Source organism: Sporolactobacillus vineae DSM 21990 = SL153 (assembly GCF_000377985.1).
Lineage (GTDB): Bacteria > Bacillota > Bacilli > Bacillales > Sporolactobacillaceae > Sporolactobacillus > Sporolactobacillus vineae.
On record NZ_KB899044.1, the window covers coordinates 1 to 57,671 of the forward strand.

Genomic DNA, 57,671 nt, shown 5'->3' on the forward strand with positions numbered 1-57,671 from the left:
ATCATCAAGGAAGAGAAGTATATCGCTCTTCAACGGCTGACGCGGACGCGTTATCAACTGATCCATCAGATGACGGAGTGTAAGCAGCACTTTCTGGAAAATCTTTATTACAAGTGCAACACGCTGACCCGAGAGCTCCCAACTTCTGTCTTTAGTGCGTCGATCATGGACATCCTCAGTGATTCTCTCTCCCTGGATGACATTGCCCAAATGGATGTAGCGGATCTTGCGACCCGGTTAAACCAGGCGGGCAAAGGCCGCTTTAGTGACCCGGAGAAACTCGCTCAGGTCATTCAAAAGGCCGTCCGCGATGCCTACCGTCTGGGCAAAGTCCTTCAGGATTCGGTAGACATCGTGCTGGCCAGTTATGCGCGCATCATTGCCGGATTAAAAAAGCAAATCCAGAGCTTGGATAAAAATATTGAAGCCATGTACCAGATCATTCCGGAGACGCAAAGTCTACTGAGTGTCCCCGGAATCGGCCCGGTCTACGCCGCCGGGCTTATCGCTGAGGTCGGCCAGATCGACCGGTTCGACCATGAGGCCCAATTAGCCAAGTATGCCGGGCTCTACTGGAAAGTGTCTCAGTCCGGCCACTTTCAGGCGGAACGCACGCCGCGAACCCACACAGGTAATGAGTACCTCCGTTATTACTTGATTGAAGCTGCCAATTCAGTAAAAAACCGGGACCCGGTTTACCGGGCCTATTACCTGAAGAAGTTCCATGAAGTTCCCAAGTTTCGTCATAAACGGGCTCTCGTCCTGACCGCAAGAAAATTAGTTCGACTGGTGGATGTGCTACTCCGCGACCACCTGCTCTACACTCCGAAGGGAAGTGAGACAACCGAAACGAAGTAATTTCGGCTTCCCTTCCAGTCTTTGAAAAATTTGTATTTTTCGAAGGCCCGGTTTAGTGTTGTCAAATTTTAAGACCGCTCACGAATAATGAAAAATCACGTATTACTTAGGCCTTGACTTAATACCACAAGACTCTAAAGTTTCTTGTCTTTATCCACACTTTGTCAGGATATTCACCCGGTTCAGCGGATGACACACTCAATCCATCATGAGTATCCGGTTCAGTTGAAAAAGCATTAATGTTCACAAATTAGACACATAAAGTTACAATATAGGTGATCAAAATAACAGCGCTTACAATACTCTGTTGGAGGCATATCCGATGTTCAAAACTATTTCTGTTATTGGCTCCGGTGTTATGGGGAGCGGTATTGCACAATCATTTGCAGTCGGCGGTTATTCAGTGATCGTGAACGATATTAAGCAGGAGTTTCTGGATAAGGCAAAGAAAAATATTCATGAAAATCTGAACCTGCTGGTCGGTTCCGGTGATCTGACCGAAGCCGACCGGAACGCAGCATTGGGTCGGATCCGGTTCACTACGGATCTTAAAGAGGCTGCAGGAGAAGCGGATCTGATCATTGAAGCGATTCCGGAAGTGATTGACCTGAAGTGGAATCTGTACGATGATCTGGCGACATACAAGAAACCGGATGCTGTTGTTTCGTCGAATACATCCACATTTCCGATTACGAAACTGACGGCGCGTGAATCTTTTGATGGAAAATTTATCATTACTCATTTCTTTAATCCGGCCAATCTTGTTCCGCTGGTTGAAATTGTAAAGAAGAAGGATACGGATTTGAATCTTGTTCAGTCTGTGAAGAACCTGCTCCTGAGCATCGGCAAGACGCCGGTTGTCCTGAAAAAAGAGATTAACGGATTCATTGCGAACCGTCTGCAAACGGCACTGATGCGGGAAGCCTTCTCCCTTGTCGGGCAGGGCGTCGCCGATGCTGACGATGTAGATAAGGCAATCACTGCCGGACCGGGATTTCGCTGGGCTTTTGTCGGACCGACACGGATCGCGGACTTCGGGGGGCTGGACACATGGAAAAGGGTATTTGATAATATTGCGCCGGATCTTGATAAAAGTGAAGGGGCACCGGAACTGATCAATAAACTGGTGAGCACGCATAAACTGGGGACGAAAACAGGTGAAGGGCTTTATAAATATTCAGGTGATGATGTCCGTGCGCAACTGAAGAAACGGGACAATTACTTTCTGGAACTCGGGCGGATCAAAAAAGTAAATGAATAACGAAGAGCAAATAAAAAAGGGCGGCTGCCCTTTTTTATTTGCCTATTGGATTGTTTTTTTCCGAAGGCGGTACTGTGACCACTGGTAATGAATAAAGCAGCCGATGCAGAAGCCAAGGATGGCAACGAAAGCGGCGGTACCGACGATAGCTGTAAAAACAATAGCCGCAATTTTAAAATGAAACAGATAGCTGAAAAAGCCAAGGGTCAGAAAAGAAACGGCAATGGTCTGGTTAAACTGCTGCTGATCACGATCTTCCGGAATATAGGCAGAGGCCGGTTTCCTCAGAAATCGTTTTGCCAGCCGGATGATCGGCTGATAATGAAATACAAGGCCGGAAATGCCGGCGACGAGAGGCAGGAGCAGTATCCAGTAGAAGCCGCTCAGCCAGGTAATCAGGACGCTCAGAACGATGACCCATTGATTCGTCCGGACGAGCGGGCGGGGAATCGATTGATGCTTGTCAGGTGAACCGGCCATATATAACACACCTTTCCTATATGTTTAAATACATATTACACGCATTGACTAGATTTGTGAACTGATTTTACCTGATCGGCTTGCCGGGATGCCGGATTACCGCTAAAATAGACAAGTATTTTTCCAGACGGCCACATTTGCCAGTCATTTTAAACAATTGAGCGTCAGCGAACACCATTATTTATAAAAAAGAGCTATTTTACAGGAATCAGGTGATTTTAGTGTCACAGCGCAGCAAACGTGATCTGAGCGCTGAACTGTTCCGAACATCGGAAGCCATATTCAGATGCCCGGTTTGCGGGAAAGATATGAAGGTCGTCGGTACAGAAAGCATGGCCTGCCCGCAGCATCATACTTTTGACTTTACACGGCAGGGCTATTTAAATCTGACCACACGGATGGTGAAGACGAATTACGACCGGAATTTATTTACGGCACGCAAGAGAATCATGGGTGATTACGGATTTTTTAATCCGGCACTCGATCAGATCGTTTCCCTGATCGGGCAAGCGCATCCGGTGCATACGGAACCGTTCTACTTGCTTGATATGGGCTGCGGTGAAGGGTCGCATCTCTCCCGTATCTGCGAACGGCTCCGCAGCAGAAACAAGGTCAGTGTGACCGGCATCGGCATGGATCTGGCAAAAACCGGTATTCATGAAGCAGCGGCAAACTATCCGGGTACACTCTGGACCGTTGCTGATCTGGCCGATCCGCCGCTGAAGCCGCATACGGCCGGTTTGATTCTGAACATCCTTTCACCTTCAAATTATCAGGTATTCAAACAACTCCTGACGGAAAACGGTCTGCTCATTAAAGTGGTGCCGGGCAATGATTATTTGAAAGAACTCCGTTCGTTTTTTTATGAGGGGACCGTGAAGGCGACTTACTCAAATAAAGAGATCATCAAGAACCTGAAGAATCATCTTGAGATTCGTGAAGTGATTCCGATACGCTATACACGCAGACTGGACCGGGACGGGCTTAAAGCTCTGAGCCGCATGACGCCGCTGGCCTGGAAAATGGGTAAAGACAGGGTGGAGCAATGGCTTAATACCGGAATTTCAGAGGTGACGGTGGATCTGGTGCTGATTGTGGCCGGAAAGAGACAAATGCCGGAGTGACGGAAATGTAAGCGTTGAAGGTTTTTGACATAAAACGATTGATTTTGAATGTAAGCGTGATACAATAACAGAGTGGAGGCGGAGATATGTTAGCTGAAGAACGACAACAATTCATCATGCGGCAACTTGCAGACAGTCGCGTTGTCAAACTCCAGGATCTTGTCTGCTCCCTGAATGCTTCAGAATCTACTGTTCGCCGTGATCTGCAGGAGCTTGAAGAACATCATTTGCTGAGACGGATTCATGGGGGGGCATCGCTTCTTCAGCGCCGAAGCGATGAACCGGATATGGAAACGAAAACGTCCAAAAACATTCAGCAGAAGAAAGCGATTGCTAAAACGGCTGCCGGTTTTATCAGAGACAACGAGTGCGTGTATCTGGATGCAGGAACGACAACTCTCGAAATGATTCCATTTATCACAGCGTCAAATGTAACCGTTGTCACCAATGGACCGGCTCACGCGGAAACGCTGTCGACGAGAAATGTGCTTTGCTATTTAATCGGCGGGATGATGAAGCGGACGACTAATGCGGTTGTCGGTAGTATGGCGGTGGACAATCTCAATCTTTTCCGTTTCGACCGGGCATTCATCGGAACAAACGGAATTGATGCGGTGATGGGCTATACGACCCCGGATCCGGAAGAAGCAGCAGTGAAGAAAAAGGCTTTGGAACTATCCGGTCAGACGTATATTGTCGCCGACAGCAGCAAATTTTCAGAAGTCTCTTTCTGCAAAATGTTTGATCTGGAGAAGGCTACTATTATCACCGAAGCGCTTCCGGAATCAGTCAGAGAGGAGCTTTCGAGCCGAACGAAAGTCTACTGCGCCAGTCCGGTACAAGACAAGACGGGAGTTGAATGAAAAGGTGTATGACCGGAACAACAATCTCCAGGGGATGGGATACTTTTTCTACAGAAAGGGAAATGATTAGTGTAGAAAGGACATGCCGTTCAGAGCAGAGCGATTCCGTTGTCATAGCGTAAATAAGGAGTGAGTTGAAGTGAAGATTACAGATCTGATGATTGAGCGCGCAATGGTCATGGACATGCATGCGACAACAAAAGAAGAGGCCATTGACGAACTGATTGCCAGCCTGGAAAAGAACGGACGGATCAATGATCCGAAACTATTTAAAGAAATGATTCTGAAAAGGGAAGCAGAGTCCAGCACCGGCATCGGTGATGGTATTGCGATGCCGCATGCCAAGACGAAAGCTGTTAACGAAGCAACCGTCGTTTTTGGCCGCAGTAAGAACGGTGTCGACTACAAGGCGCTGGATGGCAAGCCTTCCTATCTGTTCTTTATGATTGCAGCGCCGGAGGGAGCAGCCAATGTACATCTGCAGACGTTGGCAGCACTTTCCCGGCTTCTGATTGATCAGGATTTTGTTGCTCAGGTCAAGAAGGCCGAAACGCCTGCAGAAGTTGCCAAACTGTTTGACGACAAGCAGGCCGAAAAGGAAGCCGCGGAAAAGAAAGAATCCGCTCAGGCTGCTCCGAAAGCACCGGCAAATGAAAAATTTGTTGTTGCCGTAACCGCCTGTCCGACAGGCATTGCACATACGTACATGGCAGAAGATGCACTGAAGAAAAAGGCGAAGGAAATGGGTGTTTCAATCCGTGTTGAGACGGATGGTTCAGAAGGCGCCAAACATGTGCTGACGTCGGATGAAATCTCACGTGCCGCCGGCATCATTGTCGCGGCGGATAAAAAGGTTGAAATGGCACGCTTTAGCGGCAAGAAGGTACTGCAGACGCCGGTCAGCGACGGCATTCGCAAGCCTGAAGAACTGATCACCAAAGCGCTGCACGGACAGGCTCCGGTTTACCATGCGGAGGCCGGTGCAGTTGAAGAAACGGCCGGGAGTTCAAGCGGATCAGTGTGGAGCAGGATTTATAAAGACCTGATGAACGGTATTTCGCATATGCTCCCATTCGTTGTCGGTGGTGGTATTTTACTTGCGATTTCCTTCATGTTCGAGCATCTTGGGAAGAACAATACGATTTTCCAGATGCTGAGTGCGGTTGCCGGCGGAGATACCGGTGCCTTTCATTTCCTGATTGCGATCCTGGCCGGTTATATCGCCGTCAGCATCGGTGACCGGCCGGCATTGATGCCTGGTATTGTTGGCGGCTTTATGGCCTATTCGTCCAATGCCGGATTCCTCGGCGGCCTCGCAGCAGGCTTTCTGGCCGGCTGGGTCATCATCCTGCTGAAAAAAGTATTCGCAGGCTTACCGAAGGCACTGGACGGACTGAAACCGATCTTGCTGTATCCGGTCCTTGGGCTGCTGATTACGGGCGGTCTTATGTACTATATTTTCGATCCGATTTTCAAATGGATCAATACAGGTCTTATTGGTGCCCTGAGCCATCTTGGTACCGGTAATGCAGTATTACTTGGACTGGTTCTCGGCGGTATGATGGCTGTCGATTTAGGCGGACCTGTAAACAAGGCAGCCTACACGTTTGCCATCGGCGTATTCACCAGCGGCGCGTCCAACGGGGGTCTGATGATGGCTGCAGTTATGGCCGGCGGCATGGTCCCGCCACTTGCCATCGCGCTTGCTTCAACGTTCTTCAAGGGTAAATTTACTGCAGAAGAGCGCAAAGCAGGCATTACGAACTATGTTCTGGGTCTCTCGTTTATTACCGAAGGTGCCATTCCATTTGCCGCTTCCGATCCGTTGCGAATCATCGGTTCCAGTATTGTCGGCTCGGCGATCGCAGGGGCATTAACGCAGCTGTGGAGAGTCAGTATTCCGGCACCGCACGGCGGCATCTTCGTGGTCGCCTTAAGTAATCAGCCGTTCCTGTTCATTCTGGCGATCCTGATCGGCGCGGTTATTTCGGGACTGATTCTTGGCTTCTGGAAGAAATCCGCTGCCGATAAAACAGAGACAGTGGCCGAACGGGCATAATGATTACGACAGTTTTACTCAATAAAACATTTTACGAGGCACGGTCCGAATTTGGACTGTGTCTTTTTTTGGCGTTTTCCGCTGCGATGCAGGAGGCCAATGAATCCGGACGAATGAACAGGGGAAATGATCCGGTGCTGTCCGGGAATGATATGGTTTCGTTCCTTTCATCTGGAATAAAGAATATCACCCCGGCCGGAGAAAAGATTTCACTTGGACGCAAAGATGAAAAATGAGGTAAACTGTTTAAGGGTAACAACCTGCAGATAAATTTTGAAATAGGGTGAAAGAATATGCGTATCGGTTTAATCGGACTTGGGAAGATGGGTTATAATCTGGCCCAGAATATGGCAGAAAATGATTTTGAGGTCAAAGCCTTTGACCTGTCCGCAGCGGCGGTCCAAAAAGCAGAGAAAATTAACGGCGTGACAGCCTTCACAACAATTGAACAATTGGTTCAAAGTCTGGACAAGCCGCGTGTTTTCTGGATGATGGTGCCGGCAGGCGAACCTGCGGATCAGACGTTGACGGCTTTATTGACCTTAGCAGATCCGGGCGATATTGTGCTTGACGGCGGTAATTCAAAATATACCGACTCGCTTCGTCACTATCAGCAGTGCAAGGACAAAGGCGTTTCATTTATGGATGTAGGAACATCCGGCGGGATCAGCGGCGCACGCCGCGGCGCCTGTGTAATGGTCGGCGGAGACAAAGAAACGTTTGATTATCTCGAACCGCTGTTTAAAGCGATTTCGGTTGAGGACGGCTATCTTTACACGGGTAAAGCAGGGAGCGGCCATTTTCTCAAGATGGTACATAACGGGATTGAATACGGCATGATGCAGTCCATTGCCGAAGGATTCGATGTCCTTGAGAAAAGTGACTTTAATTATGATAACGCCGCGGTGGCTAAAGTCTGGAATCACGGTTCGGTGATCCGCAGCTGGCTGATTGAGCTCCTCGAAGACGCGTTCTCCAAAGATAATCATCTTGAGCAACTTAGCGGGGTCATGGCTTCTTCCGGAGAGGGGAAGTGGACACTGGAAACAGCGCTGAATATGCAGCTGCCGACGCCGGTTATAGCCCTGTCGCTGATGATGCGTTATCGGTCACTGGAGAGCGATACTTTCTCAGGAAAAATCGTTGCCGCGCTTCGCAATGAATTCGGCGGCCATCCGGTTGTGAAAAAATAATTGTTCCCGTCAGAAAATTTGACTGGATCTTTTCACTGGCTTCATAACAGCTAAACAATCCGCTGTTAAAGTATTGATGAGAACAAGGTTATCGCCCCTGTTTCTCGCGTCATACTCCATTTTATTTGGCCTCCGACCGGGGCCGCTTTTTTTTGCGATCGTTCAGGATAAGTCTGAATGAAAATCCGGCCGTTAAGGTTAAAAATCCGGCAATATTACATTTTGTGGAAAATAAAATTGCCATTTCCGTTGCTCCGGTCATGCGATAATTTTCTGAACGACAAAAAGCATCCGTCGTTGAGACGAATGCTTTAGCTTAGAACTTTTTGATGAATTTTTCATGAATCACAGAAAATGGCGGACAACATCTTTCATTGGCGGCATTTTCTCAAGTTTATGATTTTCAAGGACCGATTTCGAAGCGAATTTCGCATAGCCCTTAGCTTCATCCATCACAATTTTGCCCGGGAGCGGAGCGGCATCCGCATTTACCGAGACATCGATGATGGCTGGTACATCTGAATTCTTAGCACCTTCGAAAGCGTCGTGCAGCTGATCGTATTTCTCAACACGATAGCCCTTTCCGCCGCAGGCTTCAGCAAATTTTGCATAGTCAATATCGCCGAAGTTGATGCCGTAATTCAACTGGCCGGCAGACTGCTGCTCATATTTGATAAAGGACAGCTGCTTGTTGTTCAGAATGACGACGATCAGCGGCCATTTGTAGTGAACAGCGGTTGAGAAGTCCTGCATCACCATGGCGAAGGCGCCGTCTCCGCAAATCGCAATTGCCTGGCGGTCCGGGAAGGCCTCTTTTGCGGCGATTGCGCCCGGAAGCCCGCAGCCCATCGTGCCGAGCCATGCTGAGACAATGAAGTCCTGATTGGTAACGTGCAGATAACGCGTCGACCAAACCGTTGCCGTACCGACATCAACTGAGAAGATCGCATTGTCATCGGCAATCGACTGGATCGCCTTCATCACTGCCTGTGGCGCAATCGGTGTTTTCTTATTTTCTTTATCTTCGTCCATCCAGCTCCACCATTTGGCCATATGTTCCTGGCAGGTTTTCAGGAACGGACGGTCGCTGACCGGTGTGACGTGGCTGGTCAGATAAGTCAGGGCTTCAGCTGCATCACCGACGATGCCTGTTGTGACCGAATATCTCTTGCCGATTTTCACCGGATCGATGTCGATCTGAACACATTTTGCACCTTCAGGCAGGTAGGCCGCATAAGGATAATCAGTACCGACCATGATCAGGAGATCGGCACTCTTCATTGCTTCATAGGCCGGTTTGGTGCCGATTTTACCGATATTGCCGATAAAGTTTGGATGTTCATCCGGCAGGGCACCCTTGCCCGGGAGCGTGACCGCAACCGGTGCAGAGATGCGCTCTGCAAATGCTTTCAGTTCTTTCTTAGCATGCTTTGAGCCGACACCGGCAAGGATGACCGGATTCTTTGCTGCATTAATTAGAGCGACGGCATCACTCAGATCATCTTCAACGAGTCCGGGAATCTTTTTCTCAAAAACGGTGTTCAGCTGCAGTGCCTGATCGGAAATTTCACCGGTCGGTACATCGTCCGGAATCGACAGGACGGCGACGCCGCGTTTCTGATATGCGGTACGGATCGCTTGATTGGCAACAGCCGGGAAGCTTTCCGCACTGGTTACTTCTTTGTTATATACAGCAACATCCTTGAACAGATCGACCGTGTTCACTTCCTGGAAGTAATCGGTACCCGTCAGTTTTGAAGGGATATGTCCCACCAGTACGAGCATCGGGACATGATCCATCTTCGCGTCATACATGCCGTTGAGCAGATGAATGGCACCGGGACCGCCGATCGCCAGGCAGACCCCGATCTTCCCCGTCAGTTTCGCATAGGCTGAAGCAGCCATGGATGCGACCTCTTCATGACGTACGGTGTAAAATTTGATTTTGCTTTCCTGTTTTCTTAATGCTTCAACCATCGTGTCGATGGAATCGCCGGGGATCCCGTAAATACGGTCGATGCCCCATTTCTCAAACAGACCGACTACAGCGTCGCTTGCCTTGATCTTTCCCATAGAGAAAGTCCTCCTTCAGATAAAAAAGCTTCTTTTGAATGTGGTTCTGCCACATTTCAATGTTTCTGTCTCTATAAATTTGACAATCTAGTGAACCTTACGAGTCTATTCTATGACATTTTCCTGGAAATGCAAATATTCGAGCTTCATTTTTTTAACCTTTTTCAGGTGCTTCATGATCTTGTATCAAATATCCTGTATAACTTTTTAAAAGGTATAATGGAGGAAGCACAAATGAACGGCTGAATGGCCGGGCATTACAATGATCAATGAATGCGATGATGAAACAGAAGAGGGGTATGCATCATGAGTTTCGTGTCAATTATTGCATCAACACAGCGAGTCAGTGCTGTGAGTGACGGAACACTGGTAGAGGTGAACGGGGAGGGACACATTACCGCTTTGCCGGGTGCGAAACCGAGTCTGATCCGGATTTCAGACACCCAGCTGGTTGCCTGCACCGGGAGTGCATCGGTGCTTCGCCGCCTGAAGGAAAGATTCCCGTACAAAAAAGAACCGTACGTTATTGATAAAGAGATCCGTGATGAGCTGAAACAGGAGGCATGTTCCGTCCCGTTCAGCCAGCAGGATGTTCTGATTGCCGTGGCGGAGGTCACAGCCGGCGTTGTCTGCCGGATCATTTCAAATCAACCGGGGGCTGCCTGGCAGACTTTGGTTCCGAGCCCGAACCGCCTCGCCGCACTGTATCTTGCCGGACGGGCAGTCAACGAGGAAGAGATCAAAGAGATTGCAGCTGAGGCAGACAGGCAACTGCAATTATTCGGAAAAGAAACACCGGAACAGATCCTAAACGTCCAAAAATCGCTAAACCGCTTCGTCGCCGGCAAGGATGCTGCAGTTGGACAGCGAATCTTTAAAATGGTCATGGAAAAGTGAAAAGATGCGGGGGGCCGACCAGAATGAGCGGAGCGGAGTGATACCGGTTCACCGGACTATTTTTGCTGATTAAAAGCGGCCGGACCTTAAAATGGCGAAAAGCACGACCAGCAGCATGAAAGCGACAATGGCACCGGCAATATCAAGAACAGGAAAACCGGCTAAGACCGGGTGGCTCCCGAATGCCTCGCCAAGAATGATGCCGGTCAGGATAATACTGAAAGCCAGCAGGATGATGCTGAAGGAAATCCGGTTGGCAACGCGGTCCAGTCTGGCAAGCAGGGTTTCCAGCTGGGGCAGTTCCATTTCAACGTGTGTCTTTCCCTTATACAGATGCGTCAGTGTTTTTCGCAGCAGCGATGGAATCTGTGCACTGTTCTCGGTGAAATCGTAAAATTCGTTAATCAGTTTTTTGGACAGATGTTCCGGACTGATCCTGCGCAGCATCAGTTTACGCCCATATGGCTCCGCCAGCTCCAGAATACTGATTTGATTATCCAGTTTTGAGATCAGTCCTTCAAGGGTGATGAGCGCCTTTCCCAGCAAAGTGAAGTTCTTCGGAATACGAATATGATTTTTCTTCGTCGTTTCAAAGATATCCCCGATCACTTCGCCAATATGAATTTCCTTAAAGGGAATGTTGTAGTATTTATCACGAAGCAGTTCAAGATCTGCCTTGAACAGCCGATCGTCGAGATCTTCCGGCATGGATGCCATCTGCTCGATGGTCCGGAACAGCAGGTCGGTATCGCCTTTCATCAGGCCGATGATCAGATTGGCAAACTCATGCTGCATCTCTGTGTTCAGAATCCCGACCTGTCCGAAATCAATGTAGGCAATTTTGTTGCCCTGAAAGAAGAGAAGGTTTCCGGGATGCGGGTCTCCGTGGAAAACACCGGCTGTCAGCGCCTGATCAAGAAATGAGCGTACCAGCCGTTCGGCGATGGTCCGGCGATTGAACGCCGCGTCGTCAAACAATTGAGCAAATTTAACACCGCGGATATAGTCGAGCGTAAGTATCTGACTGCTTGAGTAGCGCCAGTATACTTTCGGGATGATAATCTCGTTACGGTCGTTGAAGAAGCGATACAGTTTGTCCGTATTGCGTCCCTCGCGCTGATAATCCATTTCCATCCGGATCGCTTTGGAAAATTCATCGACGACATCACTCAGCTGGAAATCCCGGGCCCAATCATAATGCTTCTCAAGAAGTGAAACAAGATCGGTCAGAATTTCGATATCCGTCGTGACGACAGCGTCGATATTCGGACGTCTGATCTTGACCACCACGTGTTCGCCTGTTTTGAGCTGAGCCTGGTATACTTGTGCGATGGAGGCGGCAGCCAGACAGTGATCGTCGAAGGACGCGAACACTGTTTCTGCCGGAGCACCCAGTTCGTCAGCAATGATCTTTTTAATAGCTTCCGGAGGAACAGGCGTCACCTGGTCCTGAAGCTGCCGGAGCTCGTCGGCAATCAGTTCCGGTATCAGATCGGCGCGCAGGCTCAGCATCTGCCCAAGTTTAATAAATGTCGGCCCCAGCTCTTCACACATCAGGCAGATTTTTCGGCCGACAGGCTTTGATTCTGATCCTGAGCCGGAAAAATCCGCTGCCATCTGTCTGGGCAGCGACAGGAGATGGGTTAAACCGACATCCCGGACCATATAACCGAAACCGTATTTCACGAGCACCGTCACAATCTCCCGGTATCGTTTAATGTGACGAATGCGTCTTCCCATCATCGTTGTCACCTGTCTGTTGCCTGATCGTCTGATCCCCTGGTTGCTGCTTCATCCTGATCGGCAGTCTTTGAATTTTTTTCAAGCGCCGCAATACGTTCAGCCAGCTCATTGTATTGATCCACTGTCACAAAGCCCAGATTTTCGATGGTTTTCCTGATCTCATTATTGAAATCATTTTGCAGCTGATCTTTCTTATCCTTTCCTTTATTATTGAGCTTTGTCAGGTACGACTTTGCTTCTTCGGCAGCTGCACCGCCGCCTTCGCTCAGTTCACGCAGCACTTTCTCCGCTTTTTCTTTGCCCGCCGCCGTGACACCGAGGCCAACGAGAAAAATCTTTTTCAATGATTCGTTCATTGCACTCACCTCATCTTTTATAGTTTAATTTTAACCAATTTTTCTGATATTGTATATCCGGTTCACTGTGGATCCGGAAATCCCTCCCGATAAAAAACAGGAGCCGGTTAAAACCGGCTCCGAAGTATCGATCCATTTCGTTTTTCACAGACCGGACAATGCGCCTTACTGTATTGTCCGGAACACGCCGATGACTTTGCCAAGGATGGTGCAGTTGTCAAGAAGGATGGGATCCATCGACGGATTCTCCGGCTGAAGGCGGATGTGATTCTTCTCTTTAAAAAAGCGTTTAACCGTTGCTTCATCATCCTCGGTCATCGCCACAACAATTTCGCCGTTTTCAGCCGTACTCTGCTGCCGGACAATGACTTTATCGCCATCAAGAATGCCTGCGTTGATCATACTTTCTCCGGAAACATTCAAAATAAATGCTTCATTATCTTCCACCATGGAAAAAGGTACAGGGAAATATTCTTCAATGTTTTCGACAGCGCTGATCGGCATACCGGCCGTCACCTTGCCAATAACGGGAACAGGCACAGATTTTTCACTGTAAATATCATTGTCGTGATCCAGAATCTCGATGGCTCTCGGCTTTGTCGGGTCCCGACGAATCAGTCCTTTTTTCTCAAGGCGTTCAAGATGTCCGTGGACGGTCGAACTCGAAGCCAGTCCCACGGCGCTACAAATTTCACGGACTGAAGGCGGATAGCCCTTTGCCGCCACTTCATGTTTGATAAAATCCAGTATTGCCTGCTGACGGTTTGAGATTTTCATGTTACAGCTCCTTTGACGCAGCGTGATGTGCATGCGGCATCCTGCGCTTTTTTCATGGCCTGACCGGCTGGATGAAGAACAGATCGCTCATACCGGACAAGAATGCATGGTTTTTAAACAAGTTGCACAGATTGTTTTACAGTGTAAAAACCAGATTACTTATTTAATTATAGCATTCGAAAATCATTGTGCAAACATTTGTTCGAACGGTTGACGCAAACGGGTGTTCGCTATATAATCAAATCAACGAACATACGAACGCATATTCGCGGGAACGTATATTCCTTATAACAGACAGCAGATTTCAACGGAGGGATTTTAATGTACACATTTTTCGCCAACCACCGGATTAAAGGATTTTCCTACCTCATTGTTTTGATTCTTGTTGCTTTTTTTCTGTTCCTGTCTCTCACCGGCCGGGCGGTGGCAGATCATGCAGAATACAAAACGATCACGGTCGGCCAGGGGGATACATTGTGGTCCATTGCCAGAGAATATCATTCGGTGCAGCCCGGGCTGTCGACGGAGTCGTTCATTGAGTGGGTGGAAGACGAAAACGGAGTGTCGCGTAATCATATCGAAATCAACCAGAAGCTGGTTCTCCCGGTCAAGAATTGATTTCACAAATCCTTCTGCACTTACGGCAGTAATAAAATCATGGAAAAAAACTGTCTTTCGGTTTGCAAGACAGTTTTTCTGTGCTATACTGTTATATAACAAAGGGTATTTGAGATGGCACTGTACTGATACACTTTGTAAATTCGTTTAATCGCGTGCATCCCTATCAGGGTTTGCCGATTAAAATATGTTTAGTTCCTTTCGGTGATTATCCTTGCCTTCACCGTCAGGTTATATTTCATCCTCCTTCAGAACGCGTTCTATCAGTCAACTTTAGATAGATCGCCTTTTTTTATGGGTATGCGCCCGGAAGCAGTTGACCTGATTTCATGCGATAGTGTAAACTGAGTAATGGAAATTTGACAGAAGGGGGAGCGGATAAATGCTGTGGTTATACATATTAATTGGCGTGGTCGGTATTGCCGTCGGTTTGATACTTGGCTTCCTGATCGCCCGTAGATATATGATGAACTATCTGAAAAAGAATCCGCCGATCAATGAACAAATGCTGCGCGTGATGATGAATCAGATGGGCCAGCATCCATCGACGAAGAAGATCAATCAAATGATGAAAGCCATTAACAATCAGATGAAATAAGAAGAATTCGCCGGATGCACGTTACAGCCGGCGGATTTTTTTAATCAGGCAAATCGGTTTGCAGACAGATTCATGCTAGAATGGATTAAATAATAGAAGAAAAGCGATTAATGGAGATGATTGAAGTGCATATCGGTGTCGTAGGGATCGGGTCAATTGCGCAGAAGGCCTATTTGCCGGTTTATGCCGGACTGGACGGCGTGTCTTTCAGCTTCTGCACGCGGAAGGAACAGACGCTGGAGCAGCTTCATGAACAGTACGGCTGGGACAGCCTGTATACCTCGCTTGATGATTTAATTGCAAGCGGTATCACTGCAGCGTTTGTCCATGCGGCAACTGCAGCACATCCGCAAATTGTTGAGAAACTGCTGAATCACGGTATTTCTGTCTATATCGATAAGCCTTTGTCGGATCAATTCGAAACAACAAAGCATTTGACCGGTCTTGCCGAGAGCAAGGGGGTACTGCTGATGACCGGATTTAACCGGCGGTTTGCTCCGATGAATCGCCGGCTGGCCGAAGTTCGTGAAAAATCGACCATTGTCTACCAGAAAAACAGGATTAATGATCCGAAAGAAATTCGTACCTTTGTTTATGACGACTTTATCCATGTTGTCGATACCATACGCTTTTTGCTGGATGAGCCGGTGGAAACAATCGATGTTCATGCACGCAAGAACCGGCAGGGCAGATATACCGACCTGACCGTAATTTTTCATGCCGGACAGCAGCTTGCGGTGGCCTTGATGAACCGGATCAGCGGTGTCAATCGGGAATCCGTTCAGGCGATTGCGCCCTCCGGTGAATATTTTGTCCGGAATCTAACTGAGCTGGAACAAATCAGGGGAATCGAAACCACCAGGATACCCTTCGGCGACTGGGAGAGTACGCTTTACAAGCGGGGCTTTGAGCAGATTGTCCGTGCCTTTATCGACGCCTTAAGCAACCACCTGAATGAACCGATCACCAAGTCAGATGCTTTGGAAACTCACCTCATCTGTGAGAAGATCATTCATAAAGCATTAAAAAACAGCTGATGATCGGTTTCAGGGTCATCATACTGTCTGGAGATGAACGACATGTTCGAAGAATTATCAGGTGTTCTTATCGGCGTACTTTTTGCTGCCATGGTGATTGTGATCCGGCTGAAAGCGTCGAAGCATCCGACAAACGCAAAAAAGTTACTGCTGCCGCCGGTATTTATGGCAACAGGATTTCTGATGTTTCTTTACCCGGGCACCTGGCTTCCGGCCTGGGAAGGGCTGCTTGCTTTTCTGACCGGTATGGTCTTTTCCTTGTTGCTGATCCGTACGTCGAAGTTTGAGCGTACGGGAGATGCGGTTTATCTTAAGAGATCGAAGGCCTTTGCTTTGATTCTTGTCAGTCTGCTCGTCATCCGGACATTGATGAAGATGGCCCTGCAGCAAGCGGTCAGTCTGCCGCAGACCGGATCCTTTTTCTTTATTCTCGCCTTCGGAATGATTCTGCCCTGGCGTCTTTCCATGTATCGTCAGTATCGTAAGCTGCTCAGAGGCTGATTATTCATTCGTGATCCTATTTGCTGCATGAAGGGAGATTCATTTTGATTACAATCGGACTGACAGGCTGGGGTGACTCTGTACTTATCCGTCTGCACGGGAGAAACACAGCCGGCTGGCTGAATCACGGACCGAACTGGCAGGCAGTACGCTGCCTGTACCGCTATTCCGCCGAAGAAATGGATCAGCTTGCGGGCTATGTGGCCGCGCTTGCCCGCCGCGTGCAGAATAGCTGCATCCTGTTTAATAATAATTCCGGCGGGGCTGCTGCCGATAATGCCCGGCAGTTGATCGGGCTGCTTGGTCTGCATTATTCAGGACTGGCTTCCCGGCAAATCGATCTTTTCTGATTTTTTTACAGATCAATGTCTAGTTGTCTATACATATTTAGCACGTTGTGGTAAACTAAAAGAAAAAAGGAAGCGGTAACAATGGTCAGTAAAGTAGTCGGCTGTTCAATTTATTCGAATCATGACTGGATTGAAAATGGAACTCTGACGTTTGATCACGGAAAGATTGTCGGTGTCGGACATTCACTGGAACAACCCGGCGATAAAGTGATTCAGTTTCCTGCCGGATACAAGTGTATTCCGGGAATGATTGATATGCATATTCATGGGGCCAATGCAGCGGACACCATGGATGCGACTCACGAAGCGCTGAGCACCATTGCTTCAGTCTTGCCTGAAGAAGCGACCACTTCTTTTCTGGCGACCACCATCACTCAGTCTGAAGAAGCGATTCAGGCAGCATTAAAAAATGCCGCCGAGGTCATCGGCCATCAGAAGCCGGGTGAAGCAGAAATACTCGGCGTTCATCTCGAAGGACCGTTTATCAGTAAGGAGAAGTGCGGGGCACAGCCTGAAGAATATATCTCCGACGCAGATACGGAACGCTTCGACAACTGGCAGAAATTGAGTGGCAATCACATCAGGGAAGTGACACTTGCTCCAGAAATCAAGGGCGGTATGGAACTGATCCGCCACCTGGCCGCTCAGGGTGTGGTTGCGTCCATAGGGCACAGTAACGGTTACGATGAAGATGTGATCCGTGCCATCGATGCCGGAGCAACTCAGGTCACTCATGTTTACAATGGGATGCGGGGGATGCATCACCGTGAACCGGGAATCCTCGGCGGCGCTCTGCTGCATCACGGACTGTACACGGAGCTGATCTGTGACGGCAAACACGTGTGCCAGGGCATGGTCAATCTTGCCTATAAACTTAAGGGCAGCGACCGGATGATTCTGATCACCGATGCGATGCGTGCCAAATGTCTTAAGAACGGAACTTATGATCTTGGCGGGCAGGAAGTTCATGTCAAAGACGGGCTTGCTGTCCTCTCTTCGGGAACCATTGCCGGAAGCGTATTGAAAATGGATCAGGCGTTCCGCAATATGCTCGCCTTCACCGATGCGACGATCGAAGATATTGTTCAGATGGGCGCGATTAATCCGGCACTTCAGTGCAATGTCTTTGACCGAAAAGGCTCCCTCGAAATTGGCAAAGATGCTGACTTCATCGTTCTTGACAAGAACAATCAGCTTGCGCTGACTGTCTGCCGGGGCGAAATTGCTTATCAGAGAAAGGAGATCGTTCAGAAATGAAACTTATTGAAGTGAAAAATAGAGAAGAACTGGGGATCAAAGCTGCCTCACTGATTTCAGACCTGGTCCGCCGGAAACCCGATGCCGTGCTCGGACTGGCAACAGGTGGCACGCCGGTGGAAACCTACCGGCATCTTGTTGAAGACCATCACGCCAACCGGACCAGCTACCGGAAAATTCGTACTGTGAATCTGGACGAATATGTCGGGCTCGGCACTTCCGATTCGAACAGCTACCATGCATATATGGAAGCGCATTTATTTCGTTTTATTGATCTTCCGGCGGCACAGCATCATGTACCGGATGGTCAGGCGCTGGATCTTGACCGCGCATGCCGCGATTATGATCAGCTGATTGACCGGCTTGGCGGCATCGATTTGCAGCTGCTGGGCATCGGAAGAAACGGTCATATCGGATTTAATGAGCCGGGCAGTTCCTTTTCGATCGGAACACACATCGTTCGCCTGACAGAGTCGACCCGCGCTGCCAATGCCCGTTATTTTTCCCGTCCGGAAGATGTACCGGAGCGCGCCATCACCATGGGTATCGGGACCATCCTCAAGAGCAGACAGATTCTTCTGATCGTATCCGGTAAAAATAAGGCAGAGGCGATGAAACAATTCCTTAAATACAGTAAGCCGGAGAATGATTTTCCGGCATCGGCCTTGATTTCTCATCCGGATGTTACGGTGATTGCCGATGAGGAAGCATTATCTCTGGCAGGTCAGGAGAGGGCAGGGATTTCGAAATGATCAACAGGCGGTCGCCTGTTCCGGTATATTTTCAGATCGAACAGTATATTGAAGAACTGATTGATGCGAAAGGAATGAAAGAGGGAGACCGGATTCCCTCAGAAAAAGCATTCACCGATCAGTTCCATGTCTCACGCATGACCGTCAGACAGGCGATTACCAACCTTGTTCACAAGGGTATTCTCGTACGTTCGCAAGGAAGAGGGACTTTTGTTTCCGGCCGGCGGAAGCTCGAGAAACCGTTGAACATATTGAACGGTTTTACACAGGATACGATTGGACGGGGGCTGAAACCAACAAGTAAGATTCTTGGTTTCAGACAAATAAAGGCACCGGAAAAAGTGGCCGGGAAACTGCTGCTCAAAGGCGACGATGAGGTAGTCGAAGTCCGGCGTGTCCGTTTTGCCGATGCGTGTCCGGTAGCACTTGAAACAACCTATGTTCCGTCAGTCCTGTTTCCGGGATTTACCGTTGCGCAAGCCGACCGTTCACTTTACGACTATGTTGAAAAGACCTGCGGCAAAACGATTGATTACGCGGATCAGACGGTCGAAGCAGCGCAGGTTACCACAGGGGAAGCCAGGGTTCTGGATGTGCCCAGGCGGTCTCCGGTGCTGCTCATTGAACGTGTGTCGACACTGATCGACGGCATCCCGTTCGAACTGACAAGATCTCTCTATCGTGCAGATCGATATAAATTTGTTGTTCACTTGCCGCGTAAATGAACGTTATTTCAGACTCACCCCTGATCCTCGGATCGGGGGTGAGCTTTTAAGAATGAATGATTTTACTTATATGTGTCAATCTCGTAAGATAATAATTGAGACGTTTCTGATGGAATAAAGGAGAGGGTGAAGGTATGGCAACGAGCACGGTTAAAAATGGGGAACGGCTGAAAGATTTTTTTCACGCGCGCAAACAATTTACCAGCGGTGGAAAAACCTACAATTACTACAGCCTGGATGCATTGAACGAGTTTGGCGACATTGAACGACTTCCCTATTCGATTAAAGTACTTCTGGAAGCGGTTTTACGGCAATGCGACGGGAAAGTGATTAAAACGGAGCATGTCGAGAATCTGGCACGGTGGGGAACTGAAGCGCTGGATAAACGAATTGATGTGCCATTTAATCCCTCACGGATCATTCTTCAGGATTTTACCGGTGTTCCCGCGGTTGTCGACCTGGCGTCATTGAGAAAGGCAATGGCCGACCTGGGCGGTGATCCTGAGGAGATCAATCCGGAAAAACCTGTGGATCTGGTCGTCGATCATTCTGTTCAGGTCGATCGGTTTGGCACGACGGACGCCCTTTCTTTCAACATGAATCGCGAATTTGAGCGGAACGGTGAACGGTATAAATTTCTTAAGTGGGCCCAGAAATCATTTAAGAATTTCCGTGCTGTTCCTCCGGCAACAGGGATTGTCCACCAGGTGAATCTGGAATATCTGGCATCAGTTGTCCATGCTGTAAAAGAAGCAGGCGGCGGGCTGCTGGCTTATCCCGATACGCTGGTGGGTACGGATTCCCATACGACGATGATCAACGGTCTGGGCGTGCTCGGCTGGGGCGTCGGCGGGATCGAAGCCGAAGCCGGCATGCTTGGGCAGCCATCCTATTTCCCGGTACCTGACGTCATCGGCGTCCGGCTCACAGGAAGGCTTCCGGAAGGGACGACGGCGACGGATCTGGCCCTTAGGGTTACACAGTTGCTCAGAGAAGAAAGCGTTGTCGGTAAGTTTGTTGAATTTTTCGGCCCGAGTCTCTCTCATATGTCCCTGGCGGATCGTGCAACGGTGTCCAATATGTCGCCTGAGAACGGGGCTACCGCTACTTTCTTCCCGGTGGATCAGGTCACTCTCGATTATCTGCATCTGACCGGTCGGACCGATGAAGCCGTTCAACTGGTTGCCGATTATTGTCAGGCAAACGGCCTGTTCTATGGTCCCGATGCGAAGGAGCCACGCTTTACCAAAGTGGTTGATCTCAACCTTTCTGATGTTCAGCCGTCCCTCTCCGGACCGAAGCGGCCGCAGGACAGGATTCCGCTGACTGAAATAAAAGATGAGTTTGCGGCGACACTGACCCGTCCGTCCGGCAATCACGGCTTTGGTCTGAAATCTGATGAGATTAATAAAAAAGGCTATGCTGTCCACGAAGACGGCAGCAAGACAGAACTGAAGACCGGCGCGGTGGTCATTGCTGCTATCACCAGCTGTACAAATACTAGTAATCCGAGCGTTATGATTGGCGCCGGCCTTGTGGCCAAGAAGGCAGTTGAAAAAGGACTCACCGTTCCGGATTATGTAAAAACGAGCCTGGCACCCGGCTCGAAAGTCGTTACGGACTATCTGACCCGGGCCGGACTGATGCCGTATCTTGAAAAACTCGGCTTCGATCTGGTCGGCTATGGCTGTACGACATGTATCGGAAATTCCGGACCGCTGCCCGCACCGGTCGAGAAGGCAATTACCGAGAATGACCTGACTGTCTCAGCCGTTCTGTCGGGCAACCGGAATTTTGAAGGAAGAATCCATCCGCTGATCCGGGCTAATTATCTGGCTTCTCCGCCACTCGTTGTCGCTTTTGCGCTGGCCGGAAACATTCATTTCGATATGGCTCATGATTCTTTCGGTAAAGACAGTAATGGTCACGATATTACGTTCAAGGATCTCTGGCCATCACACAAGGAAATTGAAGAAGTGATGAACCGGTCGGTCAGTCCGGATATGTTTAAGAAAGAGTATTCCCGCGTGTTTACGGAGAATGATCGCTGGAATGCCATTAAAACCAGTGAAGGCGAGCTCTACGACTGGGATCCCGACTCCACTTATATCCAGAATCCGCCTTTCTTCGAGCACTTGTCTGCGGAACTGAAAGAGATCAAACCGATTGAAAATCTCCGTGTGATCGGAAAATTCGGGGATTCCGTAACAACAGATCATATTTCACCGGCCGGTTCGATCGCGCCGAAAAGCCCGGCGGGGCAGTATCTTCTCGGCAAAGGCGTGAAGATGTTCGACTTTAATTCCTATGGCTCGCGTCGCGGCAACCACGAGGTGATGATGCGCGGAACTTTCGCAAATGTTCGGATCCGGAACCAGATTGCCCCGGGCACAGAAGGCGGATTTACGACGTACTGGCCGACAGGCACCGTCATGCCGATTTATGATGCGGCAATGAACTATAAGAAAGACGGTACCGGTCTCGTCGTCCTGGCTGGTAAAGATTACGGAATGGGCAGCTCGCGCGACTGGGCGGCTAAGGGCACGAATCTGCTCGGGATCAAAGCCGTGATTGCCCAAAGCTTTGAACGGATCCATCGCAGCAATCTGGTGATGATGGGTGTCCTGCCGCTGCAGTTCAAACCGGGCGAAGGGGCGGATTCACTTGGCCTGACCGGTAAGGAAAGCATCAGTATTGCTATCGACAGCCATGTTCAGCCGGGGGATACCGTTAAGGCTCAAGCCGTCGCTGAAGACGGCAAAGTGACGCCGTTTGACGTCACCGTCCGTTTTGACAGTGAAGTCGAGATTGACTATTACAGAAACGGCGGCATCCTGCAAACGGTACTTCGTCGTAAACTGAGCTGAGAGAGAATTAGAAAGAAATGGCAGGAATCAGTTTTTCTGTTCCGGACATGATAATGAGCGAAGGGGAATGGAATTTAATCCAGTCTTCCGGCAAGCAGCACCGGGTTGAATCTGTTGACAAGAATGACTTGATCGGCATTTTCTTTCAGACTGCTCAGTCACCCGGATGCAAAAAGCCAAAGAGTCTGAATTTCCTTTCATCTTCTTCATCTGGGGGATCGTCCATTGCGGACGATCCTTTTTTCGCTTTTGCATCATGTGGTAAAATGAATGAGCCGGAACAAAACGGATGTTCGCCGGCAATGGAGGTCAGATGATGTCGGAAGGTATCGTAATTGTTCCTTACAGGGAAGACTGGACCGACGACTATCGGCGGGAGTCGGCCAGAATTGTCCGCAGTCTTCAGCCGATGCTTACTGCAATCGAGCATATCGGCAGTACATCAATTCCGCAGATGGCTGCTCAGCCTGTCGTGGACATACTCGCCGGGATTTCAAATTTGAATGCGGCGGATCAGCTGAATGATCGTTTGAAAAGCATCGGTTACCGACGCACGGCTACCGCCGATCTGCAGAATCACCGATTCTTTGTGAAAGAAAATCAGCAGGGACAGCCTCTCTTCGATCTGTATCTGTTTGATGATCAGACAGAAGATGCGATCCGTTTTCTGGCTTTCCGTGATTATTTGAGAACCCATAAGGAAGATGCGGCACTTTACGGTCAGATAAAATTAAAGCTGTCGAAAACTTTTTCGTCCGACAGAGAAAGTTACACGACGGCAAAGCGTGCAGCGATCAGGCAGATCGAAGACCGTGCCTTGTCATGGTGGTATGAACAATAACGGACGGGATTCGAGGTGCAGAATCATTAAGAAAGTTTTGTCGGTCATGCTTGTTGTCGTTCTTATTCTGGCAGCAAGTCTTGCAATCTATCACTTCCGGCCGCAACCGCATGCACAGCCAAAGGTCAAACCGATCACTTATCACTACCGGATTGTGGCACTCGGTGATTCGCTCACTGAAGGCGTGGGTAACGAAAAGAAGCACGGCTATGTCGGCATTACGGCGGATACATTAAAGAAGCAGAAAAATGTGAAGCAGGTTGCTTACACGGATCTCGGCCATCGCGGGGACACGTCGGCCGATTTACTGGATGTGCTGAAAAAACCTGCCGCGCGCCGGCAGGTTCAAAAAGCGAACACCATTTTTCTGACAATTGGCGGGAATGACCTCGTTCGTGTCCTGAGAAACCATTTTATGGATCTGACGGCCAGTGATTTCAGCGCAGAGCAGAAAAAATTTACGCCCCGGCTTCAGAAAATATTTACGACGATCCGGACGCTGAATCCGCGTGCTCCTGTATATTTCTTCGGCTTATATAATCCATTTGAGGATTATCTCGGTCAGGCGAACAAAGATTTCGTGCCGATTCTGAACCGCTGGAATGCAAATAGTAAGAAAGTCGCCGGCAAATACAGGGATGTTCATTTTATTCCAACGTATGATCTTTTCAAAGGAAAGATCAATACACTCCTGTACGATGATCACTTTCATCCGAATCCGAAGGGCTACAAACTGCTCTCGGCCCGTCTCGTAACGACGATGAAACGGGATCAGTAAGAAGCAATGGTGCCGATCCGTTTGAAAAAGGGATTGTCTGTTCAGAAGAGGTAGAATATACTGAATGAGTATATGGAATGGATGCAGCTAAATCACAGGAGGGACCATAGTGAGCCAGTTTATTTTGTATCAGGATCAGATCGTACCGCGTGACCAGGGCAAGGTGGATATTGAAGACCGCGGCTATCAGTTTGGTGACGGCATTTATGAGGCCATCGCCGTCTATAGCGGGGAATTGTTCCTTCTTGATTTACATATGAAACGGCTGCAGCGAAGTGCCCGGGAACTGAGTATTCAGCTGCCTTATAGCATTGATCATCTGACGGATAATCTGAATAAACTGATCAAAGCCAATGCCATTGATGACGGGGTGGTTTATTTTCAGATCACCCGCGGGGCCGCGCCGAGGGTCCACTATTTCCCAGATAAAATTCCGACGGTTCTGACCGGATCAACCGAGGATCACCTGACGGAGAATGACCGGACAAAAGGGATCCGGACAACCCTTGCGGAGGATATCCGCTGGCTGCGCTGTGATATTAAAACACTCAATCTGCTGGGCAATGTACTGGCAAATCAAAAGGCACATGAGCTCGGCGTTGCTGAAGCGATTCTTCACCGCGGCGATACCGTTACCGAGGGCTCATCGAGCAATGTCTTCATTGTAAAAGACGGGAAGCTGATCACCCATCCGGCGGATCACTTTATTTTGAACGGAATCACCCGCCAGTTTGTGATCCGTCTGGCCGGAGAGATCGGAATTCCGGTTGACGAACGAACTTACTCCGTTGATGAACTGCTCGCATCGGATGAAGCATTTATTTCCAGCACAGGCAACCAGGCTATGCCGATTATCGCCATTGATCAGACGGAAATCTCGGGAGGAAAACCGGGACCGGTCACCCGGCAAATTAATGCGGCTATTTCTGAAAAAGTGAAAGCGTTCAGGAAAGCTGCCGTTTCCCGGTAATTCCCGGCCGTAAACGTTGTGAATAATAATAAAGCCTGCCGGTGTCCTCAGGAAGAAATGTCCTGAGGACACCGGCAGGCTTTTTCTGTGCCTTTATTATTCCATACGTGTCAGCGGCCACCACCGGAAACCGTCGAGTGCGAGCAGCCGGTCCGATGCGGAAGGCCCCATGGTACCCGCTTCGTATGTATTCAAAGGAATATCCTTCCAGGTAGCGGCGATCGAATCCGTCAGCGACCAGGAATACGCGACCTCATCCCAGCGAGTAAAGTTTGTCGAATCGCCGCGCAGGCAGTCGGACAAAAGACGCTCGTAAGCATCATGTTTCTTTATCTGGTGCTTGGGGCTGTTACTGATAAAGTTCATCGCAATCGGGAGCGTATCTCCGTGATCACCGAACTGTTTCACATTCAATTTCAGCGACAGCCCTTCATCCGGCTGAATGTGTATGACAAGAAGGTTCGGTCCAATATTTTTGAATTCATTCAGATAAGGATTGTTCGGTATGTCCTTAAATTGAATGACGACTTCGGTTGATTTCGCAGCCATGCGCTTGCCCGTCCGGATATAAAAAGGTACACCGGTCCAGCGGTAGTTATCGATAAACAGCCGGGCAGCGATGAACGTCTCGGTCTCGGAATCCGGCGCGACGTTTTCTTCGTCCAGATACCCGCTGGCCGGTGTTCCGTCAGGCATCACGCCCTTGACGTACTGCGCACGGACGATCTGGTTCGTTACGGCATCGGACGAGAGCGGACGGATGGACCGCAAGACCTTTACTTTTTCCGCACGGATGTCATCCGGTTCAAATCTTCCCGGCGGTTCCATGGCCGTCAGCGTCAGCAGCTGCATAATATGATTCTGTACCATATCAAGCAGCGCTCCGGTTTGATCATAGTAGCTGGCACGGTCGCCGACACCAAGCGTCTCACTGAGCGTGATCTGAACATTGGCAATGCTGCGGTGATTCCAGACAGACTCAAAGATCGGGTTGGCGAAGCGCAGTGCCTCGATATTCTGAACCATATCTTTTCCGAGATAATGATCGATCCGGTAAATTTCCTCTTCCTGAAAAACGCTCAGCAGTTCATTATTCAGTTCTTCAGCGGACTTCAGATCATGGCCAAACGGTTTTTCAATGACCAGTCGTTTCCAGCCGTCTGTCTCCGTCAGTCCCGCCTTTTTCAGGTTCTTCGCGGCAAGCCCGAAGAAACGCGGGGCAAGCGAGAGATAGAAGAGCCGGTTCCCCTTGAGATGATAGTGCGCATTAATCTGATCACTGATATTTTTCAAAAAAGCAAAGTGTTCCGGCTGCAAAATATCCAGCGGCTGATAATAAAAACGATCGAGAAAGGCTTTTCTCTGAACCGCATCCGGTTTCAGCGCCCGGTCCACCATGCTTCTGTAGGATTCATGCGTGTGCTGTTTCCGGGCAAGGCCGATCACGGCGAACTCATGCCCCTGTTCAAATAATTCATACAGAGCCGGGTAAAGTTTACGCCTGGCAAGATCGCCTGTGGCGCCGAATAGAAAAATTAATGCGGGCTCCTTCGCAGTTTCAACCATCTTCTGTGTCCCTCATTTCTCTGTCTGTCCTTTTAATGTTATCACACTTATAGATGAATGTGTTACACTTTATTGGACTGGCTCGTGAATGTTCTGCAAACATGATCGGCAGGCATTGAAACAGATCTGTGAGCCGTACAATTCCGCATTTGCCCGTGAAATCGTTGCATTTCATTTCTGTACATGTTATGGTGAATTTATGCGCTTGGGCAATGATAAGGATGGAAGAGGTTTGCTTTTGAAAACAAAGATGACCATGACTCAATGTTTGGTGGGCATTTTCCGTCCTTCGCGGGGAATGCCTGCACATTGGATAAATAAAACAAAAACTGAACAGTAAAAAAGGAGACATTAGTATTTAATGAAATTTTCAGAGCTTGATGTTAGTGAAGAAATCTTGAAGGCCACTGAACGGATGGGGTTCAAAGAGATGACCCCGATTCAGGAACAGGCCATCCCTGTTGCCAAGACAGGAGCCGATGTGATCGGTCAGGCACAGACAGGTACGGGCAAGACAACCGCTTTCGGTATTCCGATGATTGAAGCCGTGGATACCGAAAATCCGGATATTCAGGGCGTCGTCATCACTCCAACACGTGAATTGGCGATTCAGAATGCCCAGGAATTAAATTCGATCGGCTTATTTAAGCATGTCAGGACAGTTGCCGTTTATGGCGGACAGGACATCCAGAAACAGATCCGCGATCTTAAGAGACATCCCGCGATAATCTCTGCAACACCGGGCCGGCTGCTTGACCATATAAAACGGCACACCATTCGCCTCGGCAATATTAAAGTGATTGTTCTTGATGAAGCGGATGAAATGCTGAATATGGGCTTTATCGACGACATTCATGAAATTCTTGAGAACACGCCTGAAGAGCGTCAGACGCTCCTCTTTTCCGCAACGATGCCCGGACCGATTCAGCATCTTGCTGAAAAGTTTATGAAAGATCCGAAAATCATACAGATCAAAGCAAAGACACTGACGGTATCGCTGATTGATCAGGAATACGTCAAGGTTAGAGAACCTGAGAAGTTTGACGCACTCACCCGTTTTCTCGATATCCAGATGCCGGAACGTGCGATCGTTTTCGGCCGGACGAAGCGCCGTGTCGACGAACTGATGCGGGCACTCCAGAAGCGCGGTTATGAAGCTGAGGGGATCCACGGTGATCTGACGCAGTCCAAACGTGATCTGGTACTCCGCCGATTCAAGAACAATGAAGTGAAGCTGCTTGTTGCGACCGATGTGGCGGCACGTGGTCTGGATATCAGCAATGTCACCCATGTCTATAATTTCGATCTTCCTCAGGATCCGGAGAGCTATGTCCACAGAATCGGCCGGACGGGCCGTGCCGGAAAAACCGGCAAGGCGCTGACTTTTATCACACCCGGCGAATTTTCCCATCTGCGAGCGATTGAACGACTGACCAAACAGCCGATGAAGCAGGTTCCGATGCCGAGTTATGCGCAGGCACTTGCCGGACAGCAGAAAGTAGCTGTTGACACGCTGAAAGAATCTCTGGAAAACAAGAACTACAAGGACTATGAATCCAAAGCGGCAGAATTACTGTCGGACAATGAGCCGGCCGATATTGTTGCTGCAGCGCTCAAAGTGCTGACGAAGGAGCCGGATACGACACCGGTGCATCTTACCCGTGAAGCACCGCTGATGGTCAGACGTTCCGGCGGACATCGCCCGTTCCGGAGAGATCGTGACGGCGGCAGAGGCCGGGGCGGCTATCATTCCCGTGATCGTGAACGGGATCACCGTCAGAACCGGAGCTTCAGAGGAAGAAGCAGACAGAAGTCGAATAACTATTGAAAATCGGTTCAATAACAATCAAAAAATGAAGCGATACTGAGAAGGAGCCAATCGGCTTCTTTTTTTGTCTTTTGAAAATCTTTATTTTGATTGACTCGTCTAAATTTTTAGAATAATATAAGGAAAATAATTAAAAATGGTTGTAACTTTCAGAAAAGTATTGTAAGATGTTAAAAAGTGCAAAGGGGGCAATAAAGATGAACAATGATCATTCGTACCAGCAAAATTCAAAGGCGCTTGTTTTGTATAAAGAACAGCAGGCGAAGGTCTCAGTTGTCGAAATGTATGCCCAGATGATCCTTGACGAGATGGAATTCAAGCAGCGCGTGAAACAGTTGAAAGCGAGAATCGACGCAAGTCTTGACTCCGGAAATAAGGCACTGTTTATGAAACTGACAGATGAATATAAGGCATTGATTCGTTAATAAATGGTTCTGACTATCTGATTGTCATTCTGGTTAATGGATGATCGCACCAGCTCCCTCGTGTTATGATTCAAGTCTTTCGCATGGGTGTGCCAGAGAAGGTCAAAGGAATCAGTCTGGACAGCCATGAATGGAAAATAGCAAGGTACACAAACAGGGAATCTTTCATATAAGAAGGATTCCCTTTTGATTTGCATGATGCATCATAAAGGGTGAGTATTCCGGTCTCCGGATGAACCAGTGACTGAATCAGAATGAAGGGAAACGTGAATGACGGTTGTTCAGGCTCCGGAATGCTTTTTTGCCGGCCATTCGGCAAGCAGCATCCCGAGCAGGATCAGCACGCAACCGGTCAGTTCAGCTGTACCGAGACGGACATGCTGAAAAACGATCGAGGTCCATGCGGCAAAAACCGGTTCCATGATGTAAATCACGCCCACATGTGTTGCCGGCGTATGTTTCTGCAACACCGTCTGCAAGAGGAAGGCAAATGCGGTGGCGAACAAGGCCATGAACAGGATCACGGTGACAACATCAGGCTGCATCAGGGTGCCGGGTACTACTGACCGGCTTCCTCCTGTAGCAAATCCGAAAATAAAGCTGAGCAGGGCAACGGCAGTCAGCTGAACGACAGTCAGTGAAAGACTGTTGAAGCGTTCGGTCACTTTTGCAGTAAAAACGATGTGCAGTGCGAATGAAGCCGCACAGATCAGGACGATAATATCGCCCTTATTCATGGACAGATGGCCGTGCGTTGTCAGGAAAAACAGACCGGCTGTCGCAAAAACAATGCCGGCAATCGCAGCCTTCGGAGGGAATTGCCTGATCAGCAGTGCTGAAAAAGCAGGAACAAGGACAACGCTCAGTCCGGTGATAAACGCAGCATTCGATGCGGTCGTATACAGTAATCCGATCGTCTGGCATGCGTAGCCGGCAAACAGGCAGACACCGAGCACGGATCCGGAGAAGACCAGGTCGGCAAACTGCTTTATCGAAATTTTTTTTCTGCCTGAAAAGAGCAGTTTCCAAAGGCCAAGAACCAGTGCTGCGATCAGAAAACGCCACGCATTGAAGGCCATGGGCGTCAGCTTGTTCAGAACATCCTGGACAATGATAAAGGTTGTGCCCCAGACGAACGTGATACAAAGAAGTATGGCATCTGCGGCCAGTGATCGTCTGAGCGTCACTCCGGTTGTTCCTCCTTTCCCTGCACTTCTTCCTGCTGTTTTCGGATCGCAAGCCTGGCAAGCTGATCCGCGTTTTTATTGAACGTATCCGGAATCCATTTGCAGAAGAAGAGATCCGTCTTGTCAATCAGGCTGAGGGCCTGGGTCAGATACTGTGAATAGACGGCTTTTTTCACATAACGTTTTTGCAGTGCCTCATTTACAAGCTGGGAATCGGTACGGAAGGACAGCTCTGCATAGCCCTGATCCAAACAGAACCGAAGCGCCAGAACCAGCGCGGCAAACTCAGCTTCATGATTGCTGGAAAGCCGGCCAAGCGGAAAAGACCGGCGCAGTTGTCTGCCGTTCCCAAGGTTAAGATAAATGCCCGCACCGGCCAATCCGGGATTGCCACCGGAAGCGCCGTCAAAGAAAACGTCGATCACAAAACGCCATTCCTTCCATGATTGTCATATACAAATAGTAGCATAACTGACGGATAAAGGGACAGTACAAAAAACAAACTTTTTCCGGGACGAGGTTAAAGCCACTCAGCTGTTATGTTATCATTAGGACGCAAAGGATTACGATATTAAACTTACGATAGGGTGATCACGGAACAATGGCAGTCAAATCCGACATTGAAATTGCTCAGGAGGCAAAGCTCGCGCCGATCAGCCAGATAGCAGATGGACTCGGGCTCGAAGAAGAAGACTGGGAGCCTTATGGACGGTACAAGGCAAAAGTATCTGTACAGACGTTGAAAAAATTGCAGGACGAGCCGGACGGAAAAATCATCCTGGTGACGTCGATCAACCCGACACCGGCCGGGGAAGGAAAATCCACGGTTACGGTCGGACTCGGCCAGGCATTGAACCGTATCGGCAAGCGAACCGTTATTGCCTTGCGCGAGCCTTCGCTGGGTCCGACGATGGGGCTGAAAGGCGGCGCGGCCGGCGGCGGTTACGCCCAGGTCGTCCCGATGGAGGATATCAATCTTCATTTTACTGGTGACTTTCATGCCATTACGACGGCGCATAATGCCCTTGCCGCTCTACTTGACAATCATATTCAGCAGGGAAACGTGCTGAATATCGACCCGAGACGGATCGTCTGGAAGCGGGTTGTCGACCTCAATGACCGGGCGCTGCGCCACACGATTATCGGCCTTGGCGGCAGAGCCAACGGTGTGCCTCGTGAAGACGGCTTTGACATTACAGTTGCTTCGGAAATTATGGCGATTCTCTGTCTCTCTGAGAATCTGGCCGATCTCAAAAAAAGACTGAGCGAGATGCTGATCGCCTATACTTATGATCGTAAACCTGTCTTTGTTAAAGACCTGAAAGTCGAAGGAGCATTAACACTGCTCTTAAAAGACGCTATTCACCCGAATCTGGTTCAGACACTTGAAAACACGCCGGCCTTTGTCCATGGCGGACCGTTTGCCAATATTGCCCATGGCTGCAACAGCGTACTGGCAACCAAAATGGGCGCGAAACTCGGGGATTACGTCGTTACGGAGGCCGGTTTCGGCGCGGATCTGGGTGCTGAGAAGTTTCTGGATATTACCGCACGTGCCGGTCATTTCACACCGAGTGCGGTGGTGATCGTTGCGACGATCCGGGCGCTTAAAATGCATGGCGGAATGGCGAAAGAGGATCTGAAACAGGAGAACCTTGACGCACTGGCTAAGGGCATGGCGAATCTTGCCCGCCATATTGAGACGGTCAAAACATTCGGCCTTCCGTATGTTGTTGCGCTGAATCATTTTATCTTTGATACAGACCGTGAAGTGGCCTACGTTAAAGACTGGTGCGCGAAAAACGGTCATCCGGTAGCATTGTCGAAGGTATGGGAAGATGGCGGCAAAGGCGGTGAGGACCTGGCCAGACTCGTTGTTGAAACCGTCGAATCCGGGGTGAATCGCTATCAGCCGATTTATCGTCTTGAAGATTCGATTGAGGAGAAAATTTCAGCGGTTGTCACTAAGGTCTATGGCGGCAAGGATGTCGCTTTCTCCGCTAAGGCCCGGAAGCAGCTGGCGAGCTTCAAGAGACACGGCTGGGACAAGTTCCCGGTTTGCATCGCGAAAACGCAGTACTCGCTTTCAGATAATCCGAAACTGACCGGAAGACCGGAAGGCTTTACGATTCATGTGCGTGAACTGAAGGCAGCCGTCGGGGCAGGATTCGTGGTTGCACTGACAGGCAGTGTGCTGACGATGCCGGGGCTGCCGAAGCATCCTGCAGCACTGGATATGGATGTACTCCCGGATGGAAAAGTAACCGGGTTATTCTGATCGGGCATCTCCGCTAGAAAAGGACACTGGAATAAGGACCAGTTTCAGGCGTTTCGCTGCAGAAATGAGAGCGGAACGCTTTTTTACGCATATTTAGCATGCTGATCATTACTTCACGTATTCGCTGCGGGCTCTTACCTGGCCGGCTGGTTTCGCAGGTGTCCCGCACCTTCAGTACAAATCCATAGTGAGTCACGAAGAATAAAACGAAAGAGGGGTCGAACTTTGGAATTGACCAAAAGGCAGAAGGACTTATTGATCGGAAAACTTCAGGACTATTATTTCGATGCTTATCACGAGCAACTCGGCCTGATCGGGGCGGAAAACTTCTATTCGTTCATCATGGAAGAATGCGCACCGCTGATTTATAACCGCGCGTTGCGTGATGCCCGGCACGTCGCCGAACAGCAGATGGCATCATTAATGGAAGAACTCGACGTGCTGGAGAAGCATTGATTCCGGCTGGAACGGGATCAATGGAAACGCTTATAATTGATAAATATTTTCATCAGATGATAATGATAATTATAATCATTTAGAAATGTACACGAAAATACCTTTATTATCAGGGCTTTAAAACGATTGTTCACAGTTTCTTCCTATTCTAAAAGAATAATTATTATAGTTGAATCACTTCAGAAGTCGTGCTAAGATAAATCTGTTTCAGAGATAGAAGAGAATTCGTATCTATGGAAACAGATTAAGTTGCCGGATGTTCGGCAACAAAAAAAGACAGGTGTCGACCTTGAATCACGCAACACGAACCGTTAAATTAAAACAGCGTTTACTTCTCCAGCTCGCTCTTTTTCACTATTGGCAGGCCAATCTGAAAATCGAGCACAACCGGCAGACTTATCAACGGATCGCTGACACGGAACAGCAATTAGGATCGGTGCTGTTTTCTGAAGAGGCAACTGAAAAAAGAGGAAGAAAATTTAAATTCTATGTTTTTCTGAGCAATCTGCTCGGCTTTACCTTTGTCACGCAGCTCATGATGAAGGCTAAGGAACGCCGGATTGAACACTATCTGGCGGCTTCAGCGCAGATTCCTGAAGGAGCCGGGGAGCAGGCGGCCGCACTGTTGCAGCAGGAAAGGGAACTGATTGCCAGCTTAAAGGAACGCCGGCTGGATTTCGTCGGCGCGATTATTCTCGGCATGAATGATGCGCTGGTAGAGATCACCGGCAGTGTTGCCGGGTTCACTTTGTCCATGTCTAATACAAAAATTATTGCGGTTGCCGGACTGATTACCGGGGTCGCCGCGTCGCTGTCGATGGCGGCGAGCGAATTCATGGCCGAGCGGTCGGAAGGAAACATGAAGAAAGCCACAACAGCAGCGATTTATACCGGTGCCTCTTATTTACTGACCGTCATCCTGCTGGTGCTTCCTTTCTTTGCACTACCTGCAACGGAGTACATGCTTGCCCTATTGTTTACCGTACTTATCGCTGTTTTTGTTATATTCATTTTCAGCTTCTACATGGCTGTTGCCAAGGAGATCAGTTTCAGGCAGCGTTTCTGGGAAATGGTGATCGTCAGTCTGGGCGTTGCGGCGCTGACCTTCTTCATTGGATTTATCGTTAAAAACTATATTGGTATCAGTGCGTGATGGGGAGGGGACAGCAATTTTTTCGAACTGATTGGCAGTGAAAACGGCGGCTCTTTCCGGTCAATTCCGCTGACCGCCGGCATATAATCCGGCCGCTGTCCCAGCCGCATGACCCGTAGTGAACGCGGCCGTAATATTATATCCGCCGGTATAACCATGGATATCCAGAATCTCGCCGCAGAAGTAGAGCCCGGGCATGATTCTGGATGCCATTGTTTTCGGATGGATTTCCTTCAGCGACACACCGCCGCCGGTAATAAATGCTTTTTCAATCGGCAATGTGCCGTTGATCCGGACCGGAAACGCTTTTAACCCTTCGGCGACGCTTCTGACTTTTTCCTTTGAGAGCTGGCTGACGGTGAGTGTCGGTGAAACATCTGCCCGGTTCATCAGACAGCGCAAATAACGTTCAGGGACGATGCCTTTCCAGATGCTTCCAAGTTCTTTTTTGCCGGCGCTTTCTGTGCGTTTCAGCAGGTCGGCACTCACTTCGTCCAGAGTCCGGTCGGGAAGAGCGTCGATCAGCACAGTCACAGTGGCTGTGTTGTATTTTCGCAGTGCTTTGACGACAAACTGGCTGAGACGCAGAATGGCCGGCCCCGACAGACCAAAGTGGGTAAAAATCAGATCCCAGCGGTGAGACTGAATCTTTTTCCCCTTCGGACTGAGCAGAGTGACGGTGGCATCGCGTAACGAGAGCCCCTGCAGTTCCTTTGAAACGATCAGTGAATCCGATGAAGTCAGCGGCACTTCGGTCGGATAAAGGTCGGTAATCGTATGGCCGGCATCCTGCGCCCAGCGGTAGCCGTCTCCAGTTGAACCAGTCTGTGGAACGGATTTGCCCCCAACGGCGATAATCACAGAAGGGGCATGGATAATTTCGCCCGTCTGCGTCCTGACCCCAGTGATGCGGTCCTCATAAAGGACCCGGTCGACCGGCGTGTTCAGTTTCAATGTGATCTCCAGCCTATTAAGCTCCTGAAGCAGTGCCTGAACGACGGACTGGGCCCGGTTATTTACCGGAAACATCCGGCCGTGGTCTTCCTCTTTAAGTGGGATCCCCAGTTTCTTGAAAAAAGAAATAATATCCTGATTACTGAACTCGGAAAGGGCACTGTACAAGAAACGTCCGTTACCTGGAATGTGGCGGATCAGTTCCTCTGTTGCCATGGCGTTCGTGACATTGCAACGGCCTCCTCCTGAAATTGCCAGTTTTCTTCCCGGCCGGTCGCCTTTATCGAGAACGAGTACTTTTGCTTCATTTTCCGCTGCTGCAATTGATGCCATCAGCCCAGCCGGTCCGGCACCGATGACAATGACATCAAATTTGTCCGTTTTCTGCCTCATTGTGTTCATCCTGTCTGTACGCTAAATGGTTCCAATTTTTGTGAACGCTTTCGAAAATTTGCGATAATCTCAGCGTAACCGTTTTGCCTGGAAAAATCAAAGAAAATCTGCCCGTTGATGTGTGACAATTGTCACAGTGACCTCTTTTTGTTAGGATAAAAGCGATACACCGGAGCGTGAACTTCCGGAGGCATTAAATGAGGTGGATAACAATGACTGAGAATAAACCCTATCGTGTCCTGCTTTTTTATCAATATGTAACCATTGATGATCCTGAAACGTTCGCTCAGGAACATCTGGCCTTTTGTCAACAGCTCGCGCTGAAAGGAAGGATCCTTGTCGCCGGAGAAGGTCTGAACGGAACATTGTCCGGCACCGTCGCGCATACTCAGAAATATATGAACACGATGCACCGCGATCCGCGTTTTGCCGGAATGGTGTTTAAAATAGATCCGGCGGACGGGCATGCGTTCAGTAAAATGCATGTGCGCCCGCGTAAAGAAATTGTCGCGCTGAAACTCAGCGATGATATTAATCCGAATAAATTGACCGGAAAACACCTGAAACCGGAAACGTTTTACAAGGAAATGCAGGACAAGGATACCGTCCTGATTGATGCCCGCAATAATTATGAAACTCAGATCGGCCATTTCCGCAATGCGGTTATCCCGGATATTAAAACGTTCCGCGAACTGCCCGGGTGGATCGAACAGCATTTGTCCGATTATAAGGATAAAAAAATCCTGACGTATTGTACCGGCGGCATTCGCTGTGAGAAATTCAGCGGGTATCTGCTTCGCGCCGGTTTTAAAGATGTCAGCCAGCTTGACGGGGGCATTGTACAGTACGGAAAAGATCCGAATGTCCGCGGCAAAATGTATGATGGGAAATGCTACGTGTTCGATCAGCGGATTTCTGTCCCCGTTAATCGGACGGATGAGGATGTGGTGGTCGGCCATTGCCATCATTGCGGTAAACCCTGTGACCGGATCGTCAATTGCGCCAATCCGGAATGCAACCGTCAGTATATCTGCTGCGAAGATTGTGAAAAGACCTATCAGCGTTCCTGCTCTGACGCCTGCCGGGAACACCCGCGCAACCGATATCGGCTGGAACACCAGCAGCAGGAAAAACCGGCTGAGACAATCTGAGTAAGGTCTTTCCAGTCTGCTGCTTCAGCATGATCGTGTGCGGTAAGTCTGTCTGTGTTCCGGATCATTGACCGATCTCTTCCGTTCTTCTAAAATATCAGAGTTATAGTCTGAGCTATGAGGGAGGAAGTACCGGTGGGGGAAACCAATAAGAGAACAGTCATGTCCGGCCTGATGATCGGCACGTTTCTGACAGCGATTGAGGGAACGGTGATCAGCACGGCGATGCCGAAAATCATCGGCGATCTTCAGGGGATCCGGATCATGGACTGGATGTTTTCCATATTTATGCTGACGTCTGCCGTCACTGTACCTTTATTCGGGAAATTAGCCGATGTGTTCGGCCGGAAAAAGGTATTTGTGTGGGGTACCTCTTTTTTCCTGATCGGCTCGGCGCTCTGCGGATTGTCCTGGTCAATGACGGCATTGATTGTTTTCCGCGGTCTGCAGGGGATCGGTGCCGGCGCAGTGATGACCCTCAGCACCACCATTATCGGTGATATTTATCCTGTTGAGACGCGGGCGAAGATGTTTGGTCTGATCGGGATGATCTGGGGGATTGCCGGTATTTTCGGTCCGCTTGTCGGCGGCTTTTTTGTGGATTCGCTTTCCTGGCACTGGATCTTTTTTATTAATATCCCTTTCGGACTGCTGTCGATATCTTTGATTGTTGCCGGCCTGAAAGAAGAGCCGTCTCATCAGGACAAAAAGCTGGATCTGACTGGAGCGGGTACTTTTACCGTCAGTATGGTTGCGCTCTTGTTCGGGCTCCAGAAGGCTGGGGAAAACGGGAGCTGGAGCGATCCGTCACTCCTGATACTGCTCGTGGTCTTTATCCTGTTTTTTACGGCTTTTCTGATTTCAGAGCGTAAAGCGGCAGATCCGCTGATTCCGTTTTCGGTGCTGAAGAAACCGATGGTTGTCCTGAATAATTGTCTGGCACTGGCTGCTGCTGCAATTTTGATCGGCAATGATATCTATCTGCCGATGTGGCTTCAGGGGGTTCTGGGGTACAACGCGACCGCTTCAGGATTTGTCCTGACACCGATGTCGCTTACCTGGATGGCCGGCTCATTTCTCTGCGGACGGCTGCTCGCCAGGCGCGGCGTCCGGATCACCGGTCTGATCGGCACAGGTTTCCTGCTTGCCGGGACCTTCTGGATGGTCCTGCTGGATCCCTCTTCCAGCCGTTCATGGATGTATCTGATGACGGCGATTCTCGGCCTTGGCTTCGGGATTGCACTGACATTGACAACGATTTGCGTCCAGTCTTCCGTTTCTTTTCGAATGCGCGGAGCGGCAACGGCTTCCAATCAGTTTTTCAGAAGCATTGGACAGACCATTGGTGCCGCTGCGTTCGGCACCTACTTCAATGCTCGGGCGGCAGAAAAAATCGTCCAGTATCCATCGCAACCGGGACTTGACCTGCATCTTTTAAATCAGCTAGTCCGTCCTGCCGGGGGAAGAGGCCTCCCGGAACATCTGGCCGGGATTCTCCGCCATGTACTGGCATTTGGCATCCATCATGTTTTTCTGGTTCTGCTGGTGCTCGCAGGAGTAACGGCTGTCTGTGCGCTGATGCTTCCCGGGCAGATCCGTGCTGAAGCGGATCAAAAGGTGTAGGAGGATGTTCCGGCGGTGATCCGAATGTCTCCGGAGCGTTGTTCACTGCCAAGTGCGGCCAGAGAGAGGTAGTCCGGCCGTGTCGCCTGATTCATCAGAAAAGCAGAAACCGTCGCACCGATTCGACGGTATTTGTTTAATTCCGCGATCATCTGCTCTGCGGGGAGAATCCCGATGCCATGGCCGTAGTACAGCCGTCCGGATAGATCAACCACGTTTTCACCCTGCCACTGAGGTGTCTGCGGATTGACCTGAGGATTCTTGAAATAGCGGACGTCGCCGGGAATGCCCGCGCCGACGTGATAAGCATTTCGTAAGGGAAAGAACGGGTGGTTCTGCCAGTCCCAGAGGAATAAATGCTGGAAGGTCTGATTGAATCTTTCCCGCTCAATCGTGTCAATCAGTGCTTTGTAGAAAATAATCATCATGGCCGTCGCGCATTCAAAAGCGTATTGTTCACCATTTTTGAAAATGTCGTCGATCGCATCAGCAGGGCTGACACCGCGGTTCAGTTCAAAGCCGCCATCGCCGGTCAGCGTCCAGAAATGTTCATTGCAGGCAGAATAATAGAAGGTTGCAAAAGCCGCACCGCTGTCCAGCAGCGCGCGTGCCGCGTCAATTGTCCGGCTGCGCATCCGGATTTCAAAGCGGAGTTCATCACGCGTCGGATAAGCAAATTGTTCCTGCGATTCGGCCATGGACCGGATGATCACCGGAGCATAAGCGCCTGAACCTGAAAAACTGTCATATTGATCGGCTGTCAGAATCTGTCCGGATACAAGGATCATCTCCGTTCACCTCCCATTTGAGAAGCACTGATTGATTCAAGCTGTTCCCGGACCGGTCGTGCGATCCACCATTTCCACTGCTGCGGGTTTTGTTTTCTGAACCGTGCCGAGCAGTCGGCAAGTGCGGCCCGCGTCCGTCCGGGCAGCCGGATAAAGTTCTGGTAGTTTTTAGCTTCCTCCGGCAGCAATTGTTGTATCGGCTGGCCATTCTTTGGCTGAACGACTTTCCCCAGATACTTGGCGCTTGAATGAATGCGGTAGGGGATACCTCCGGGAACGGCGTCATTATTTTCGCCGGTATAAACCAGGTAGTTTCCGTTATCTTCGTACCAGGTCTCAAAAGCCAGGAAGGCGGCCTGATTGTCCTCAGCATGGCGCACTTCCGGGATAAACCCGAGCAGCCGCCGGGCAAGACTGCTTTCCACTGCGTGATCAGAGAGCAGGTAATTTGCCTGATAGACCAAGGAAACAGGTTCTGCTGTCTCCAGGAGGGCGCTGACCAGATAGTGACGCTGACTCTTGTTTCTATACCGATAAAAGATCAGATCGTTCATGCCTTTGATCCAGTTCTGGTGATAGGTGTGCAGAATCTGTATCGCCGTCCGGTCGATCACCTGTGTATAATCCGTTGAAATAATATTCTTCCACCCGGTCCGGAGCATCCAGAGCAGCGATCCGACAACCAGATCATGACGGTCCGGAAAGGAGTCTCTGTTCGCAAAGGCGGCAGACTCGGTGCCCAGAAGTACCTGATCAACCTGACTGAGGGCCAGTCTTGACCGTATCCCAAGATCAGTGCCCCGGACCTCAAGCTGATCCCGGAGCAGAAACAAAACAGGAAATTCAAGGCTGGGGTCATTGAGCAAAGCAAGTGCTTGAGTGCGATCAGAATGCACCCAATCCTTCCAGGACTCTTTCAGTAGTTCGGCACTGCGGCGGTACAGCTGATTCAAAGGATTCTGGTTCACTTCGCCGGTCTGCATCGCGATCCCTCCTGTTCACACGCCTTGTCATTACTTTATTCCGTGAAACAGTGAATATGAGCGCGAATCGCTTCCGATGTCCGCACACCCGCACGGGCCAATTATGATACACTTAATGGCGAATAGTTTGAAAGGTGGAACAATCATGAAACAGTACCTGGATCTTTGCCGCAAGGTGCTCGAAGAAGGTCACCGTAAATCTGACCGGACCGGAACAGGAACAGTCAGCCTGTTCGGCTACCAGATGCGGTTCGACCTGCAGCAGGGTTTCCCACTGCTGACGACGAAAAAACTGCACTATAAATCGATCATTTATGAACTCCTCTGGTTTTTACGGGGGGAGACAAATATCAGATACCTTCAGGATCACGGCGTACGGATATGGAATGAATGGGCCGATGAAAACGGCGACCTGGGTCCTGTTTACGGGAGTCAATGGCGCTCATGGCCCGGGGAACATGGAGAAACGATCGATCAGATTGCCAATGTGGTCGATCAGATCAAGACCAATCCGGATTCCCGACGGCTGATCGTGACCGCCTGGAACCCGGCGGAAATTAAAGCGATGGCGCTGCCTCCGTGCCACTGCCTGTTTCAATTTTATGTGAATGAGGGGAAACTGAGCTGCCAGCTCTATCAGCGAAGTGCCGATATTTTTCTCGGCGTGCCGTTCAATATTGCCTCCTACGCACTTCTGACCAGCATGGTGGCGCATGTGACCGGTTTACAGCCCGGTGAGTTCATCCATACACTTGGCGACGCACATATCTATTTAAATCATCTTTCTCAGGTAAAGCTGCAGCTGACCAGAACGCCGCGTCCGCTCCCCAGACTGGAATTTACCCGTGATGTGAAATCGATTTTTGATTTTGCTTATGAGGACTTCAAAATCGTCGGCTACCACCCGTATCCGCATATCAAGGGCGAGGTGTCCGTATGATTTCGTTTCTTGTAGCCATGGATCGGAACGGATTAATCGGCCGGAACAATCAGCTGCCCTGGCATTTGCCGGATGATCTGCGCTACTTCAAGCGTAAAACGATGGGGCATCCGGTGATCATGGGGAGAAAAACATTTGAATCCATGGGAAAGCCGCTTCCCGGCAGACAGAACATCGTACTGAGCCGAAATCCGGGTTTCCATCCGGACGGGGTCAGCGTCGTTCCGTCGGTCGAAGCTTTTCTCTCTGAAGGGCAGACGTTCGGCAAGGAATGTTTCGTGATTGGCGGGGCGCATATCTTTAAAGCATTCATTTCCTTTGCCGACCGGCTTTATATTACAAAAATTGACGCGGAATTAGATGGGGATACCTATTTCACTTCATTCAACGCCGGAGATTGGAAGCTGGTTGAAACGACTCCGGGCCGGCTCGACAGGAAGAACATCTATCCCCATGAGTTCCAGGTGTATGAACGCTCCTGATCAAGCCGGAACAGTGGCGCAGGGCATTCACTGATCCGACAGTGCCGCATATGCTATTAAAAAGAGCGACGGAGCTGATCAAAATGGGTGTCTTAATTTTTCAGCTGTTGCTGTCCTATGGCGCTGTCGGTACACTTATGGGTCTGATGCTCGGCCTGATCCCCTTCTGGCGCAGGTGGAAAAAGGAACATTTTGCTGCCTTTTGTGTCATTCTTGTCCTCTGGCTGCCGATTGCCCTGCTGACGATTTTTGCTGCGCCGCTGGCCGGCCACATGCTCAGGTACGAAAAACAGACGTTCGATTAAACAAACGGTTCCGGGGTCCGGATCCGTTTGTTCATGAACAAAAGCATCCGGATCGCTGAATTGTCGGACAAGGACCCATGGGCAGTTCCGTCAGACGCAATACTTCACCGGGATTACATAGTTTTTACCGCTTCTGCAAAATGGATGATTTTCTGAATGACTCATGTCACAGCGAAATAATATTCCATGACAAATTTGTGATTATGCTTTTAAAGTTAATTAGATTTCGGTAAAATAAAAAAAGCTGAATCCTTTTTTGATGGAAGGATTGAACTTTTTGTCTGAGCAGGAAAGTGGTATTTGTCCACCGAGTGTGTCAAGATACACTTATGTGATGAAAAACATTTTACTATTTGCTCTAGGAAATAGGAAAATAAGCCAAGATCAGAGTTGTTTGGCAAAGAAAGGAGAAATGAATAAGTATGGCTTCAAAAGTAACTGAATTGACCACTTATAAGGCATATCTTGCCGGTGAGTGGAAAGCCAGCTCCTCAGGTGAAACAATTGCCATCAAATCCCCATATCTTCGCGAAACGATCGGCCTTGTGCAGGCTGTGACCCGGAATGAAGTGGATGAAGCAATTACCGCTGCTCATGAGGCACAGAAAAGCTGGGCAAAGCTGTCATTAAGCGAACGCGGCGCTTATCTAGAAAAATGGGCCGATGAACTGACAAAGAACAATGAAGAAATTGCTACGGCAATCATGCAGGAAGTCGGCAAGGGCTACAGTGACGCCAAAAAAGAGGTCGTCCGTACAGCGGATTTGATTCGTTACACCGTTCAGGAAGCCCTGCACATGCATGGAGAGAGTCTGAGGGGTGACGGATTTCCGGGCGGATCTCAGAAGAAGCTTGGTATTGTCCAAAGGGTACCGCTCGGTGTCGTTCTGGCGATCTCACCGTTCAACTATCCGGTTAACCTTTCTGCATCCAAGATTGCTCCGGCACTGATGGCCGGAAATGGCGTCATTTTCAAACCTGCGACGCAAGGCTCGATCAGCGGCATTAAGATGATTGAGGCACTGAGCAGAACCGGTCTTCCGAAAGGGATTCTCAGTCTGACTACCGGCCGTGGTTCGGTCATTGGCGATTACCTCGTCGAACACAAGGGAATCAATATGATTACGTTTACCGGTGGTTCAGACACAGGGCATCACCTGTCAAAACAGTCGGCGATGATTCCGATGGTGCTCGAACTGGGCGGAAAGGATCCGGCCATTGTCTGCGATGATGCGGATCTCGATGTCACGGTCAAAAGCATTATGAACGGCGCCTTCTCTTATTCAGGTCAGCGATGCACGGCCATCAAACGTGTTCTGGTAAACGAAAAAGTGGCCGACGAACTGGTTGCCCGGCTGAAGGCGGAAGTTGAAAAGCTGAAGGTGGGTTCACCGGCAGACGACAGCACGATTGTCCCGCTGATCAGCGATAAGGCTGCCGATACGGTTCAGGGACTGATTGATGATGCTCTGGCCAAAAATGCCACACTGGTTACCGGCAATAAGCGAGAGAAGAACCTGATCTATCCAACACTGCTTGACCACGTGTCTCAAGCGATGGATGTTGCGTGGATCGAACCGTTCGGACCGGTTCTCCCGGTAATCCGTGTTTCTTCCGATGAGGAAGCCATTGAAATTGCAAACAAATCACAATATGGGCTTCAGGCAAGTATCTTTACTCAGGATATCGACCGGGCACTTGCAGTTGCCCGTCAGGTTGAAGCCGGTACGGTTCAGGTGAACGGTCGTACGGAGCGTGGGCCGGATCATTTTCCGTTCCTCGGTGTCAAGGCTTCCGGCATGGGCGTACAGGGAATCCATAACAGTTTGATTTCCATGTCCCGTCAGAAAGTCACTGTCCTGAATTTGAAGTAATCAGAAAAAGGGGAGAGGAATTTCCCCCTTTTCTTTAAGTAAATATGTAAGCGATTGCAATAGATGACTATTACCTTCACGGAAAGCTTGTCCGGCCTGATCAGGGGATAATCAGGATCCCCTTAATCTCAGTAGAACGGTCCCGGTCCGTAAATCGGCCCGTACGGCGGTCTTGGTGGTCCGTAAGGCGGGAATGGCCCCGGTCCGTAGGGCGGATAATATGGCGGATACGGCCGAACGCCGATAATGCTGCTCAGGCCGACGCCAAGCAGGCTTCCTGCAAAACCACCGAGAAATGCCTGGCCGCCGATCCCCGGCCCCCAGAAAAACCGGCTATCTTCCTGGCCGCCACGCTGCATCTCGTTTGTTTCCAACGGGTTGATATACACATTACTCGCGTCCACAGAAGCAATTTTGCCAACAAGAATGGATCCATCGTTACACTGAATTTCAACAACATGGTTAATTAACGACTGATAGTATTCCATCGTTTCCATAAACTCCAGTCCTCCTCAGTACATCCGCCGGTACCTTTAATCCAGTGTATGCTTCAGAAAAGAAAGCGGGCGGGCGACTGCCCATTATTCATCAGAGGATCAGATGACTTTTCGGATTCTGAGTCTGTCCATCGCCGGCTCGCTGGCGATGTAGCCGAAATCTGATCCTTCGTGGTTTGATTTAGCAAAGGAAACAAGGTAAAATAAAAAATATATTTCGAATGCGAAGAGGACTGGCCTGACTGAGGGCTTTTATCATTTTATCAGGGAAGAGGCCGGTCGGACAGATAACGGATCAGCGCTGTCTTCCGTTTTGATGCATTAATCATTCTGAAGATCATACAAGAACGGAGCATCTGAACTCTGTTCTTTTTTTGTGGTCGGGCCGGGGCGATACGCTTTTCGGTTTACCGATGTCAACAGCAGGCATGAGAGGAGAAAGTATTTTGCTGTTAATTGAAGCTAAAGATCTGTCATTTTCCTATGGTGATAAACTGATTTATAAAGATATGAATTTCCGGCTTATGGAGGGGGAGCACATTGCCCTTGTCGGTAAGAACGGGGCCGGAAAATCAACCTTTCTGAAACTGCTGACCGGTATGCTGCTCCCTGACGGCGGCAGCATTGAAAAGAAGCGGGACCTGCATGTCGGCGTTATCGAACAGCATTTGCATTTCGACCGCGATCAGACGATTTATTCGTTTATGAAGAGCGCTTTTCAGCCGCTATTGGACGCGGAGCAGCGGATGAATGCACTTGCTGAGAAAATGGGCCGTCCTGATGCCGATCAGGCGTGCCTTGAAGAATATGGTGAACTTCAAGATCGGCTGATCGCAAATAATTTTTATACCATTGATGCCCGGATCAGCGAGATGGCCGACGGGCTCGGGCTTTCCGCGATCGGCATGGACACTACGACAGACCGGATGAGCGGCGGCCAGCTGACAAAATTGTGTCTGGCCAAATTACTTCTGGAAGCGCCGGAGATGTTGCTGCTTGATGAACCGACGAATTATCTGGATACGGCACATATTGTCTGGCTGACTGAGTATCTGAAGAATTATCCGCACGCCTTTATTGTCGTGTCGCATGATACCGGGTTTCTGAACAAAATCTCCGGTTTTGTCTACCATCTGGAAAATCACGAGCTGGTCCGTTATATTGGCAACTACCAATCCTTCCTCAGCCAGCATGAAGCCCGCGTTGAGCAGCAGGAAATAGCCTTCCGCCAGCAGCAGCGGGAAATTAAGAAACTTGAAACCTATATTCAGAAAAATAAGGTGCGCACGGCGACCGCCCGTCAGGCGAAGAGCCGGGAAAAAGTGCTGAGTAAGATCGAACGATTGGATCCGCCGGAATCGGTCCGCAAACCGTCATTCCATTTTCATGTCGATCATGAGCCGGTACGCAGTCTGTTCACAGCGGAGCATCTGTGTGTCGGTTACGACACGCCATTACTTCCGCCCATTGATTTCAAAATCATCCGTGGTGAGAAGATTGCCATAGTCGGGCACAACGGAATCGGTAAAACAACTTTTTTGCGGACCCTGCTGGGTGAACTCTCACCGCTTGCGGGCAGAGTCATCACCGGTGACCGAGTTCAGCCTGCTTACTTTTCGCAGCTTTCCAGCCCGCCTGCCGAGACCCCGCTGGAATGGATGAAGGATCAGTTTCCGACTCTTGAAGAGCAGGTGCTCCGTCGTCATCTCGCCCAATGCGGTGTCTACGCGGAGCATATGCGTCAGCCGATGCGTACGCTGAGCGGCGGTGAAGAAACAAAGGTCCGGATCGGAAGGCTCATGCTGCAGAAAAGCAATGTGCTGATTTTCGACGAGCCTACCAACCATCTGGATGTTGATGCGAAGGCTGCTCTGAGTGAAGCACTTGAGAACTATGAAGGAACAGTAGTCGTTGTCAGCCATGAACAGAGTTTTTACACGCGCTGGGTGAACAGAGTCTGGGACATCGAGGACTGGTCCTCCAGAGAAAAAACGGTGCATGAAGAGTGAATTCTTGCTGAGGTTGCCGGTGAACACTGATCCTCAATGAGGGAAATCTTTGTGAAAAGGGGCGCTGACAGATGGGCGAAAGACGCATCCGGAAGCTGGACGAACAGACACTGGCCGCGGTTTCCAGTATATTCAAAGCCGTTTCCGATCCTTCACGCATCCGGATACTTCATCTGCTATCCCAGAGTGAATGTTCGGTGACCGAGATTGCCCGTTTACTGGATCTTCAACAATCCGCGGTGTCCCATCAGCTGAGTTTTCTGAAAAAACTCCATCTCGTGAAGTCGCGCCGAAGCGGCAGGACGGTATTTTACAGTGAAGAGGATGAGCATGTGATGAACTTACTGGCACAGACCATTGTTCATGCTCGTCATGGGCTGGCTAATGAACTAAGAAAATAGTCCGGTTGCCTGACTTTGTCATTCTCAGGGCTGCAGCCGCCTCATTGTATCCTCTGTCGACATAGTGTATGAGAGACTCAGGCAGTGAGGAGGATGCGCCGTTGGGCTATGATCAAATTTACGGGGAATGCCGGAAGTTGTTGAATCAGTCCGTTGAAATTCGCTGTCACGATGGATCGGTTCACCGCGGGATTCTGACACACGTTGATGACCGGCATGCTTATTTGCAGATGCAGGGGGGAAATTCTGACTTTGATCATCCAGGACTGTTTGTCTGGGGCTGGGGCCGGGGATTTCCTATTGCTCTGGCATCGATTGCAGCCATTGTGGCACTCGGATTTTTCTTTTGGTGAATCGTATGCTTATGGCATCAGGGAACTTTTCGGCGAAGAGAAGTTCCCTTTTTGGTGAAAACTTTCGCTTTTCCTGTTTTTTTTCTGGAAAAGTTGCTATGCTGTAGGTATATTAGAAAGTTCATCAGTTATTGGCAAGCAATCAGAGGTGTTTCCATTTGAATAAAGATGAAGCTTTACTGCTCCTGAAATCCAGGGGGTTTAAACATACGGATAAACGGGAAGATATGCTGGACTTGTTTGAGAAGAAACACGGATATTTGTCAGCAAAGGAAATTCAGACAGCGATGAAAGACGACTACCCGGGGCTGAGTTTTGATACGATTTATCGCAATCTGTCGCTGTTCAAGAAATTGCTGATCCTCGAGGAAACGGAACTGGAGGGGGAACGGGTTTTCCAGTTTCGCTGCACAACCGAAGAGCATCACCATCATCTGATTTGTCTGGGCTGCGGCAAGACCAGAACCATTGAGGTGTGTCCGATGCAGGATCTGTCGCAGCTTGATCCCGACTTTAAAGTGACCGGCCATAAATTCGAAGTCTACGGTTACTGTAAACAATGCCAGAAAAAAGCGGCGGGTTTCTGAATAATCCACAGTCCCGGCCTCAATACTGAAAGACCGTAAGGCCAAGAACCTCATTCTCAGACAGAAGCTGTTCGATACGCTGACGCTGATCTTCCCTGCAATGGATGATCAGGACAACGCCAGGTTCGGACTGCTTTATTTTTTTACCTTTCTTAAGGAATTGAAAGATACAGCTGATTAAATATCCGGACAGGAAGCCCGCAATACTCGCACCGATACCCCAGATCACCGGCCCGAAGTAAAGCCGGTAACCGACACCTGCGCCGATTACCGCCCATGCCGTGGCAAGGATAAAAGGCAGTTCCAGTCTGGCTTCTCGCTCACTCTCAGACGGCCCGGCTGAAGACAGAGCGGCATCAGGACCCGGCCGTTCCAGTGAGACGGCTGTAATGTCCTTTCTTTCAATGCCCGCATGGAGCAACGCACCGAGTATCACTTCGACCTTCAAAGTATGTTTAAAAATACTTAATATCTCGATCAATTTGATTCTCCATTCCATCCATTTTCCGGGAAAAGGGGATGTGCGCGCTTGACCGGCCACTTGCGGCGCAGGTAATCCTTCTGCTCTCTGACGAAAAAATGATTATGATTCAGTGTTCCCCGGTATGCGTCATAAGCCGCACCGAAGTGCAATGAAGGAATGAACAGCAGCCATTCCATATCGAGGACCCTTTTCGACACATCGATATTACCGGTCAGCAACCATTGAAGGCTTTCCATACTGTGGGAAAAATACGTGATCACCAAAGTCCAGATCATCAGCGACAGCGCTGTGATTGTGCGCTGGCAATAGAGTTCTCCGGTACCGGGAAGAAACAGCGACCAGAGCATGGCAATGCGCGGGGAACGTTTGTCCAGGTAGGACAGGCTATATGACTTCATCTCGAAAATCGGCCGGATGACCGGCGTCTGCTCCGTAAGCAGGCACAGCTGATTGATGTCTTTTGCAGAACGATAGCTGTCGAAGATGCAGAAAAAGTAAAAAGGTATATAAATCAGTGCCCAGCGTGAATTCAGCACCTCTTTTGCCAGTTCGAATTGACCGGAAAAGGAATAAGCAGTTGCCTGGTTCAGATGGGCATTAAGATTGATAATGACCTCAAAAAGAATGAGGATATTGCCTTTGATATGCATGTTGATCAGCATATGTCCGTATCCGGGAAAAGCGGCCGACCACCAGGCGATCACGAGGGGATTGGACCGGGAGAGCTGTGAAAGGCCCAGACAGCTCAGTGAGAAGGGGTAACGTCGTGACATGTTCAGGATCCTTTCGTTTCAAGCGAGTCTTGACACCGTCTCCATCAGCTGATGCAGACTTAGTTTGCCGGATTGGGAACAATTCATGCAAAATAACGAAATAATGCTGTGACAGGCTTTATTGATGTAACAATGTTATGTTATATTAAAGATGTAAACAATTGCTGCTTGGGAGGTGATTCGTACGGACGACGAATTAATTACGAAAAAACAGCTGCTTGAGAAAACAGGGATTTCATACGGCCAGCTCTACCGCTGGAAACGCAAAAAACTGATTCCTGAAAGCTGGTTCATCAGAAAAGCGACCTATACCGGTCAGGAAACCTTTTTTCCGAAAGAGAAGATTCTGAACCGGGTGGACCAGATTACTGCGTTGAAAGATAAGCTGTCGCTTGATGAACTGGCAGACCGTTTTTCACCATTGACGATGAAGCGGGTCACACTGTCTGCGGATGAAGCCGTAGCCCGGCATATCGTTTCCGCTTCTTCCGTAAGCTATTTCCTGAAAGCGGGCCATGACGGCCGGTCCCTTCATTTTCCGCAGCTGCTGGCCCTGTCGGTTCTCGACCTATTGCTGAGCGACGGAAGGATGAATGCAGGAGAAAGTGAGGAGCTGCTTCAGGTTCTCAGCACACATGGTCCCGATCATTTCGATCGGAACAGCTGTCTCTATTTTATTCGGAAAATGGGCGTACCGGCTTTTTTTATCGTGCTGGACGATACTGAACTTTATTTTGACCGTAAGACGCATATTGTGGCGCAGCTGCAGCTCCAGCCTTACGCTGAGAAGCTGGCAGCAAAGCTTAACGGGAGCATACATAAGGAGGATTTGCCTGATGTCTGACAAAAAGGGGAAAAATCTGAAAATCATGGGAGAAACCTCCGCCAGCGGTGGGAAATTTGATAAGATGCGCGTCATGGGTGAATGTAAAATACAGGGCGACGTCCGGGCAAAGAACTGCAAACTGATGGGTGAATGCACGATTGACGGGAATCTGAACTGCGGCTTTTTTCATAACATGGGTGAGACGGAAATCGCCGGGTCGCTGAAAGCAGCGGAAATACGGCTGATCGGTCAGGTTCATGTAAAAGAACAATGTTATGTTCGAAATGGTTCCATTTACGGCGAATTAAATTGTGAGAAAGACATCAACGGGAATCAGATTCGTGTTCGCGGCATGATGCGCTCAAGGGGGAATGTGAACCTGGAAAAGCTGGATATGCACGGCGGCATTTTTGTCGACGGCTTGCTGAATTGTTCCTCAGTGGATATCCTTCTGCGCTTCGATGCCGATAATTATATTCATGAAATCGGTACGTCAAAGTTAAGGATCAGACGGAAACACTCACTCTTCAACAATGTGCCGGTGGTCAATTTCCAGGCAGACACGATCGAAGGGGATGATCTTGATCTTGAATACACAACGGCACGGATCGTCCGGGGGGCACATGTGTCCATTGGTGTCGGTTGCAAGATCAACAAGGTAGAATACACGGACAAATACAGCGAAGGAAAGAATACGGAAGTGGGCAAGGTGATCAAGGTTCTCGCAAAGCACAATTCAGGAAGGGCAGAGGGAGGCGACTGAAGTGACCGATCCGGACAAAAAACCGCTGGCCGATTTGTCGATTGCTGGTTCCGGAATCACTCCGGGCGGGATTTATCGGAAGGCAGTGATCAGCGGCAGCGGTAAAGTGCAGGGGAATATCTCCTGCGCAACGATGGATATAAGCGGCAGTGGAAAAATTATGGGTGATGTGGATACCGGGACCTTGCAGATCAGCGGCTCAGGCGTGGTCGACGGGGACGTCAAGGCCGATTCGCTGACGATTAACGGCACCTCGAGGATTGAAAAGGATGTAACGGTTGCGGAATGCGAGGTGAACGGCCGGCTGACGATTAAGGGCAGTCTTCACGGAGAATCCGCCCGTTCCTATGGACAGTTAAGCATTGACGGGGACATCGAAACTGAGGAATTAACCGTTGAAGGCAAGCTGTCCGTTGCCGGCCTGTGCAGTGCGGACCGGATTGCTATCAAGCTGGGCGGCGGCTCGTCGGCAATCCATGAAATCGGCTGCAGCAGGCTGAACGTCCATCGCGGAATTGTGACCGGATGGATGGTGCAGCTGTTCGGAAAGATTCGGGGAGCGGGACTGACTGTGGATACGATCGAAGGGGATGAACTTTTTCTGGAAGATACAGAAGTGCAAACAGTGCATGGCAGTAAAGTCGTGATCGGTGCAGGCTGCCGCATCGATAAAGTATTTTATAAGGAAAGTTATTGGTGCGCCAACGACAGCCAGGTTCGGGCTGTCGTCAAAGAATAATCGGGCGGTCTCACGAGAACAGAGCGTTTTTGCTATAATGGTAAAAGATAGCATATCTTGATTCTAACTGGATAAGGGGCTTACAGTGATGATTTTTCCGGCACATTTGCGCGAAGGTGATAAAATCGGCGTGATCAGTCCGGCCGGTCCGCCTGATCCGGAGAAACTGAGACGGGCTGCGGAATGGCTGACCGGACTCGGGTTTTCCGTTGTCTGCGGGCGTGCCGCAGAGCGGAGCGACGGTTACCTTGCAGGAACTGATGATGAACGGGTTGAAGATCTGCATACGATGTTCGCCGATGATTCGATCCGCGCGATTATCTGTTCGAGAGGGGGTTACGGCAGCGCCCGGTTTGCTGACCGTATCGATTATGAGTTGATCCGCAGTCATCCGAAAATCTTCTGGGGTTACAGTGATATTACCTATCTTCATACGGCGATTCGGCAGCAGGCCGGCCTGGTTACTTTTCACGGGCCGATGCTGGCATCGGATCTGGGCGGGGAGCACGTTCCTTCATTGTCCAGACAGCTCTTTTCTCAGTTATTTCAGCCGGAAATTCTCCGTTACGATCAGCACGTCTCGCCGCTCAGTGTGATCTGCGGCGGTTCGGTGAGCGGTATGCTGGTCGGCGGCAACCTGTCTCTTTTAGTCAGTTCGCTCGGTACCCCTTTTGAAATCGATACAAAAAATAAAGTCCTGTTGATTGAGGACATCGGGGAGAAACCTTATCGTGTCGACAGCATGTTGAACCAGCTTCGTCTTGCCGGAAAACTGCACCGAGCGGCAGGATTTATCGTTGGGAATTTCAAGCTGGATCCGGATGACGAACCGGAAGACGGCCCCTCGATTGAGGAAGTGATCAGGAGCTACCTGTTACCGCTTCAGAAGCCGGCACTCGGCGGTTTCCTGATCGGCCACTGCGAACCCAGTTTTTCTGTTCCGCTTGGGTCAGACTGCCTGCTTGATGCAGACCGGAAGCAGCTCTGGCTCCAGCCTGGGGTTCAATGACCCGTTCATTGACAAAGTTTGCCGTAGAAATTATGATGAATATACGTTTTTTGTAGATAAACGGAAGATAAGTCTCTCTGGGATTAGAGGGGCTTTTTTTGTAAAGAATGAGAAAATGCGAAAATGGAAGGATTCCGTTCAAAGGAGAAGTGACGACGAATGGAGATCGGTACTGTGAAAGGCTTGAATTTTATTCGTGTGGCGTCTGCCTGTCCGCTCACGCGGGTTGCGGATGTTGCTTTTAATCTAAAAGAGATCAAATCGTGTATCGACCAGGCGGTGAGTGTCCATGCCGCGCTGGTCGTCTTCCCGGAGCTGTCTGTCACATCGTATACCTGCGGGGATCTGTTTCTTCAGCAGCGTCTGCTTAACCAATCGGAAGACGCCGTCGCGGCGCTCCGCGATTATTCTCTGGGAAAAGACATTTTGATCGCGGTTGGTGCCCCGCTGAATATGAATACGGCTGTGTATAACTGTGCCTATATTCTTTTTAACGGTAAAATTCTGGGGATCGTACCCAAAAGCTACATACCGAACTATGAAGAGTTTTATGAACAGCGCTGGTTTTCTTCAGGCAGGAAAGTAATCGGTGCAACCGTTGATCTGGCGGGTCAGAAGGCTATTCCCTTCGGCGTCGATCTCTTGTTTCAAAGCGGAGCCGCTCAGTTCGGCTTTGAAATCTGCGAAGACCTGTGGAGCGTTGTGCCGCCCAGCAGCCATCTCTGCCTTGCGGGGGCTAATCTGATCGGCAATCTTTCGGCTTCGAACGAAGTGGTCAGTAAATCGGATTACCGCCGGGAACTGGTCCGTTCACAGAGTGCCAAATGCATGTCGGCTTATCTCTATTCCGGAACAGGCATCGGTGAGTCGTCGACAGATGTTGTATTCGGCGGTGAACTGCTGATCGCCGAAAACGGGCAGATGCTCGCAGCCAATGATCGTTTCCAGAGAACCAGCCAGGTGATCTCGTCGATCGTTGACATTGACCGGCTGAACCTGCAGCGGATCAAAAACATCAGTTTTCGCGAAGCCAGATCGATTGTGCCCTGGCAGGCAAGAAAGATTGCATTTGTTTATGCAGCGATGAATGTCGGCACTTTTGACCGGCCTGTGGATCCGCATCCGTTCGTCCCGTCGGATGAACACGTGCGCGAATCCCGCTGCCGGGAAATTTTCAGCATCCAGACAGCTGCGCTGGCGAAGCGTCTGGAGCATACAGGAATGAAACGGGCCGTCATCGGCATCTCCGGCGGTCTGGACTCCACACTGGCACTTCTGGTCATTGCGAAAACGTTTGATCTGATTCATCTGCCGCGGAAAAAGATCATGACCGTCACGCTGCCCGGTTTCGGGACAACGGACCGCACCTATCATAATGCTGTCGCGCTCTGTAAAGAGCTTGGGACAGATTTCCATGAAGTCAACATTGTTGCCGCCTGTCTGCAGCATTTTAAAGATATCGGCCACGATCCGAAAATCCATGATGTAACCTATGAGAATGTTCAGGCCAGAGAGCGGACCCAGATTCTGATGGATCTGGCCAACAAGCACGGCGGGCTGGTGATCGGCACCGGCGATTTATCCGAAATGGCGCTGGGCTGGAGTACGTATAACGGAGATCATATGTCGATGTATGCCGTGAACTGCTCAGTGCCGAAAACATTGGTCCGCTATCTGGTCCGCTATGTCGCTGAAAAGAAAACGGATCATCAGACGTCGGAAATTCTGCTGGATATTCTTGATACGCCGGTCACACCGGAACTCCTTCCGAAGGGCAGCGAAGGCGAAATCACCCAGAAAACGGAGGATATTGTCGGACCGTATGAGCTGCACGACTTCTTCCTGTATTACTTTGTTCGCAGCGAGTTCGAACCGGAAAGGATTCTGTTCCTGGCACAACAGGCATTCGCCGGGAAGTATGATGAAGCAGCGATCCGGAAATGGCTCCAAAAATTTATTCGACGCTTTTTCACGCAGCAGTTTAAACGCTCAGCGACGCCTGACGGGCCGAAAGTCGGCACGGTCAGTCTTTCACCGCGTGGCGACTGGCGGATGCCGTCGGATGCCTGTTTCGCAACATGGCTGAATCAGATTCAATAAATGCCTTACTTAATCTTCTTCGGCTCAATGACGCGTGATCTGATTGATTTTACAGAAATATAATTATGTTAACTATATCATAAAAAAACGAACCCCCTGCAGTTTCGGCCGGGGATTCGTTTTTTTGAAATGATGATCTGTATTAAACCGGATTAAACATTTGCCTCAGCGGCCAGCAGATCATGGGCATCTTTATAAGCGACACCATGGGCGTCGGCGACGGCTTTAAAGGTGACATAGCCGTCCAGTGTGTTCAATCCTTTAAGCAGGGCCTCATCTTCAAGGCAGGCCTTGGCATAACCTTTTCCGGCAATCTTTGCCGCATAAGGGATCGTTACATTCGTCAGGGCCAGAGTCGAGGTTCTCGGCACAGCGCCAGGCATGTTGGCGACCGCATAATGGATCACACCATGCTTGATGTACGTCGGGTCATCATGAGTGGTGCTGTGATCTGACGTTTCCACGATGCCGCCCTGGTCGATTGCCACATCGACAATCACGGAGTTTGCCGGCATCGAGGCAACCATCTCTTCCGTAACGAGTTTTGGTGCTTTTGCACCGGGGATCAGGACACACCCGACAACCAGATCGGCATCCTTAACCGCAGATGCGATGTTGTATGGGTTGGACATCAGGGTATTCAGCGATGTGCCGAAAATATCGTCAAGATCGCGCAGCCGGTCGGCACTGATATCCAGAATCGTCACATCTGCACCGAGGCCGACAGCGATTTTTGCTGCATTCGTGCCGACAATGCCGCCGCCGATAATCGTGACTTTGCCGCGTGAAACGCCGGGCACACCGCCGAGCAGAATGCCCTTGCCGGCACCGTCACTGAATTTTTCAAGATACTGGGCACCGATCTGAACAGCCATTCGCCCGGCGACTTCGCTCATCGGCTGAAGCAGAGGGAGAACATGATCTGCACGCTGAACGGTTTCATAGGCGATCGAAACGACTTTGTTGTCGACCAGTGCTTTGGTCAGTGCCGCGCCGACAGCCGGTGCCAGATGGAGGTACGTGAAAAGAATCAGCCCGGGACGGAAGAAATGATATTCCTCAGGTTCGGGTTCCTTGACTTTGATGACCATTTCCGCAGACCAGGCCTGTTCGGCTGTAGTGATTTCTGCGCCTGCATCCTGATAATCCTGATCCGAGAATCCGGCGCCGGCACCTGCTTTTGTCTCAACATAGACCGTGTGACCTTCATGAACAAGATGGAAAGTGCCTGCCGGCGTGATTGCGACGCGCCGCTCATTGTTCTTCAGTTCTTTGGGTATCCCGATGATCATATCTCTATTCCTCCCATTTTATGTGCTTCAGCCGGTCAGCCGTCGTACGTTCATCAAATCTGGAACGATCGGTGATCGGCTACTTCATTTACTATGATAATGAGTGCCAGACATGATTGCATCAGACAAAATGTCAATTAAAATGACATAAATGTTTGACATTTCAGATAAATGGAAGATAGTATAACATTAGATGATAGAGATTAAGGGGATGCGTTACCCGTTGGCTGAAGAAATATCCTTCTGTATCAGAGATATGATGAAGCGTCCGATTTTTCAGCGGGCACGGCTGATTGCCGGAGAGAATGGCGGCTATCGCGAGGTGCGCTGGGTACATATTCTCGAAATTATCAATGCAGCACCCTATGTCAGCAAAAATGACCTGATTCTGACGACCGGATTATGGCTGAAGCGTTCCGCAGCGTCCGGACTGGAGTTTATGCGTCAGATTATCGACCATGAAACAGCCGGCCTTTGCATCGAATTCGGCACAACGATCGATGAAATTCCGGAAGCCATCATCAGACTTTGCAATGATCATGATTTTCCGCTGATTCTGTTCCGCCAGCCGGTCCGGTTTGAAGCGATCACTCAGGATATCCATTCGTTTTTGATCAACCGGCATTTCGGGGTGATGAAGCAGCTGGAGGAGTTTTCCCAGAAACAGCAGCAGCTGATCCTGCAAAGCACAGACATCCCGGCGATGCTCGAACTGCTGCAGCATTACGCCGAAGGGCAGATCGTCTATCTGTCGGCAATTAAGTCAAATAGGTTTTATCCGGAACTGCCGCGGGCAGAAGCGGAGCGAATCAACCGGTTCTGCCACCGCAAATTGAAAAATTTTGATCAGATCGAAGAAGTTACTGTCTGGAGGATGGATGATGCCGGTTTTTTATTGATCCAGCCGGTGATCTGCTTCGGCCAGGTGTTCTCTTATATCGGCTTCTTCCTTCACCGGCCCCACCCGTCAGAGTACGTCAAACTGCTGGTGGACTATACATCGAAGGCTATTGCGACCGTGCTGCTGCGGACACAGTTTCTCGAGGAGAAAATTCTGAGGAACCAGAATCTCCTGATACAGGATATCCTCAGCCGGCAGATCGACAGCGAGGAACAGGCCCAGATGAGGATGGGTCTGCCGTCACCGGATGAAAACCGCTATCTGTTTATCGGCGGAATGATCGAACTGGCACACAACGTGCTCGAAGTCGGACCGGAACGGATGGAAACGATGAACCAGGATATTTCCGTTCTGATCCGGACGCAGCTGAGCCGTTTTCAGGTACATCATCTCATGATGATGAAAAATAATCAGATTTACCTGCTCTGCGCAAAAGAAGTCTCCGATGCGGAATCGGAGCGTCGTCTGCGGGGCAGTATTGTCCAGGTCATTTCAGCAATCCGGAAGTTTACGGAACGGGCACTGAACGGGCTCCATTTTCACGCGGGTTTCGGAAGGGTGAGACCCCGTCTTCTTGAAACATGGAAGAGCTTTAAAGAAGCCTATCAGGTGATCGAAATCGCGCAGTCCGTCCCCTCCATGCAAGGATGCTGTTTCTATGATCAGGCCGGCATCTTTCAGCTGCTGCAGGCTGTTCCCAAACCGCTGCTTCAATCATTTGTCGATGATCAGATCGGTACGCTTATTGAGCATGACCGGACCCATCATCTCAACCTGATCCGGACGCTGGCCGAGTACTTCAGATGCATGGGGTCCAAGGGCGAAACGGCCGGAAAACTCTATATTCACCGGCAGACCTTGTACAACCGGCTTGAAAAGATAAGTCAGCTGCTCGGCAAGGATTTCTTTGAGCCGGAGCGGCGCTATTGTATCGAAATGGCGCTTCTCGGTTTCGAACTGCTCGGGAATAGAATATAATGACCCTATCGGATTCCTTGTCCTCATTTCGGCAGAGATTTATTATCTGGCTCTTCCCTGGCGCGCTGCTGATTCCGCTTGGCGGCGCTATTTGCGCCTGCATGCGGAATTTGCTTTCCGTAACGGTTTCCCAAAATTTTGCCATGGACCTCAGGCAGGACGTCTATGTCAAAATACAGCGCTTTTCAATGAAAAACATCGATGATCAGTTCGCCGGACTGCGGGATGAATAAAGCTCAAGCTTCTGAGTCGACCGGTGCGGCAAGGCCGTCCTTCCCCCGGTCAAAGTACAACCGGCGGTCGGTACCGCGAACGCAATAAACGATATCGGCAAGCTCGAGTCCGCGTCGTTTTATTTCCTGATCAAGCCAGTTTCGGGTCAGCTGATTCTGTTCCAGATTTTTCTCGATCAGCTGCCCGTCCATGATGAGTTCAACAGGAAAAGAGGATGAAGCAAGGGCGGGAATGTTTAGGTCCTTTCGCGTGACGTTCTGATAGGGCGGCTTTTTTAAAAGGGAAAGTTCTCCGTCGGCTTCGATCACGGCAAAATCGACCTGGCTGATGTCAAAGACACTTTTCTCTCTAAGCGACTGAT

Annotated in this window: 57 protein-coding genes (1 of these 57 running past the window's edge); 41 read left to right on the top strand and 16 right to left on the bottom strand. The window is 49.8% G+C overall.

The features are described 5' to 3' along the window. Positions 1–858: IS110 family RNA-guided transposase (locus D889_RS0104265; protein ID WP_018962164.1), on the top strand; the 858-nt coding region annotated here is incomplete at its 5' end. Between the two features lie 322 nt (positions 859–1,180). Then, entirely contained in the window at positions 1,181–2,119 is a 939-nt protein-coding gene (locus D889_RS0104270) for a 3-hydroxyacyl-CoA dehydrogenase family protein (RefSeq protein WP_010631287.1), read from the top strand. Positions 2,120–2,161: 42 nt separating this feature from the next. Here the strand turns inward: D889_RS0104270 and D889_RS0104275 are convergent, their stop codons facing one another. After that, positions 2,162–2,599 carry a DUF4395 domain-containing protein gene (locus tag D889_RS0104275; protein WP_010631286.1) on the bottom strand — a complete coding sequence of 146 codons (438 nt, stop codon included), beginning with the start codon at positions 2,597–2,599 and terminating at the stop codon, positions 2,162–2,164. Positions 2,600–2,811: 212 nt separating this feature from the next. Between D889_RS0104275 and D889_RS0104280 the strand changes: the two genes are divergently transcribed. From D889_RS0104280 to gnd, 4 genes are all read left to right on the top strand, one after another. Then, a complete protein-coding gene (locus D889_RS0104280) occupies positions 2,812–3,723 on the top strand; it encodes a putative RNA methyltransferase (RefSeq protein ID WP_238537587.1) in 912 nt (303 codons plus the stop codon). Positions 3,724–3,809: 86 nt separating this feature from the next. Beyond that, complete coding sequence (locus D889_RS0104285) at positions 3,810–4,586, top strand: DeoR/GlpR family DNA-binding transcription regulator (protein WP_010631284.1); 777 nt, start codon at positions 3,810–3,812, stop codon at positions 4,584–4,586. A gap of 139 nt (positions 4,587–4,725) precedes the next feature. Next, the gene (locus D889_RS0104290) at positions 4,726–6,645 is read left to right on the top strand and encodes a PTS fructose transporter subunit IIABC (RefSeq protein WP_010631283.1); all 1,920 of its coding nucleotides are present in this window, start codon (positions 4,726–4,728) and stop codon (positions 6,643–6,645) included. A 293-nt stretch (positions 6,646–6,938) separates the two neighbouring features. Continuing rightward, entirely contained in the window at positions 6,939–7,838 is a 900-nt protein-coding gene (gene gnd, locus D889_RS0104300; protein WP_010631281.1) for a phosphogluconate dehydrogenase (NAD(+)-dependent, decarboxylating), read from the top strand. A gap of 345 nt (positions 7,839–8,183) precedes the next feature. On the opposite strand, the gene D889_RS0104315 is transcribed toward gnd, so the two are convergent. After that, positions 8,184–9,911 carry a pyruvate oxidase gene (locus D889_RS0104315; protein WP_018962166.1) on the bottom strand — a complete coding sequence of 576 codons (1,728 nt, stop codon included), beginning with the start codon at positions 9,909–9,911 and terminating at the stop codon, positions 8,184–8,186. Between the two features lie 306 nt (positions 9,912–10,217). On the opposite strand from D889_RS0104315, the gene D889_RS0104320 reads away from it, so the two are divergent. Further along, on the top strand, positions 10,218–10,808 hold the full coding sequence (locus D889_RS0104320; RefSeq protein WP_010631279.1) for a hypothetical protein: 591 nt from the start codon (positions 10,218–10,220) through the stop codon (positions 10,806–10,808). 69 nt (positions 10,809–10,877) lie between these two features. Here D889_RS0104320 and D889_RS0104325 read toward each other — a convergent pair whose 3' ends face one another. The 3 genes from D889_RS0104325 to lexA all read right to left on the bottom strand — a co-directional run bounded on the left by D889_RS0104325 (position 10,878) and on the right by lexA (position 13,684). Then, complete coding sequence (locus D889_RS0104325; protein ID WP_010631278.1) at positions 10,878–12,548, bottom strand: ABC1 kinase family protein; 1,671 nt, start codon at positions 12,546–12,548, stop codon at positions 10,878–10,880. Positions 12,549–12,556: 8 nt separating this feature from the next. Beyond that, the gene (locus D889_RS0104330) at positions 12,557–12,907 is read right to left on the bottom strand and encodes a phasin family protein (RefSeq protein ID WP_010631277.1); all 351 of its coding nucleotides are present in this window, start codon (positions 12,905–12,907) and stop codon (positions 12,557–12,559) included. A 165-nt stretch (positions 12,908–13,072) separates the two neighbouring features. Then, the gene (lexA, locus tag D889_RS0104335) at positions 13,073–13,684 is read right to left on the bottom strand and encodes a transcriptional repressor LexA (protein ID WP_010631276.1); all 612 of its coding nucleotides are present in this window, start codon (positions 13,682–13,684) and stop codon (positions 13,073–13,075) included. Positions 13,685–14,005: 321 nt separating this feature from the next. Here lexA and yneA point away from each other — a divergent pair, with 321 nt between their 5' ends. The 12 genes from yneA (at position 14,006) to dat (ending at position 24,978) form a co-directional block, all read left to right on the top strand. Further along, positions 14,006–14,302 (top strand): cell division suppressor protein YneA, encoded by a 297-nt coding sequence (gene yneA / locus D889_RS0104340; protein ID WP_010631275.1) that lies wholly within the window; start codon positions 14,006–14,008, stop codon positions 14,300–14,302. 382 nt (positions 14,303–14,684) lie between these two features. After that, positions 14,685–14,900 (top strand): YneF family protein, encoded by a 216-nt coding sequence (locus D889_RS0104345; RefSeq protein ID WP_010631274.1) that lies wholly within the window; start codon positions 14,685–14,687, stop codon positions 14,898–14,900. 110 nt (positions 14,901–15,010) lie between these two features. Beyond that, positions 15,011–15,937, top strand: coding sequence for a Gfo/Idh/MocA family protein (locus D889_RS0104350; RefSeq protein WP_010631273.1), 927 nt, complete (start codon positions 15,011–15,013; stop codon positions 15,935–15,937). A 42-nt stretch (positions 15,938–15,979) separates the two neighbouring features. Beyond that, the gene (locus D889_RS0104355; RefSeq protein ID WP_010631272.1) at positions 15,980–16,438 is read left to right on the top strand and encodes a CcdC family protein; all 459 of its coding nucleotides are present in this window, start codon (positions 15,980–15,982) and stop codon (positions 16,436–16,438) included. 44 nt (positions 16,439–16,482) lie between these two features. After that, positions 16,483–16,788: a DUF72 domain-containing protein gene (locus D889_RS0104360; protein WP_010631271.1), complete on the top strand. Its 306-nt coding sequence runs from the start codon at positions 16,483–16,485 to the stop codon at positions 16,786–16,788. Between the two features lie 81 nt (positions 16,789–16,869). After that, positions 16,870–18,045: an N-acetylglucosamine-6-phosphate deacetylase gene (gene nagA / locus D889_RS0104365; RefSeq protein ID WP_010631270.1), complete on the top strand. Its 1,176-nt coding sequence runs from the start codon at positions 16,870–16,872 to the stop codon at positions 18,043–18,045. After that, positions 18,042–18,797, top strand: a complete 756-nt coding sequence (gene nagB / locus D889_RS0104370) for a glucosamine-6-phosphate deaminase (RefSeq protein WP_010631269.1) — start codon at positions 18,042–18,044, stop codon at positions 18,795–18,797. Before nagA ends, nagB begins: the two co-directional genes overlap by 4 nt. After that, a complete protein-coding gene (locus D889_RS0104375) occupies positions 18,794–19,522 on the top strand; it encodes a GntR family transcriptional regulator (protein ID WP_010631268.1) in 729 nt (242 codons plus the stop codon). Before nagB ends, D889_RS0104375 begins: the two co-directional genes overlap by 4 nt. A gap of 134 nt (positions 19,523–19,656) precedes the next feature. Continuing rightward, positions 19,657–22,389 (top strand): aconitate hydratase AcnA, encoded by a 2,733-nt coding sequence (acnA, locus tag D889_RS0104380; RefSeq protein ID WP_010631267.1) that lies wholly within the window; start codon positions 19,657–19,659, stop codon positions 22,387–22,389. Positions 22,390–22,705: 316 nt separating this feature from the next. Further along, positions 22,706–23,230, top strand: a complete 525-nt coding sequence (locus D889_RS0104390; protein ID WP_010631265.1) for a GrpB family protein — start codon at positions 22,706–22,708, stop codon at positions 23,228–23,230. Positions 23,231–23,276: 46 nt separating this feature from the next. After that, positions 23,277–24,008, top strand: a complete 732-nt coding sequence (locus D889_RS0104395) for an SGNH/GDSL hydrolase family protein (RefSeq protein ID WP_018962168.1) — start codon at positions 23,277–23,279, stop codon at positions 24,006–24,008. A gap of 109 nt (positions 24,009–24,117) precedes the next feature. Then, entirely contained in the window at positions 24,118–24,978 is an 861-nt protein-coding gene (gene dat / locus D889_RS0104400) for a D-amino-acid transaminase (RefSeq protein ID WP_010631263.1), read from the top strand. Between the two features lie 96 nt (positions 24,979–25,074). Here dat and zwf read toward each other — a convergent pair whose 3' ends face one another. After that, positions 25,075–26,544, bottom strand: a complete 1,470-nt coding sequence (gene zwf / locus D889_RS0104405) for a glucose-6-phosphate dehydrogenase (RefSeq protein WP_010631262.1) — start codon at positions 26,542–26,544, stop codon at positions 25,075–25,077. A gap of 361 nt (positions 26,545–26,905) precedes the next feature. Here zwf and cshA point away from each other — a divergent pair, with 361 nt between their 5' ends. Next, the gene (gene cshA / locus D889_RS0104410) at positions 26,906–28,372 is read left to right on the top strand and encodes a degradosome RNA helicase CshA (protein WP_010631260.1); all 1,467 of its coding nucleotides are present in this window, start codon (positions 26,906–26,908) and stop codon (positions 28,370–28,372) included. Between the two features lie 197 nt (positions 28,373–28,569). Continuing rightward, entirely contained in the window at positions 28,570–28,797 is a 228-nt protein-coding gene (locus D889_RS0104415) for an IDEAL domain-containing protein (protein ID WP_010631259.1), read from the top strand. Between the two features lie 281 nt (positions 28,798–29,078). Here the strand turns inward: D889_RS0104415 and D889_RS0104420 are convergent, their stop codons facing one another. Both D889_RS0104420 and D889_RS0104425 read right to left on the bottom strand, forming a co-directional pair. Next, positions 29,079–29,984, bottom strand: coding sequence for a DMT family transporter (locus tag D889_RS0104420; protein ID WP_010631257.1), 906 nt, complete (start codon positions 29,982–29,984; stop codon positions 29,079–29,081). Beyond that, positions 29,981–30,409 carry a reverse transcriptase-like protein gene (locus tag D889_RS0104425; protein ID WP_010631256.1) on the bottom strand — a complete coding sequence of 143 codons (429 nt, stop codon included), beginning with the start codon at positions 30,407–30,409 and terminating at the stop codon, positions 29,981–29,983. Before D889_RS0104425 ends, D889_RS0104420 begins: the two co-directional genes overlap by 4 nt. Before the next feature lie 176 nt (positions 30,410–30,585). Here D889_RS0104425 and D889_RS0104430 point away from each other — a divergent pair, with 176 nt between their 5' ends. The 3 genes from D889_RS0104430 to D889_RS0104440 all read left to right on the top strand — a co-directional run bounded on the left by D889_RS0104430 (position 30,586) and on the right by D889_RS0104440 (position 33,871). Next, positions 30,586–32,262, top strand: a complete 1,677-nt coding sequence (locus D889_RS0104430; protein WP_010631255.1) for a formate--tetrahydrofolate ligase — start codon at positions 30,586–30,588, stop codon at positions 32,260–32,262. A gap of 225 nt (positions 32,263–32,487) precedes the next feature. After that, a complete protein-coding gene (locus tag D889_RS0104435) occupies positions 32,488–32,718 on the top strand; it encodes a DUF2164 domain-containing protein (RefSeq protein ID WP_010631254.1) in 231 nt (76 codons plus the stop codon). 280 nt (positions 32,719–32,998) lie between these two features. Then, the gene (locus D889_RS0104440) at positions 32,999–33,871 is read left to right on the top strand and encodes a VIT1/CCC1 transporter family protein (RefSeq protein WP_238537594.1); all 873 of its coding nucleotides are present in this window, start codon (positions 32,999–33,001) and stop codon (positions 33,869–33,871) included. Between the two features lie 60 nt (positions 33,872–33,931). Here D889_RS0104440 and D889_RS0104445 read toward each other — a convergent pair whose 3' ends face one another. After that, complete coding sequence (locus D889_RS0104445; protein WP_010631252.1) at positions 33,932–35,218, bottom strand: BaiN/RdsA family NAD(P)/FAD-dependent oxidoreductase; 1,287 nt, start codon at positions 35,216–35,218, stop codon at positions 33,932–33,934. Between the two features lie 212 nt (positions 35,219–35,430). On the opposite strand from D889_RS0104445, the gene trhO reads away from it, so the two are divergent. After that, on the top strand, positions 35,431–36,369 hold the full coding sequence (gene trhO, locus D889_RS0104450; protein WP_010631251.1) for an oxygen-dependent tRNA uridine(34) hydroxylase TrhO: 939 nt from the start codon (positions 35,431–35,433) through the stop codon (positions 36,367–36,369). 135 nt (positions 36,370–36,504) lie between these two features. Next, positions 36,505–37,992, top strand: a complete 1,488-nt coding sequence (locus D889_RS0104455) for an MDR family MFS transporter (protein WP_010631250.1) — start codon at positions 36,505–36,507, stop codon at positions 37,990–37,992. Here D889_RS0104455 and D889_RS0104460 read toward each other — a convergent pair. After that, on the bottom strand, positions 37,980–38,780 hold the full coding sequence (locus tag D889_RS0104460) for a protein-glutamine gamma-glutamyltransferase (protein ID WP_010631249.1): 801 nt from the start codon (positions 38,778–38,780) through the stop codon (positions 37,980–37,982). The genes D889_RS0104455 and D889_RS0104460 overlap by 13 nt on opposite strands. After that, complete coding sequence (locus tag D889_RS0104465; RefSeq protein WP_010631248.1) at positions 38,777–39,763, bottom strand: hypothetical protein; 987 nt, start codon at positions 39,761–39,763, stop codon at positions 38,777–38,779. The genes D889_RS0104460 and D889_RS0104465 overlap by 4 nt, the downstream gene beginning before the upstream one ends. A 145-nt stretch (positions 39,764–39,908) precedes the next feature. Here D889_RS0104465 and D889_RS0104470 point away from each other — a divergent pair, with 145 nt between their 5' ends. From D889_RS0104470 to D889_RS0104485, 4 genes are all read left to right on the top strand, one after another. After that, the gene (locus D889_RS0104470) at positions 39,909–40,703 is read left to right on the top strand and encodes a thymidylate synthase (protein WP_010631247.1); all 795 of its coding nucleotides are present in this window, start codon (positions 39,909–39,911) and stop codon (positions 40,701–40,703) included. Then, the gene (locus D889_RS0104475; RefSeq protein WP_010631246.1) at positions 40,700–41,185 is read left to right on the top strand and encodes a dihydrofolate reductase; all 486 of its coding nucleotides are present in this window, start codon (positions 40,700–40,702) and stop codon (positions 41,183–41,185) included. The genes D889_RS0104470 and D889_RS0104475 overlap by 4 nt, the downstream gene beginning before the upstream one ends. 83 nt (positions 41,186–41,268) lie before the next feature. Then, positions 41,269–41,490: a hypothetical protein gene (locus D889_RS0104480; RefSeq protein WP_010631245.1), complete on the top strand. Its 222-nt coding sequence runs from the start codon at positions 41,269–41,271 to the stop codon at positions 41,488–41,490. Positions 41,491–41,912: 422 nt separating this feature from the next. Next, positions 41,913–43,364, top strand: coding sequence for an NADP-dependent glyceraldehyde-3-phosphate dehydrogenase (locus D889_RS0104485; protein ID WP_010631244.1), 1,452 nt, complete (start codon positions 41,913–41,915; stop codon positions 43,362–43,364). 128 nt (positions 43,365–43,492) lie between these two features. Here D889_RS0104485 and D889_RS0104490 read toward each other — a convergent pair whose 3' ends face one another. Continuing rightward, positions 43,493–43,861, bottom strand: a complete 369-nt coding sequence (locus D889_RS0104490; protein WP_010631243.1) for a hypothetical protein — start codon at positions 43,859–43,861, stop codon at positions 43,493–43,495. Positions 43,862–44,307: 446 nt separating this feature from the next. Between D889_RS0104490 and D889_RS0104495 the strand changes: the two genes are divergently transcribed. The 4 genes from D889_RS0104495 to D889_RS0104510 all read left to right on the top strand — a co-directional run bounded on the left by D889_RS0104495 (position 44,308) and on the right by D889_RS0104510 (position 47,211). Further along, on the top strand, positions 44,308–45,870 hold the full coding sequence (locus D889_RS0104495; RefSeq protein WP_010631242.1) for an ABC-F family ATP-binding cassette domain-containing protein: 1,563 nt from the start codon (positions 44,308–44,310) through the stop codon (positions 45,868–45,870). 71 nt (positions 45,871–45,941) lie between these two features. After that, on the top strand, positions 45,942–46,271 hold the full coding sequence (locus tag D889_RS0104500; protein ID WP_010631241.1) for an ArsR/SmtB family transcription factor: 330 nt from the start codon (positions 45,942–45,944) through the stop codon (positions 46,269–46,271). A 101-nt stretch (positions 46,272–46,372) separates the two neighbouring features. Beyond that, positions 46,373–46,624 (top strand): hypothetical protein, encoded by a 252-nt coding sequence (locus D889_RS0104505; RefSeq protein WP_010631240.1) that lies wholly within the window; start codon positions 46,373–46,375, stop codon positions 46,622–46,624. Between the two features lie 158 nt (positions 46,625–46,782). Continuing rightward, positions 46,783–47,211, top strand: coding sequence for a Fur family transcriptional regulator (locus tag D889_RS0104510; protein ID WP_010631239.1), 429 nt, complete (start codon positions 46,783–46,785; stop codon positions 47,209–47,211). Positions 47,212–47,230: 19 nt separating this feature from the next. Here D889_RS0104510 and D889_RS0104515 read toward each other — a convergent pair whose 3' ends face one another. After that, positions 47,231–47,692, bottom strand: coding sequence for a hypothetical protein (locus D889_RS0104515; RefSeq protein WP_010631238.1), 462 nt, complete (start codon positions 47,690–47,692; stop codon positions 47,231–47,233). Beyond that, positions 47,689–48,468 carry a hypothetical protein gene (locus D889_RS0104520; RefSeq protein ID WP_018962169.1) on the bottom strand — a complete coding sequence of 260 codons (780 nt, stop codon included), beginning with the start codon at positions 48,466–48,468 and terminating at the stop codon, positions 47,689–47,691. The genes D889_RS0104515 and D889_RS0104520 overlap by 4 nt, the downstream gene beginning before the upstream one ends. Before the next feature lie 175 nt (positions 48,469–48,643). Between D889_RS0104520 and D889_RS0104525 the strand changes: the two genes are divergently transcribed. The 5 genes from D889_RS0104525 (at position 48,644) to D889_RS0104545 (ending at position 53,905) form a co-directional block, all read left to right on the top strand. Next, a complete protein-coding gene (locus tag D889_RS0104525) occupies positions 48,644–49,312 on the top strand; it encodes a DUF4004 family protein (protein WP_010631236.1) in 669 nt (222 codons plus the stop codon). Beyond that, entirely contained in the window at positions 49,305–50,057 is a 753-nt protein-coding gene (locus D889_RS0104530; RefSeq protein WP_010631235.1) for a hypothetical protein, read from the top strand. Before D889_RS0104525 ends, D889_RS0104530 begins: the two co-directional genes overlap by 8 nt. A gap of 1 nt (position 50,058) precedes the next feature. Beyond that, positions 50,059–50,796, top strand: coding sequence for a bactofilin family protein (locus D889_RS0104535; protein WP_010631234.1), 738 nt, complete (start codon positions 50,059–50,061; stop codon positions 50,794–50,796). 88 nt (positions 50,797–50,884) lie between these two features. Continuing rightward, positions 50,885–51,805 (top strand): S66 peptidase family protein, encoded by a 921-nt coding sequence (locus tag D889_RS0104540; protein WP_010631233.1) that lies wholly within the window; start codon positions 50,885–50,887, stop codon positions 51,803–51,805. Between the two features lie 159 nt (positions 51,806–51,964). Beyond that, on the top strand, positions 51,965–53,905 hold the full coding sequence (locus tag D889_RS0104545; protein WP_010631232.1) for an NAD(+) synthase: 1,941 nt from the start codon (positions 51,965–51,967) through the stop codon (positions 53,903–53,905). Positions 53,906–54,057: 152 nt separating this feature from the next. Here D889_RS0104545 and ald read toward each other — a convergent pair whose 3' ends face one another. Next, entirely contained in the window at positions 54,058–55,197 is a 1,140-nt protein-coding gene (gene ald / locus D889_RS0104550) for an alanine dehydrogenase (RefSeq protein WP_010631231.1), read from the bottom strand. Between the two features lie 223 nt (positions 55,198–55,420). Between ald and D889_RS0104555 the strand changes: the two genes are divergently transcribed. Then, positions 55,421–57,076, top strand: coding sequence for a PucR family transcriptional regulator (locus D889_RS0104555; protein ID WP_010631230.1), 1,656 nt, complete (start codon positions 55,421–55,423; stop codon positions 57,074–57,076). Continuing rightward, positions 57,076–57,309 carry an ABC transporter ATP-binding protein gene (locus D889_RS0104560; RefSeq protein ID WP_010631229.1) on the top strand — a complete coding sequence of 78 codons (234 nt, stop codon included), beginning with the start codon at positions 57,076–57,078 and terminating at the stop codon, positions 57,307–57,309. The genes D889_RS0104555 and D889_RS0104560 overlap by 1 nt, the downstream gene beginning before the upstream one ends. A gap of 3 nt (positions 57,310–57,312) precedes the next feature. On the opposite strand, the gene D889_RS0104565 is transcribed toward D889_RS0104560, so the two are convergent. Then, positions 57,313–57,671 carry the 3' portion of a DUF421 domain-containing protein gene (locus D889_RS0104565; protein ID WP_010631228.1) on the bottom strand. It continues 355 nt past the right edge of the window, so only the last 359 of its 714 coding nucleotides appear in the window; its start codon lies beyond the right edge, outside the window — the gene reads right to left on this strand; it ends in the stop codon at positions 57,313–57,315.

Coding starts and splice junctions, on each gene's coding strand:
- D889_RS0104270 (WP_010631287.1), top strand. CDS start 1,181: ATGTTCAAAACTATTTCTGTTATTGGCTCCGGTGTTATGGGGAGCGGT.
- D889_RS0104275 (WP_010631286.1), bottom strand. CDS start 2,599: ATGGCCGGTTCACCTGACAAGCATCAATCGATTCCCCGCCCGCTCGTC.
- D889_RS0104285 (WP_010631284.1), top strand. CDS start 3,810: ATGTTAGCTGAAGAACGACAACAATTCATCATGCGGCAACTTGCAGAC.
- gnd (WP_010631281.1), top strand. CDS start 6,939: ATGCGTATCGGTTTAATCGGACTTGGGAAGATGGGTTATAATCTGGCC.
- D889_RS0104315 (WP_018962166.1), bottom strand. CDS start 9,911: ATGGGAAAGATCAAGGCAAGCGACGCTGTAGTCGGTCTGTTTGAGAAA.
- D889_RS0104320 (WP_010631279.1), top strand. CDS start 10,218: ATGAGTTTCGTGTCAATTATTGCATCAACACAGCGAGTCAGTGCTGTG.
- D889_RS0104325 (WP_010631278.1), bottom strand. CDS start 12,548: ATGGGAAGACGCATTCGTCACATTAAACGATACCGGGAGATTGTGACG.
- D889_RS0104330 (WP_010631277.1), bottom strand. CDS start 12,907: ATGAACGAATCATTGAAAAAGATTTTTCTCGTTGGCCTCGGTGTCACG.
- lexA (WP_010631276.1), bottom strand. CDS start 13,684: ATGAAAATCTCAAACCGTCAGCAGGCAATACTGGATTTTATCAAACAT.
- yneA (WP_010631275.1), top strand. CDS start 14,006: ATGTACACATTTTTCGCCAACCACCGGATTAAAGGATTTTCCTACCTC.
- D889_RS0104345 (WP_010631274.1), top strand. CDS start 14,685: ATGCTGTGGTTATACATATTAATTGGCGTGGTCGGTATTGCCGTCGGT.
- D889_RS0104350 (WP_010631273.1), top strand. CDS start 15,011: ATGGAGATGATTGAAGTGCATATCGGTGTCGTAGGGATCGGGTCAATT.
- D889_RS0104355 (WP_010631272.1), top strand. CDS start 15,980: ATGTTCGAAGAATTATCAGGTGTTCTTATCGGCGTACTTTTTGCTGCC.
- nagA (WP_010631270.1), top strand. CDS start 16,870: ATGGTCAGTAAAGTAGTCGGCTGTTCAATTTATTCGAATCATGACTGG.
- nagB (WP_010631269.1), top strand. CDS start 18,042: ATGAAACTTATTGAAGTGAAAAATAGAGAAGAACTGGGGATCAAAGCT.
- D889_RS0104375 (WP_010631268.1), top strand. CDS start 18,794: ATGATCAACAGGCGGTCGCCTGTTCCGGTATATTTTCAGATCGAACAG.
- acnA (WP_010631267.1), top strand. CDS start 19,657: ATGGCAACGAGCACGGTTAAAAATGGGGAACGGCTGAAAGATTTTTTT.
- D889_RS0104390 (WP_010631265.1), top strand. CDS start 22,706: ATGTCGGAAGGTATCGTAATTGTTCCTTACAGGGAAGACTGGACCGAC.
- D889_RS0104395 (WP_018962168.1), top strand. CDS start 23,277: ATGCTTGTTGTCGTTCTTATTCTGGCAGCAAGTCTTGCAATCTATCAC.
- zwf (WP_010631262.1), bottom strand. CDS start 26,544: ATGGTTGAAACTGCGAAGGAGCCCGCATTAATTTTTCTATTCGGCGCC.
- cshA (WP_010631260.1), top strand. CDS start 26,906: ATGAAATTTTCAGAGCTTGATGTTAGTGAAGAAATCTTGAAGGCCACT.
- D889_RS0104415 (WP_010631259.1), top strand. CDS start 28,570: ATGAACAATGATCATTCGTACCAGCAAAATTCAAAGGCGCTTGTTTTG.
- D889_RS0104430 (WP_010631255.1), top strand. CDS start 30,586: ATGGCAGTCAAATCCGACATTGAAATTGCTCAGGAGGCAAAGCTCGCG.
- D889_RS0104445 (WP_010631252.1), bottom strand. CDS start 35,218: ATGAGGCAGAAAACGGACAAATTTGATGTCATTGTCATCGGTGCCGGA.
- trhO (WP_010631251.1), top strand. CDS start 35,431: ATGACTGAGAATAAACCCTATCGTGTCCTGCTTTTTTATCAATATGTA.
- D889_RS0104460 (WP_010631249.1), bottom strand. CDS start 38,780: ATGATCCTTGTATCCGGACAGATTCTGACAGCCGATCAATATGACAGT.
- D889_RS0104465 (WP_010631248.1), bottom strand. CDS start 39,763: ATGCAGACCGGCGAAGTGAACCAGAATCCTTTGAATCAGCTGTACCGC.
- D889_RS0104470 (WP_010631247.1), top strand. CDS start 39,909: ATGAAACAGTACCTGGATCTTTGCCGCAAGGTGCTCGAAGAAGGTCAC.
- D889_RS0104475 (WP_010631246.1), top strand. CDS start 40,700: ATGATTTCGTTTCTTGTAGCCATGGATCGGAACGGATTAATCGGCCGG.
- D889_RS0104480 (WP_010631245.1), top strand. CDS start 41,269: ATGGGTGTCTTAATTTTTCAGCTGTTGCTGTCCTATGGCGCTGTCGGT.
- D889_RS0104485 (WP_010631244.1), top strand. CDS start 41,913: ATGGCTTCAAAAGTAACTGAATTGACCACTTATAAGGCATATCTTGCC.
- D889_RS0104490 (WP_010631243.1), bottom strand. CDS start 43,861: ATGGAAACGATGGAATACTATCAGTCGTTAATTAACCATGTTGTTGAA.
- D889_RS0104500 (WP_010631241.1), top strand. CDS start 45,942: ATGGGCGAAAGACGCATCCGGAAGCTGGACGAACAGACACTGGCCGCG.
- D889_RS0104520 (WP_018962169.1), bottom strand. CDS start 48,468: ATGTCACGACGTTACCCCTTCTCACTGAGCTGTCTGGGCCTTTCACAG.
- D889_RS0104530 (WP_010631235.1), top strand. CDS start 49,305: ATGTCTGACAAAAAGGGGAAAAATCTGAAAATCATGGGAGAAACCTCC.
- D889_RS0104540 (WP_010631233.1), top strand. CDS start 50,885: ATGATTTTTCCGGCACATTTGCGCGAAGGTGATAAAATCGGCGTGATC.
- D889_RS0104545 (WP_010631232.1), top strand. CDS start 51,965: ATGGAGATCGGTACTGTGAAAGGCTTGAATTTTATTCGTGTGGCGTCT.
- ald (WP_010631231.1), bottom strand. CDS start 55,197: ATGATCATCGGGATACCCAAAGAACTGAAGAACAATGAGCGGCGCGTC.
- D889_RS0104560 (WP_010631229.1), top strand. CDS start 57,076: ATGACCCTATCGGATTCCTTGTCCTCATTTCGGCAGAGATTTATTATC.